Raw genomic sequence first — 57509 nt, forward strand, 5'->3', positions numbered from 1 at the left:
CGCCCGGTTCGTGTCAAACTGTCGCTTTTCGCTTCAGCCCGCACTCACCCGGCCGACCCTCCAGGAGTCCTGCCTGCCCCGTCTCCGGAGCAACCCTCCAAACTTACCGTGACATCCGCGCTATGTCGAATCAACCGGTTTTCCGGCGACCAGCACAGGGCCCGAACACTGAGGTTCGTCGAGAGGGGTTCGCCCCCTGGGGCCCGTCCGCACTCAGGCGTCCGGCTCGCTCCCGGGGCATTGAGAACTCTAGGCGGGCTCCGGAAGCCCGTCAAATCAGCCGGATCCGAAGAAACCGCAGGTCAGTCGAGATCCTCAGCAGAGGAGAGGACCTTCGCTACCCAAACGTTACAGATCTAAACGGGGAACACGCCCCGTTCAAACGACGGACGCCCCGGTGGTCACCGGGGCGTCCGTCTCGTGAAACCGCCGTGCAGCCGTCAGGCGGAGACCAGCTCGGCTCCGCCGACGGAACGCTTGCCCCGGCGAAGCACCAGGAAGCGTCCGTGCAACAGGTCCTCGGCCGACGGCACGTAGGCCTCATCGGTGATCTTCACGTTGTTGAGGTACGCGCCCCCCTCCTTGACCGCCCTGCGCGCGGCGGACTTCGACTCCACCAGCCCGCTCTGGGCGAGAAGGTCGACGAAGGAGGCTCCCAGCTCGGAGATCTCGGCACGCGGCACCTCGGCGAGCGCCTCTCCCAGCGTCCGCGCGGGCAGGTCCTCCAGCGACCCCTGGCCGAACAGGGCCGCGGAGGCCGCGATCACCGCGGCGCACTCGTCCTCTCCGTGCAGCAGTGTGGTGAACTCGGTCGCGAGGGCACGCTGGGCCTCACGCGCGGCGGGCCGCTCGGCGGCCGCCTTCTCCAGCTCCTCGATCTCCTCACGGGACTTGAAGCTGTAGATCTTGAGGAACTTCACCACGTCGCGGTCGTCGGCGTTCAGCCAGAACTGGTAGAACGCGTACGGCGAGGTCATCTCCGGGTTGAGCCACACCGCGCCGCCGGCGGTCTTGCCGAACTTGGTTCCGTCGGCCTTGGTGATCAGCGGCACGGTCAGCGCGTGCACGTGGTTGCCGGTCACCCTGCGGATCAGGTCGGTTCCCGCGGTGATGTTGCCCCACTGGTCGCTGCCGCCGATCTGCAGCGTGCAGCCGTAGCGCCTGTTCAGCTCCAGGTAGTCGTTGGCCTGCAGGATCTGGTAGCTGAACTCGGTGTAGCTGAGCCCGTCTCCTCCGAGGCGGGCGGAGACCGACTCCCGGGCGAGCATGCGGTTGACCGGGAAGTGCTTGCCGACGTCGCGCAGGAAGTCGATCGCGGACATTCCCTCGGTCCAGTCGAGGTTGCTGACCAGGGCTCCCCCGCCGCTCTCCGAGAAGTCGAGGAACTTCTCCAGCTGCACACGGATCCGCGCGACCCATTCGGCGACGACCTCCGAGGAGTTGAGCGAACGCTCGGTGCTCCTGCCGCTGGGGTCGCCGATGAGGCCCGTGGCGCCGCCGACCAGGCCGACGATCCGGTGTCCCGCCCGCTGCAGACGGGTGAGGGTCAGCAGCGGAACCAGGTTTCCGACGTGGAGGGAGGGCGCGGTCGGGTCGAAGCCGCAATAGACCGTGATCGGACCCTCTGCCATCGTCGCGCGCAGGGCGTCGATGTCGGTGGACTGCGCGATCAAGCCGCGCCAGGCGAGGTCATCCAGAATGTCGGTCACGATCTTTGCTTTCCAATGCTCGAACGGTCATGTACGGCTTCGCCTACAGCCTGCCCGATCACGGCACCACTTCGCCACTTGGAAACCTCACATTACGGGGACGACCAGCGTGAACCCGTACCACTGCGAGTGTCCGCGCTGATGGTGCCGCGAGGCCCGCCCACTGCGCGAAGCCTGGAAGCCTATCTGCGGCGAGGAACGTGCGGCCGGTAGGGCGAGACCGTGCGGTCCCCGTCGATCCAGAAGCGCCATGGCGTCTCCCGCCCCGACGAGACGCCGGTGCGCGGTCCCGAGCGGATGGAGGCGGGCTTGGCGGGGTCGCCCCCCAGCACGGTGAGCGGGCCCGCCGGGACAGCGGGACAGGCGTCGAGCCCGTCGTGCTCCCTGGTGAACCCGAGCGCCACGGCCAGACGCGCGGGACCGCGTGCGAGGTCGCGCCCGGTGACGGCACGGCTCGCGCCCGTCGTTCTGCGCGCCATCGCGGTCTCGGCTCCCGAGACCACCTCACCGGCCCGCAGCAGCACGCCCGAGCCGACTCCCTCGGGGAGGCAGACCAGGTTGGCGCAGAAGTGCATGCCGTAGGTGAAGTAGACGTACAGGTGTCCGGGAGGCCCGAACATCACGGCGTTGCGGGGCGTCCTGCCGCGGAAGGTGTGGGACGCGGGGTCCTGTCCCGGCAGGCCGTACGCCTCGACCTCGGTGAGACGGACCGCCACGGGACCGTGCGCGATGACGCGGCCCAGCAGGTCGGGGGCGACCTCGTGTCCCGGCCTGTCGAAGAAGTCGCGGGTCAGGGGCAGGGATCCGGCGGGCGTCCGCCCGCCGGATCCCTGGGCCTCCGTCAGTTTCCGCTCGCCCACGCGGCCTGGCCGTCGACGGTCTCCCGCAACGCGACGAGCTGGTCGCGCACCCGGTCGGGAGCCGTGCCGCCGTGCGCCTTGCGCGCCGCCAGCGCGCCCGGCACCGAGAGCACCTCACGGGAGTCGGGCGTGAAGTGCGGCGAGACCTTGACCAGCTCCTCGTCGGTGAGCTCGTCGAAGTCCTTGTCGTTGACCTGGCACCAGACGACCAGGTGACCGACCGCCTCGTGCGCCTCCCTGAAGGGCACGCCCCTGCGGACCAGCAGCTCGGCCAGGTCGGTGGCCAGGGCGAACCCGTCGGGAGCCGAGGACTCCAGCTTGGCGGTGTTGACCCTCATGGTGGCGACCAGGCCGGCGACGGCGGGCAGGACCAGCAGCAGGGTGTCGACGGAGTCGAACACCGGCTCCTTGTCCTCCTGCAGGTCACGGTTGTAGGTCAGCGGCAGGCCCTTGAGCGTCGTCAGCAGCGACATGAGGTTGCCGATCAGGCGACCGCTCTTGCCCCTGGCGAGCTCGGCGACGTCCGGGTTCTTCTTCTGCGGCATGATCGACGAGCCGGTGGAGTAGGCGTCGTCCATCTCGATCCAGCGGAACTCCTGCGAGGCCCACAGGACGATCTCCTCGCCGAGGCGCGACAGGTGCATGCCGATCATCGCCGCGTCGAACAGGAACTCGGCGGCGAAGTCGCGGTCGGCGACGGCGTCCATCGAGTTGGGCGCGGCGGAGTCGAAGCCGAGCTCCCTGGCGACGGCCTGCGGGTCCAGCGGCAACGAGGAGCCCGCCAGCGCGCCCGAGCCGAGCGGGGAGACGGCCGCGCGCCTGTCCCAGTCGCGCAGCCGCTCGATGTCGCGGGCGAAGGCGTGGACGTGGGCCAGCAGCTGGTGGCCGAAGGAGACCGGCTGTGCGTGCTGCAGGTGGGTCATGCCGGGAGCGGCCGTCTCGGCGTGCTGCTCGGCCTGGCTCATCAGCGCGGTCTCCAGCTCGACCAGCCGGGACACGATGTGCCTGACGTGGTCGCGGAGGTAGAGCCGGAGATCGGTGGCGACCTGGTCGTTGCGGCTGCGACCGGCGCGGAGCTTGCCTCCGAGGGTGCCGAGGCGTTCCAGCAGGCCGCGCTCCAGCGCGGTGTGGACGTCCTCGTCGGCCACGGTCGGCCGGAACTCGCCCGCCTTGCAGGCCCGCTCGAGGTCGTCCAGGGCACCGATCATGCGCCCCAGCTCGTCCTCGGTGAGCAGGCCCGCGCGGTGCAGCACCCGGGCGTGCGCGCGCGAGGCCAGCAGGTCGTACGGCACGAGCCGCCAGTCGAAGTGCACGCTCACCGAGAGCCGGGTCAGCGCGTCGGCCGGACCTCCTTCGAACCGGCCGCCCCACAGCCGCATCGGCTTACCACCATCAGTCACCGTTGTTCTCCTCCCCATTCAATCCGCGACCTTAGCCCAATCAGGCCAGTCGGGCGTCCCGCGCGGAAGCGATCTTGGAGGGAAGGCTCCACAGCTCGACGAAGCCCTTGGCCAGGGACTGGTCGAAGGTGTCGCCGGTGTCGTAGGTGGCGAGGTTGAAGTCGTACAGCGACGCCTCGGAGCGCCTGCCGGTGACCGTGGCCCTTCCGCCGTGCAGGGTCATCCGGATCTCACCGGTGACGTGCTCCTGAGCCTCGGCGATGAAGACGTCCAGGGCCTTCTTGAGCGGGGAGAACCACAGGCCGTCGTAGACGAGCTCGCCCCAGCGCTGGTCGACCGACCGCTTGAAGCGGGCCAGGTCGCGCTCGACGGTGACGTTCTCCAGCTCCATGTGCGCGGTGATCAGCGCGATGGCGCCGGGCGCCTCGTAGACCTCGCGGGACTTGATGCCGACGAGGCGGTCCTCGACCATGTCGAGCCTGCCGACGCCCTGGGCGCCCGCGCGCTGGTTGAGCTCGGCGATGATCTGGAACGGGGTCAGGTGCCGTCCGTCGAGCGCCACCGGGACGCCCTTGACGAAGCTGATGATGACCTCGTCGGCCTCGCGCGGCTCGGCCGGGTCGGCGGTGTAGGAGTAGACGTCCTCGATGGGGCCGTTCCAGATGTCCTCGAGGAAGCCGGTCTCGACGGCCCTGCCCCAGATGTTCTGGTCGATCGAGTAGGGGTTCTTCTTGGTGGTCTCGATGGGGAGGTTCTTCTCCTCGGCGTAGGCGATCGCCTTGTCCCTGGTCCACGCGTAGTCACGGGCGGGGGCGATGACCTTGAGCTCGGGGTAGAGGGCGGCCAGGCCGGCCTCGAACCGGACCTGGTCGTTACCCTTGCCGGTGCAGCCGTGGGAGACGTGGGTGCCGCCGAACTGCTTGGCGGCCGCGGCCAGGTGCTTGACGATCAGCGGCCGGGACAGCGCGGAGACCAGCGGGTAGCGGTCCATGTAGAGGGCGTTGGCCTGCAGGGCGGGCACGCAGAAGTCGGCGGCGAACTCCTCGCGGGCGTCGACGACGACGGACTCGACGGCGCCGCAGTCGATGGCCCGCTTGCGGATGACCTCCATGTCCTCGCCGCCCTGGCCGACGTCGACGGCGACGGCGACGACCTCGGCGCCGGTCTTCTCGGCGAGGAACGGGATGGCGACGGAGGTGTCGAGGCCGCCGGAGAAGGCGAGTACGACCCGGTCAGTCATGATCAGTATCTCCAAAGTCTTGTACAGGTGGTTCGGGTGGAGCTCTGGGGCAGCCCGCGCGAGCGGGCTACATACGTCGGTCGGCGTGCCTCAGCAGGGCTTCCGCGACCGCCTCGCCGCCCATCGGGTCACGGCTGATGACGAGGATCGTGTCGTCTCCGGCCACCGTGCCGAGGATGGACTTCCAGCCGGCGTGGTCGATGGCGGAGGCGAGGAACTGGGCGGCTCCCGGCGGTGTCCGCACTATCACCAGGTTGGCGGAGGCGTCGGCGGAGACCAGCAGTTCCTCGGCGATCCGGCTCAGCCGGGCGGCCGGGGACTCGCCGCCGCCGAGGCGGGCCAGCGGGATTCGTCCGCCGCCCTCGCCCGGCAGGACGTAGACCAGGGAGCCGTCCTCCGCGCGCAGCTTGAGCGCGCCGAGCTCGTCCAGGTCGCGGGAGAGGGTGGCCTGGGTGACCTCGACCCCGCTCTCGAGCAGAAGCTTGGCCAGGTCGGGCTGGGAGCGGACCGGCTGCCGCGCCAGGAGTTCGGCGATGCGCGCCTGGCGGGCGACCTTGGTCATGGGGGTGGTCATGGCTTCCCCTCTCCCGCCCCTCCCGGTCCGGCCTGCGCGCCGGTCGCCGAGACCAGCCAGTGCAGCAACGCCTTCTGGGCGTGCAGCCGGTTCTCCGCCTGGTCCCACACCCGGCTCCGGGGACCGTCCAGGACGTCGGCGGAGATCTCCAGCCCCCGGTAGGCGGGCAGGCAGTGCAGCACGATCGCGCCCGGGTCCGCCCGCTCCATCAGCTCGGCGTTGACCTGGAAGGGCATCAGGTCGGCGACCCGCTGTTCCTTGCCGTCCTGGCCCATCGAGACCCAGGTGTCGGTGGTGACCACGTCGGCCCCCTCGACGGCCTCGCCCGCCTCGGACAGCACGGCGACCGAGCCGCCGGTGCTCGCGGCGATCTCGCCGGCGCGCCGCAGGACCTCCGGGTCGGGCCGGTATCCGGCCGGGGCGCCGATCCGCACGTGCATGCCGGCGAGGGCTCCGCCCAGCAGGTAGGAGTGGGCCATGTTGTTGGCACCGTCTCCGAGGTAGGCCAGAGTGAGTCCGGAGGCCTTGCCGAAGTGCTCCCTGACGGTCTGCAGGTCGGCGAGGATCTGGCAGGGGTGGAACTCGTCGGTCAGCGCGTTGACCACCGGCACCGAGGAGATCGACGCCATGGCCTCGACCCTTTCCTGGCCCGCGGTGCGCCACACGATGGCGCCGACCTGGCGTTCCAGGACTCGGGCGGTGTCCTCGATGGGCTCGCCCCGCCCCATCTGTGAGGCCCCCGCGTCGATGATCAGCGGCAGGCCGCCCAGCTCGCCGATGCCGACCGCGAAGGAGATCCTGGTGCGGGTCGAGGGCTTGTCGAAGAGCACGGCGACCGTCTGCGGGCCCTCGAAGGGACGGTAGCCGTAGCGGTCCTTCTTCATGGCCTCGGCCAGGTCGAGCACCTCCGCCTGCTCGGCAGGCGACAGGTCGTCGTCGCGCAGGAAGTGCCTGACCCCCGCCGGGTCCGTGCGGCTCTCAGTCATCGGAGGCCGCCTCGTCCAGGAGGGCGGGGAGGGCGGAGACGAAGGAGGCGACCTGCTCGGAGGTGATCACGAGCGGGGGTGCGAGCCGTACGGCGTCGGGCTGCAGGGCGTTGACCAGGAACCCGGCCCGCTGCGCCGCCGCCTGGAGCCGCGCGGAGCGGTCGGCGGTCAGGACGACGGCCAGCCACAGACCGCGGCCTCTGACTCCGGCGAGCAGGGGGTGGTCGATCGCGGCGATGCCGTCGGAGAGCTGGGCGCCGACGGTCCTGACGTGCTCGAGCAGGCCCTCGCTCTCGATGGTGTCGAGCACGGCGAGCGCGGCGGCGGCCGAGACGGGGTTGCCGCCGAAGGTGGAGCCGTGGTCGCCCTTGGCCAAGATGGTGCCCGCCTGGCCGAGGCCGACGCAGGCGCCGATCGGCATCCCGCCGCCGAGCCCCTTGGCCAGGGTCAGCACGTCGGGCAGGGCGCCGTCGTGCTGGTGGGCGAACCAGTGGCCGGTGCGGCCGATCGCGGACTGGATCTCGTCGGCGACCAGCAGCGCGCCGGTCGCGTCGCAGATCTCCCTCGCGGCCCTGAGGTAGCCCTCCGGTGGGGGGACGACCCCGGCCTCGCCCTGGGTGGGTTCGAGGAAGACGGCGGCGCACTCGTCGGTGACGGCGTTCTTCAGCGCGTCGGCGTCGCCGTACGGGACGAAGCGGACATCGATCGGGAAGGGGCCGAACTGGTCGCGGATGGCCGGCTTGCCGGTCAGCGAGAGCGCGCCGAGGGTCCGGCCGTGGAAGCCGTTCTCCGTGGCCACGAAGTAGGTGCGGCCGTTGGCCTTGCCGTACTTGATGGCGATCTTGAGTGCCGCCTCGTTCGCCTCGGTGCCGGAGTTGGTGAGGAACACCCTGGCGGGGACGCCGAGCAGGCCGATGAGCCGTTCGGCGAGCAGCACCTCGGGCTCGTGCAGGAACAGGTTGCTGGTGTGCGCGAGCGTGGCGACCTGCCGGGAGACGGCCTCGACCAGGGCGGGGTGGGCGTGGCCGAGGGAGCTGACCGCGATGCCGCCGATCAGGTCGAGGTACTCGACGCCGTCGACGTCCCAGACCTTCGAGCCCTCGCCGCGCGCGAGCGCCACGGGAGGGACGCCGTAGGTGGGGATGAAGGCGGCCTCGAAGCGCTCGCTGAGAGCCTCCGAGGCGCGAGTCTCGTGTTTGCTCACGTGTCACTCCCGTTCAGCTTGATGGTGGCGCTCAGCCTCCGCTTGACCAGATCGGGCACGGCCGGCGCCTTGGCGGCGTCCGGCAGCACCATCGTGCCGACGCCCTCGTCGGTGAAGATCTCCAGCAGCACCGAGTGGGGCACCCTGCCGTCGAGCACGTGCGCCTGGGGCACGCCGCCCTTGACGGCCGTCAGGCACGCCTCCATCTTGGGCACCATGCCGCTGGACAGGCTCGGCAGGAGCCCGTCGAGCTCGGTGGCCGACAGCCGCCTGATGACCTCGTTCTCACCGGCGGCCGCGTCGGGGCGCCAGTCGCGGTAGAGGCCCTCGACGTCGGTGAGGACGATCAGCTTGGACGCCTTGAGCGCCACGGCGAGGGCCGCCGCGGCGGTGTCGGCGTTGACGTTGTAGACGGTGCCGTCGTCGCTGCGCGCGATCGAGGAGACGACCGGGATGCGCCCGTCGTCGAGCAGCGCCTGCACGGCTCCGGCCTCGACGTCGACGATGTCGCCGACCTGGCCGATGTCGACCAGGGCGCCGTCGACGACGGCGTGCTTGCGGATCGCGGTGAACAGGTGCGCGTCCTCGCCCGACATGCCGATCGCGAGCGGACCGTGCCTGTTGATCAGTCCGACGACGTCGCGGTTGACCTGGCCGACCAGCACCATCCTGACGACCTGCATCGCCTCGGGGGTGGTGACCCGCAGGCCCGCGGTGAAGGTGGACTCGATGCCGAGCCTGTCGAGCTGGGCGTTGATCTGCGGGCCGCCGCCGTGCACGATCACAGGCTTGAGCCCGGCGTAACGCAGGAAGACGACGTCGTCGGCGAACTTCTCCCGCAGGTGCTCCTCGGTCATCGCGTTTCCGCCGTACTTGATGACGACGGTCGCGCCCTGGAAGCGGGCGAGCCAGGGCAGCGCCTCGATCAGCGTGTGCGCCTTGGCCAGGGCGGTCTCTGTCCTGGAGGCGGCGCCGGTCTCGGTGCTCACGACGAGTAGGCCGAGTTCTCGTGGACGTAGGCCGCGGTGAGGTCGGTGGTGTGGATCGTCGCCGTGTGCGGGCCCGCCGACAGGTCGACGGTGATCGTCACGTCGCGGGGGCGCAGGTCGACCTTCGAGCGGTCGTCCCCGGCGGCGCCGCCTCTGCAGATCCAGACGCCGTTGATGGCCACGTTGAGCCGGTCCGCCTCGAAGACGGCGTCGGTGGTGCCGACCGCGGACAGCACCCGGCCCCAGTTGGGATCCTCACCGTAGATGGCGCACTTGAGCAGGTTGGAGCGGGAGACCGCGCGGCCGACGACGACCGCGTCCTCCTCCGAGGCCGCGCCGATGACCTCGATGGCGATCGCCTTGGTCGCGCCCTCGGCGTCCACCAGGAGCTGGCGGGCGAGGTCGGCGCAGACGGCGCGGACCACCTGTCCGAACTCGGCGAGGTCGGGGGTGACTCCGGACGCGCCGCTGGCCAGCAGCAGGACGGTGTCGTTGGTCGACATGCAACCGTCGGCGTCGAGCCGGTCGAAGGTGACCCTGGTCGCCTCGCGGAGCGCCGTGTCGAGGTGTTCCGCGGGCACGTCGGCGTCCGTGGTGATCACGCAGAGCATGGTGGCCAGGCCGGGGGCGAGCATGCCCGCGCCCTTCGCCATCCCGCCGACCATGTAACCGCCCTCGCCCCGCCTGAAGGAGATCTTGGAGACGGTGTCGGTGGTGCGGATGGCGTCGGCGGCGGCCAGGCCGCCGTCCCTGCTGATCTGGGAGGTCGCGACGTCGACCCCGTCGAGCAGGGCGTCCATCGGCAGCCGCTCGCCGATCAGGCCGGTCGAGCAGACCGCGATCTCGCCCGCCGACTCCTGGAGCGCCTCGGCGACCTTCTCCGCGGTCGCGTGGGTGTCCTGGAAGCCGAGCGGCCCGGTGCAGGCGTTGGCGCCGCCCGAGTTGAGGACGACGGCCCTCACCCGGCCTCCGGCCAGCACCTGCTGGGACCACAGGACGGGCGCGGCCTTGACGCGGTTGCTCGTGAAGACACCTGCCGCGGCGCGTGACGGGCCGTCGTTGACGACCAGTGCCAGGTCGCGGGCGTCACCGGACTTGATTCCTGCGGCGATGCCCGCTGCCCGGAAGCCGAGGGGGGCGGTCACACTCATGGGGCGACTCCGTTGAGAGGAAGGCCGAGCTCTTCTGACAGGCCGAGCGCGAGGTTGGCGCTCTGGATCGCGCCTCCCGCGGTGCCCTTGGTGAGGTTGTCGATGGCGACGACGACGACGACGCGTCCCGCGCGCTCGTCCAGGGTCACCTGGAGGGCGGCGGTGTTGGCGCCGAGGGTCATCGAGGTGGCGGGCCACTGCCCCTCGGGCAGCAGTCGCAGGAACGGCTCGTCCTTGGTCGCGGTCTCGTACGCCTCACGCAGGACCTGGGCGGTGACGCCGGGCTTCGCGGGCGCCGTGCAGGTGGCGAGGATGCCGCGGCTCATCGGGGCCAGCATGGGGGTGAAGGAGACCTTCACGGGGGCGCCCGCCAGCGGGGAGAGGTTCTGCTCCATCTCGGGGGTGTGCCGGTGGACTCCGCCGACGCCGTACGCGCTGACCGAGCCCATCACCTCACTGCCCAGGAGGTGCGGCTTGAGCGACTTGCCCGCTCCGCTCGTGCCGGTCGCCGCGACCACGACCAGGTCGGGCTCGGCCAGATCGGCGGCGAAGGCGGGGAACATCGCCAGAGTGACGGCTGTGGGGTAGCAGCCGGGGACGGCGATCCTGCGGGTCGCGCGGAGGGCGTCGCGCCGGCCGGGCAGTTCGGGCAGGCCGTACGGCCACGAGCCCGCGTGGACGCCGCCGTAGAAGTGGTCCCAGGCGGCGGGGTCGGTGAGCCGGAAGTCCGCGCCGCAGTCGACGACCAGCGTGTCGTCGCCGAGCTGCGCGGCGACGGCGGCGGACTGACCGTGCGGGAGGGCCAGGAAGACGAGGTCGTGTCCGCCCAGGGTCTCCGCGCTCGTCTCCAGGAGCGTCCGGTCGGCCAGCGGCGTCAGGTGGGGCTGGTGCGCGCCCAGGAGGGCGCCGGCGTTCGACCCCGCGGTCAGCGCGCCGATCTCGATCTCGGGGTGGGACAGCAGCAGGCGCAGAAGCTCGCCTCCGGCATAGCCGCTGGCACCCGCGATCGCCGCCTTCATCCGTCCCCCCAAAGTCTGCATATTCATGCATCTTTACTTATGAACTTACTAGAGAGATTATGCACGCCAAAGGATCGCCATGCAAGCCGCCGGTCCGGCGATTCCACCAGGTGAGACAGCGCCGCCGTCGTCGAACTTCACATATAGCCACATTTCTCCCCGCATGGTCATGCGGAGGATCACCGCGGCACGTGCCCGGCAAGGTGCCGCGGAAAACCGTTTGCTTCAGCACAAGTTGCCGCCGAGACTGTCGTTTCGTGCAAGAAACTCCTGATCGCCCCCTCAGAAGCCTGCTCCGCAGGATCGGAATGGACCTGGGCCCGCTCCGCGACTCACGTGACTTCCGGCTGCTGTTCGCCTCAGGGGTGGTCACGATGTTCGGCACCTTCCTCACACTCGTCGCGCTCCCCCTGCAGATGAAGGAGCTCACCGGCTCCTACCTGGCGGTCGGGCTGGTCAGCGTCGCCGAGTTCGTGCCGATGGTGGTGTGCGGGCTCTGGGGCGGGGCGATCGCGGACGCGCTGGACCGACGCAAGATCATTCTCTACACGGAGATCGGGCTCTGCGTCACGGTGCTGATCCTGACCGTCAACGCCCTGCTGCCCGACCCGCAGGTCTGGGTGCTCTACGTGGTCGGGGCCCTCACCGCGGGCCTGGGCAGCCTGCAGCGGCCCAGCATGGAGGCGCTGATGCCTCGCGTGGTCAGGCACGACCAGCTCGGCGCCGCGGCCGCACTGGCCGGCTTTCGCTGGAACCTCGGCGCCATCGTCGCCCCCGGGCTCAGCGGCGTGATCGCCGCCACCTTCGGCGTGGCCGCCGCCTACGGGATCAACGTGGTCACCTTCCTGGTCTCCCTGCTCCTGCTCCTGCTCGTCAGGGTGCCGCCCCAGTCACAGGACGCTCCCCCCGCCTCGATCGAGGCGCTGGCCGAGGGCGTCCGCTACGCCGTACGGCGCCCTGACCTGATGGGCACCTACCTGGTCGACATCGCCGCGATGGTCTTCGCCTTCTCCACCGCGCTCTACCCGTTCCTGGCGGACGAGCTCGGCGTCCCCGAGACGGTCGGCCTGTTCCTCTCCGCCTCCGCCGTCGGCTCGCTGATCGCCTCCGTCACCTCCGGGTGGACCGCGCACGTCCACCGGCAGGGGCTCGGCGTCATCGTCGCGGCGGTCGTCTGGGGCGTCGCCGTGGCGGTCGCGGCCGTCATGCCGACCGTGTGGGGCATATTCGCCTGCCTGGCGGTGGCCGGGGCGGCCGACATGATCAGCGGCGTGTTCCGGTCCACCATCTGGAACCAGACCATTCCCGACGAGCTCAGGGGCCGCCTGGCCGGAATCGAGCTGCTGTCCTACACCAGCGGCCCGATGCTCGGCAACGCGCGGGCGGGCCTGATGGCCGACGTCGGCGGCACCCGGTTCTCCCTGGGAGCGGGCGGCCTGCTGTGCGTCGGCGCGGTCGCGGCCATGGCGGCGCTGCTGCCCAGGTTCCGCCAGTACGACGCCCGCACCGACGAGCACGCGCTGCGGGAACGCGCCCGCCGCGAGGCCCTCTCCGAGACCTGACGTCGACAGGCTCTGACCCGCGCGAAACCCTCAGCCTGGCTCACACCAGCCGTCGCGCTCCTCCGCCAGGCTCTCCAGGCGCGCCACCGCCCCAGGGGGCAGGGCGTCGCCGGGGTCCTCGACGACCACGAGCCACTGGGCGTCCTCGGCGTCGTCCTCTCCCGCGAGGGTCTCCCGCACCACCAAGGGCGTGCCCGCCTGGGGAAACTCCTCGGCCACGGTGTCGGCCACCTCCTCGGCGTCCTCGCGTTCGGCGAACACCAGCAGGTGCCTCATCGTCCCTCCTTCAGCGAAAGGCCCCGGCGGCACCGGAAGTTCCGGTGCCGCCGGGGCCTGGCCGTGTCCGCCCCGGACCGGCCCTGTCGATCAGACGCCGCGGAGCTGGGCGCCGGTGCGCTCGCCCGCGAGGGCGACCGCGGCGTCACGGGCCGCGGTGGTCTCCTCCACGGTCAGCGTCCGGTTGGGCGCCCTGAAGCGCAGGGAGTAGGCCAGTGACTTCCTGCCCTCCCCGATCTGCGCTCCGGCGTAGACGTCGAACAGCCGGATCGACTCCAGCAGGTCGCCCGCCCCCTCGCGCAGCGCCGCCTCGACGGCGCCCACCGGAGTCTCGCCGTCGACGACGAGCGCGACGTCCTGGGTGGCGACCGGGTAGGCGGAGAGCATGGCGGGAGCCTGTGCCGTGCCCGGCGCCAGCCGCTCGAGGCGGGTCAGCTCAAGCTCCATCGCGCTGGTGCGCGGCGGCAGGCCGTAGGCCTCGACGACGCGCGGGTGCAGCTCTCCGGCGTGGCCGACCAGCACGTCTCCGGCGTACAGCGCGGCGCAGCGGCCCGGGTGCCAGGGCTCGTGCCGGTCGGCACGGACATCGAGGACGACGCCCGCCTCACGGGCCACCGTTCGGGCCGCCTCGACGGCGTCCGCCCAGCCGCCCGCGCGGCCCGCGCCCCACCAGCCCGACCGCTCGAACTCGCCCGCCAGCACCACGCCGACCCGCAGCGGCTGGGCGGGCAGAGCCGACTCGATCAAGGCGAGCTCGTCCTCCTGCGGCCTGCGCTCCACGCTCAGCACCGGCGCGGTCGCCGGCGCGTCCGCGGAGGGCCGGTAGACAAGGCCCGTCTCGAACAGCGCCGCGTCGCCGAAGCCCCTGCCCACGTTGCGGACGAGCGTCTTGAGCAGCCCGGGCAGCAGCGTGGTCCGCATCAGCGGCTCGTCCTCGCTGAGCGGGTTGGCCAGCCGTACGGCGAGGCGGCGGGCGTCATCCGCGGGCAGCTGCATGTTGTCGAAGTCGCGTTCCCCGACGAACGGGTAGGCGAGGATCTCGACGTAGCCCGAGCCTGCCAGCGCCCTGCCGACCCGGCGGCGCAGCCGCTGGGACTCGGTGAGGCCCGCGCCCGCGGGGGCGCCCGGCAGGATCGAGGGCAGCTTCTCGTAGCCTTCGAGCCGGATGACCTCCTCCGCGAGGTCGTTGGGGTCGGTCAGGTCGGGCCGCCACGACGGCGGGGTGACCGTCAGCATGTCGTCGCCGGTGACCGCGAGCTTGGCGGCGATCTCGTCGGCGGGGGCGACCGAGCCGCTCTCGACCGTGCAGCCGACCTGCTCGAGGCAGCGGACCACGGTGTCCCGGTCGTAGACGACCCCGGCGACCCTGCCGGGGTAGTCGCTGGAGATGGAGACGCGGGCGGGCTCGATCTCGATCGCGGCGTGGGTCACGCCCGGCTGGATCACCCCGCCGCCGAGCTCGGCCAGCAGCTGGGCCGCCCGCCACGAGGCGTACAGCGGAAGCTCCCGGTCCACGCCCCGCTCGAAGCGCTTGGACGCCTCGCTGACCAGGTTGTGGCGGCGGGACATCCGCGCGACGCCGCTGGCGGAGAAGTGCGCGGCCTCGATCACGATGTCGGTCGAGGCGTCGGAGATCTCGGTGTTCAGGCCGCCCATGGTCCCGGCCATCGAGATGGCCCCCGACGCGTCGGTGATGAGGATGTCCTCGGGATCGAGCTCGCGCACGACGTGGTCGAGGGTCTCCAGCCTCTCGCCGGGCTCGGCGCGGCGCACGACGATCTCACCCTGGAGTTTGGCGGCGTCGAAGGCGTGCAGGGGCTGGCCGAGCTCCAGCATCACGTAGTTGGTGACGTCGACCGCCAGCGAGACCGGCCGCATGCCCGCGCGCGACAGGCGCGTCCGCATCCACAGCGGGCTCTGCGCCGACTGGTCGAAGCCCTGGATCTCGCGGAGCACGAAACGGTCGCACGCGGTCGGGTCGGCGATCGAGGCCGGGTACGACGGAGCGGACTCCGCGGGCGGGGAGACGTCCGCCGGGTCGAGGAAGGCGACCTTGAAGGCGGTGGCGGCCTCCCTGGCCACGCCGCGCACCGACAGCGCGTAGCCGATGTCCGGGGTGATCTCCATCTCGATCACGTCGTCGCGCAGGCCGAGCAGCTCGACCACGTCCGCGCCGATGGGCGTGCCCTCGGGCAGCACCATGATGCCGTTGTGCTCGTCGCTCAGACCGAGCTCGCGCTCGGAGCAGATCATGCCCTCGGACATCCGCCCGTAGGTCTTGCGCGCGCCGACCTCGAACCCGCCGGGCAGCACGCCGCCGGGCAGCACGACCGGCACCCGGTCGCCGACGACGAAGTTGGTCGCGCCGCACACGATCTCACGCGGCGCGGCCTCCCCGACCTCGACCTGGCAGTGCCGGATGGGCTTCTTGAACCCCTGCAGCTCCTCGATGGCGAGCACCTCGCCGACCACCACGTTCTTGACGTCGTGGCCGTAGGAGGTGATGGCCTCCAGTTTGAGCCCGGCGGCGGTCAGCCTGTCGGCGATCTCCTGGGCGGTGGCGACGGGGAGATCGACGTACTCCCGCAGCCATGAAAGCGGGACCTTCATCAGACCTCCATCCCGAACGGGAGCGTGAAGCGCACGTCTCCCTCGACCATGTCACGCATGTCCTCTGCGTTGTGGCGGAACATCAGCGTGCGCTCGATGCCCATGCCGAAGGCGAAACCGCTGTAGCGGCCCGGGTCGACGCCGCAGGCGATGAGCACCCGCGGGTTGACCATGCCGCAGCCGCCCCACTCGATCCAGCCCTCCGACTTGCACGTGCGGCAGGGCGGGTTGCCCGGCACCGCGGAGGCGCCGCGGCACACGAAGCATTTGAGGTCCATCTCGGCCGAGGGCTCGGTGAACGGGAAGTAGTTCGGCCTGAACCTCGTGGTGATGCCCTCGCCGAACATCACCTCGGCGAACCGGTCCAGGGTGCCCTTGAGGTGGGCCATGGTCAGGCCCTCGTCGACCGCCAGCCCCTCGACCTGGTGGAAGACCGGGGTGTGGGTCGCGTCGAGCTCGTCGGTGCGGAACACCTTGCCGGGCGAGATCACGTAGACCGGCAGGGAACGGCTCAGCAGTGCCCGGATCTGCACCGGCGAGGTCTGCGTGCGCAGCACCTTGCCCGACTCGACCGACTCCACGAAGAAGGTGTCGTGCTCGGAGCGCGCCGGGTGGTCGGGCGAGATGTTCAGCGCGTCGAAGTTGAACCACTCCCCTTCCAACTCGGGCCCCTCCGCCACCTCGTAGCCCATTCCGACGAACGCGTCGGCGATGCGCTCCTGCAGGGTGGTCAGCGGATGCCTGGCGCCGCGCGCGACACGGTCCCAGGGCAGCGTGACGTCGACGGTCTCCTCGACGAGGACCCTCTCGTCACGCTCGGCCTCCAGTTGCGCCTGCCGCTCGGCGAGCGCCTCGGCGACGGCCTTGCGGGCGCCGCCGATGCGCTTGCCCGCCTCGGCGCGGGCCGCGGGCGGAAGCGCGCCGATCTCGCGGTTGGCCAGGGCGATCGGAGAACGGTCGCCGGCGTGCACGAGCCGTACCTGCTTGAGTTCGTCGAGGTCGCGCGCCGCCTTGATGGCGTCGAGCGCGTCAGCCTGCATGCGCGCCATCTCGTCGGCGTGCAGCGGGGTCACCTCGACCGGGTCGTAGTTAGACAAGAGAGAGCTCCGAATCCAGGGCTTGAGCGGCCATGAGTCTAGTCGGGGAGGCCCACCGGGCTGGCATCCGCGCTCAGGCGAAGTCAGGGGTCCCGGTGGGCACCATAAATCGGAACTCAGCCCCGCCTTCGGGCCCCCGCTGCACGGAGATGGTGCCGCCGTGGGCCTCGATCAGGCCCTTGACGATGAACAGGCCGAGCCCCGTGCCACCGCGGCGGCGGGCGTTGCCCCGCCAGAACTGCCGGAACACGCGCGTGGCCAGCTCGGGCGGGATGCCCTCTCCCTGGTCACGGACGGACACGGTCACTCCCCACTGGTTCGGCTCGATGACTATTGTCACCGTACCGCGTCCGTGACGCACGGCGTTTTCCAGCAGGTTGGCCAACACCTGGTCGATCTTGTCCTGGTCGAGCCAGGTCTCGGGCAGTTCGCCGCGCACCTGGAGCCTGAAGCGGTCCTCCGCCTCTCCCGCGGCGACCCGCCCAGCGATGATCTTCCTGGCTCTGGCCGGGATGTCGACCACCTGGCGGTGGATCTCCAGCCTTCCCGACTCGATGCGGGACACGTCGAGCAACTCGGTGATCAGCCGGGTCACCCGGTCGGCGTCGGCGTTGACCGTCTCCAGCATGACGAGCTTCTGGTCCTCGGTGAAGCGGGTCCACTTGGCGAGCAGGGTCGCGGTGAACCCCTTGACGCTGGTCAGCGGAGAGCGGAGCTCGTGGGCCACGGTGGAGACCAGGTCGGCGCGGCTGCGCTCGAGGCGGGCCCTCGCACCCGCGTCGCGCATCGTGATCACCACTCGGACGATCTCCCCGCCCCGCTCGGGCCTGCGCACCAGGCGGGCGGCGACGAGCATCTCCTGCCCTCCCGGGGTGCGCAGCGGCAGCTCGGGCTGGCGGGTGCGGGTGGACAGCCCTCCGTAGGTGTCGAGCCACTTCCACCAGTCGCGCCCGTCATGGTCCCTGAAGGAGAACACGTCTCTCAGATGCCGACCCGCCGCCTGGCTCTGGGTGATCCCGGTGAGACGGGTCGCGGCCCGGTTGACGGTCAGCACGTGGCCGTCCCGATCGGTCACGACGAGGCCGTCGGGAAGATCGTCGACGTCGATCACACAGGCGGAATCAGCGCTCCGCTCGTCGGTGTGTTCGCCGTGCACGACCCCGCCTCCTCGACGCTACAACGCCGACAATAGCGGGTTTCCCGGGTTCTCCGGCAGCCTCGGGCCGGGGGGCGTCACCCGTCCAGGGGACGGGTGCGCTGAGACCGGGCAGATGCGTACAGACACACCGCGGCGGCGGTCGCGAGGTTGAGGCTCTCCGCCCGTCCGTAGATCGGCACCCTGACCACCTCGTCGGCCTCCCGCAGGATCTCCTCGGGCAGGCCCCAGGCCTCGTTGCCGAAGATCCAGGCGGTCGGCCCCGACAGGTCCACGTCGTCCAGCGTCCGCGTTCCCGCGCCGTCCGCGGCGAGCACCCGCAGGCCCGAGTCCTTGAGCCTCCGTACGGCCTGCGTGACCGGCGTGCCGGTGACGACGGGCAGATGGAAGAGGCTTCCCGCGCTGGCCCGCACGCACTTGCCGTTGTAGGGGTCGACGGAGGCGTCGGTGAAGACCACCGCGTCGGCGCCGGCCGCGTCCGCGGTGCGCAGCACGGTTCCGGCGTTGCCGGGGTCGCGGACGTGGGCGAGCACCGCCACCAGCCTGGCGTCGGCGGTGACGGCGGTGTCGAGGGGGACGTGCACGAACCGGCACACCGCCAGCAACCCCTGGGGGGTGACGGTCTGGGCCAGCTCCGCCATGACCTCGCCGCTGGCCCGGTGCAGGGGCACCCCGGCCGCCGCCGCGGCGGCGACGATCTCGGCGTGCCGCAGCTCCGCCTCGGCGGTGGCGAACAGCTCGGTCACGACGCCGCCCAGCTCCAGCGCCTCGCGGACCGCCTGCGGCCCCTCGGCCAGGAAGGACCGGTCACGATCCCTGAAGGCCCGTTTGGTCAGCCGCCGCGCCGCCTTGACCCTCGGCGACTTGATGTTGGTCAGCTCAGATCCCGCCATGCCCGTCCCCAAAGAAATGCGAATGCGGCCCACAGCGTGATCGCTGTGGGCCGCATGTTCGTCAGTGCCGGATTCAGCCGGCGACCGGCGCGTTCACGTCGGCCGGCAGCGCCTTCTTGGCGGCCTCGACCAGCGTCGCGAACGTGGCGGCGTCGTTGACCGCGAGGTCGGCGAGGATCTTGCGGTCGACCTCGATGGAGGCCAGGCGCAGACCCTGGATGAGACGGTTGTAGGTGATGCCGTTCTGGCGGGCAGCGGCGTTGATGCGCTGAATCCACAGACGGCGGAAGGTGCCCTTGCGGTCCTTGCGGTCGCGGTAGGCGTAGGTCATCGAGTGGAGCATCTGCTCCTTGGCCTTGCGGTACAGCCTGGAGCGCTGCCCCCGGTAGCCCTTCGCCCGCTCGAGAACGACCTTGCGCTTCTTCTTGGCGTTGATCGCCCGCTTCACGCGTGCCATGTGTATCTATCTCCCCGGGGGCCGTTACTTAGCGAGCAGCTTCTTGATCTTCTTGGCGTCGGCGTCAGAGAGCACGACCTCGGGCTTGAGACGACGCGTCAGCTTGGACGACTTCCACTCGTTGTAGTGCGCGCGGTTGGCGCGGCGGCGCTTGATCTTGCCGGAGCCGGTGAGCCGGAACCGCTTCTTCGCACCGCTGTGCGTCTTCATCTTCGGCATCTCAGCCGTCTCTCCCTCGATCGTGCCGATGTCCCGGGCCGGTAACCCGAGTCAAGGGCATGCCTGACTGCGAGACCGGACCCGGTCTCGGCTTCATCTCGCGACTACCTGACGGTTCAGGCTATGCGAGTCACTCCTGCGGAGCGGCCACCTGGTCCTCGACCGGCTCGCTGCTTCCCGGGGTGTCCTCGTCACGCCGCGCCTTGGCCGCCGCCTTCTCGGCCTTGGCCTCAGCCTTCTTCTTGTGCGGCCCGATCACCATGATCATGTTACGACCGTCCTGCTTGGGCTGGGACTCGACGAAGCCCAGCTCCGTGACGTCCTCCGCCAGCCGCTGCAGGAGCCGGAACCCCAGCTCGGGCCGGGACTGCTCACGCCCGCGGAACATGATCGTGACCTTGACCTTGTCTCCCGCCTTGAGGAACCGCACCACGTGACCCTTCTTGGTCTCGTAGTCGTGCGGGTCGATCTTCGGCCGGAGCTTGATCTCCTTGATGATCGTGTACGCCTGGTTGCGCCGCGCCTCGCGTGCCTTCATCGCGGACTCGTACTTGAACTTGCCGTAGTCCATGAGCTTGCACACGGGCGGGCGAGCCGTAGCCGCGACCTCGACGAGGTCGAGGTCGGCTTCCTGAGCCAGCTTCAGAGCATCGCCGATCGAGACGATGCCAACCTGTTCGCCGTTCGGGCCGACGAGGCGGACCTCGGGGACGCGAATACGGTCGTTGATGCGGGGCTCGGCGCTGATGGGGCCTCCTAGGTTGCGATCCGCCGCCGTCCTTGCAGGCGGCTTTGCACATACTCGATCGTGCCGGGAGGTCGCGGAACGCAGGCCGTTTCCAGGTCGAGAAGCGCGAAATGCCCCGCACGTCGCGCATGCGGGGCCACATGAGTCCGTCGGTTTCGAAACCGCGAACTCCCCGGAGTCATCCGGCTGTGATCCTGGACCTGCCGACCTCGCGGTCGACCAGGTGGGAGGTGAACCTCCGCTTGCGCGTCCAGCAGGCATGCCGGACCGATCGAGTAATCACACTACCACAACCACGGACACCCACCGAATCATCCCGGAGACCATCCCCTCGGAGCCACTTTTCCGCAACCCGTTGCCCAATATGCCGATGGTCGATATATAAAGATCGTATGAGTGAACGATCGATGCAGGAACCCACGTTCCTGATCCTCACGGCCCTGGCCGCGGGTCCCCAGCACGGCTACGGGGTGATCACCGACGTCCAGGAGATCTCCGGCGGCCGGGTGCGGCTGCGGGCCGGCACGCTGTACGCCGCCTTCGACCGCCTGGAATCGGAGGGCCTCGTCGCCGCCGACCGCGAGGAGATCGTGGACGGCCGCGTACGGCGCTACTACCGGCTGACCGAGGAGGGGAGCACGCGTCTGGCCACCGAGGCGGAACGGCTGCGCAGGCACGCGGAGGCGGCGTCGGCCCGGCTGCGCGTCCGGCTCGCCGGCGGGGCGTTCCTGCTCCGCCTCACCGGGGGTGAGGCATGAGCGCACTGGAGGACCGCTACCGCAGGCTGCTCGTCTTCTACCCCAGGGAGCACCGGGCACGGCACGGGGAGGAGATGGTGGGGGTGATGCTCGCCCGGACGGAGGCGGGGCGACGTCACCCCGACCCGGGTGACGTGCTCGACGTCGTCAGGGGCGGACTCCAGATCCGCCTCCGGCACGCCTTCGGCCCGGGAAGCGCGACGTACTGGCGCGACGCGCTGAACATCGCCGCGATCGTCGCGCCGCTGTACTTCCTGGTCACCGAACTCGGCGTGTGGGGCATGGCGCTCTGGGTCTCTGGCGCGCTGCCTGTCTCCTACACGCTGCTGCCGCTCTCCCTCGCGCTCCCCCAGTTCCTGACGATCGGCCTGGCCCTGCGTGGCATGCGGTGGAGCGCCGCGGCCTGCGCGTGGATCTGGGTGGTCGTGAACACGGTGATGAGCGTGAGGTTCCGCATGGACCCGAGCGTCTCTCCCGGGCAGAGCGCGACCTCCCTGCCGCTGGACTTCCCCTTCGTCTCCCTCGCCACGGCCTTCGACGTGCTGCCCGCCGTGATCGTCGCGCTCCTGCTGACGCTCGCGCCCCGTCCGGCGGAGGGAGCGACGCTGATCGGCCGCGGAAAGCTCCTGCGCTGGGTCGTGACGGCGGTCCTGACGCTGAACGTGGTCGGCGCTCTGGAGTACTTCCTGACCCCCGAGGTCATGCCTGACGGGATGGCCGTGACGGCACTGCTCTGCATGGCCTGCGGAGCCGCCAGCCGCACCCCGACGGGCCGCCGCGTCCTGGCGCTCCTGCTTCCGCCGCTCGCGGTGATCTACCAGGGTGTGCCGCTGGGCGGCCCGTACGACTCCGACTGGTTCCCGCTGGGCGTGCGGGTGCTGGTCGCCGCCGTCATCTTCGTCGTGGCCAGGCAGGGCTTCCGGCCGTACGGCTCGGGGACGGTCAGCTACCCGGAGCCGCTCGCCTGACGATCTCGGCCTTGCCCGCCGCGCGCATCGCCTCGACCGGCACGTCGGTCCGGCCGGTCATCATCTCGACCTGCCGGACCGCCTGGTGCAGCAGCATCGGGAAGCCGCCGATCACGACGCCGCCCCCGTCCGAGACGGCCGACGCCAGACGGGTCGGCCACGGGGCGTAGACCACGTCGAAGAGAGCGGGGACCCCGGCCGCCAGGCCGGCGAAGCCGTCGGCGGCTCCCGCGGGCAGGGTCGAGACGAGCAGGTCCACGTCCAGGACCGTCTCCAGCTTGTCGAAGGTCCGCAGCGACAGGGTGGTGCCCAGCCGCTCGGCGACCTCGGCGGTCTCCCCTGCCCTGGCCTGGTCGCGGACCACCAGGTTGACCTCGGACAGGCCGAGCTCGCGCAGGGCCGCCAGCGTCGAGGCGGCCGTCGCTCCCCCGCCGAGGATCGTCGCGCTCGAGGGCGGCGCGATCCCGGCCTCGGCGATCGCCTGGACGATGCCGTGGACGTCGGTGTTGTCCCCGTGGCGGCCGCCCTCCGAGAAGATCACGGTGTTGGCCCCGCCGACCTGGACCGCCAGGTCGGAGACCGTGTCGAGCAGCGGCAGCACGGCGCGCTTGAGCGGCATGGTCAGCGACAGGCCCGCCCACTCCGGCCCGAGCCCGTCGACCAGGCCCGCCAGCCCCGCCTCGTCGCACTCGAACGCCTCGTACTGCCAGTCGTACAGGCCGAGCCCCTCGTACGCGGCACGGTGCAGGTGCGGCGAGAGGGAGTGGGCGATGGGAGATCCGAGAACCGCCGCCTTCATCATCCGCTCCCGCGGTTCTTCTCGAACTCCGCCTTCAGCCGGAGGAACTCCGCCTCGGTGGAGGCGAACTTGGTGATGCCCCGCTTCGGATCCGTGGTCACGAACCAGACCCAGGCGCCCTTCGCCGGGTTGAGCGCCGCCTGGATGGCGTGGTCGCCGGGGTTGGCGATGGGGCCGGGAGGCAGGCCCGTGTGCATGTAGGTGTTGTAGGGCGACTTGCTCTGCAGGTCCTCGTTGGTGGCGGAGATGCCGTACTTGTTCAGCCCGTACATCACCGTGCTGTCCATCTCGAGCTTGCGGTTGGTGTCGAGACGGTTGTAGATGACGCGGGCCACCTTCGGCATGTCCTGGAGGTTGCCGGACTCGGCCTGGACGATGCTGGCGATCGTCATGATCTCGTGGGGCGTGTGACCGAGGCCCTTGGCCGCCGACTTCAGCCCGTCCTTCTCCGCGGTCTGGTTGAAGCGGTCGACCATCGCGGTCAGGATGTCCGCCGCGGTCATCTTGGGGGTGATGTCGTAGGTGGCGGGGAAGGCGTAGCCCTCCAGGCGGCCCTTGGCGTAGCCGGGCAGGCCGAGCGCCTTGACGTTCTTGGAGGCCTGCTGGAAGTCCTTGAGCGGCTTGCCCGTCTCCTTCGCGAGCGTCGTCAGGGTGTCCGACAGGCGCAGGCCCTCCTTGAGGGTCACCCGCTCCAGCAGCCGCAGGGTCGGGTCGAGCAGCTTGACGGCCGCCGCCGCGGACATCTGCTTGCGCATGCGGTACTCGCCGGGCTGCAGCGAGGAGCTCTTGCCCGCGTCGGCGACGGCGCCGGTGAAGGTCCTGGCGCTCTTGACCACGCCCTGCTTCTCCAGGGTCTGCGCGACGTCGGAGGCGGTCTGCCCGTCCTTGATCTCCACGACGACCTCGCCGGCGCCCTCGCCGGTGTAGTCCTCGGGGGTCATCACACCGCGCAGCCAGGTGTAGCCGTAGAAGCCCGCCGCGCCTATGCCGCCCAGCAGGACGATGACCGCGAGCATCGGGGCGAGGAACCCTCCCCGGTTGCGGCGCCGTCTGCGGCGGCGGCCGCGTCGCCCCGAGGGCGCGCGGGAGCCGCGCCGTGACCCGTCGTCGTCCTCGGCGCCGACCAGAAAGTCCATATCGAGCCCGTTCATAGATGCGCTGGCCAATCTCCCGGTAGGGACGGCCTGGCGTCAAGCGGGTCTGCCAAACCGAGGGGGGACCCCGGAGCCGACACCGCGGTTCGCCTGGCGCCTTCGCGCGAGCCATCGATGTGGACCGCCGCATGCCGCGAAACGGGGGGTATTCCGCCGGACATCAACGCGTCCCGAGGTATCTGTTCAGCTGTTCCCGGTATCTCACAAACTCACTCTCTTTGTCAGTGAATTTCGTGATTCTATGCTCCGGATCCATGGCGACAAACCATAGCCAATCACCTTGACCTGGCCGCTGGACAGCTCTCAGTGCCTTCTCCTCGGGATTTTCCGCAGATCCGAGCGGCGGACCCAACCTCGGACAGACGACGTACGGAGGCCTCACCCCCGCGCCCCTCGACCGCGAGCGGCTCACCGCACGGTCCCACCGCTCGGCTCCCCGCCGGACGGCCCTCCCGGCGGCTCGACGGGCCTGCCCGGCGGCCTGCCGGTGGCGCGCTCACTGTCCAGGGCCGCCTGGAGCAGCACGACGGCCGCCGCCTGGTCGACCACGCCGCGCTGGTTCCTGGCCTTGACCCCGCTGGCCCGCAGGCCCTGCTGGGCGGTGACCGTGGTCAGCCGCTCGTCGAAAAGACACACCGGGACGGGAACGACCCGCGACGAGAGACGGACGGCGAACTCGCGTGCCGCCTCGGCCGCCTGTCCCTCACGCCCGGACAGCGAGGTGGGCAGGCCGACCACGATCTCGACGACCTCGTACTCGGCCGCGATCTCCGCGAGCCGGTCCAGGTCGCCCCTGCCGCGCCGTACGGTCTCCACCGGCGTGGCCAGCAATCCGGAGGGATCGCTGCGAGCCACGCCGATGCGGACCGAGCCGACGTCGACGCCAAGTCGAATGCCGCTTCTCATCATCATTGCCTCCGCCTTGCGAGCCGTGTCCGACTCGCAAGGCGTCGTCGACCGCTCAGACGAGCGTCTGGCCGATCGCCTGCTCGACGGCGCCCAGCGCGTCGCCGATCGCCTCGGGACGGACACCGCCGCCCTGGGCGACGTCGTCCTTGCCGCCTCCGCCGCCGCCGAGCGCCTTGGCCGCCACGCCGACGAGCCTGCCGGCCTTCAGCCCGCGCTCGCGTCCCGCCTCGTTGACCACGGCGACGACGACCGGCCGGTCGGCGGGAACACCCGCGACGACGACGACCGCGGCGCGGTCGCTCGGGAACCTGCCACGCACGTCAAGGGCGAGCTTACGCAGATCGTCGGGAGAGGTTCCATCAGGCGCGCGGTGCGTCACGACCGAGACTCCGTCCAGGTCACGGGCCCCGGCGGCCATCTCACCCGCCAGGGCGAGAACCTGGGCCGAACGCAGCCGCTCCAGCTCCTTCTCCGCGGTGCGCAGCCGGGTGACGATGCCCTCGATCCGCTCGGGCAGCTCCTCCCTGCGGGCCTTGAGCTGCTCGGAGAGCTGGGCGACGAGCACGCTCTCACGGGCCAGGAAGCGGAAGGCGTCCAGCCCGACCAGGGCCTCGACCCGGCGCACGCCCGCGCCGATCGAGGCCTCGCCCAGCACCTTGACCAGGCCGAGCTGGCCGGAGTTCGCGACGTGGGTGCCGCCGCAGAGCTCACGGGAGTAGTCGCCGACCTCGACGATGCGGACGGTCTCGCCGTACTTCTCGCCGAACAGCGCCAGCGCGCCCATCGCCCTGGCCTCGGCCTGGGAGGTGTGGAAGGCGTTGACCTTGAGGTCGTTGATCAGGACGGCGTTGACCTCGTCCTCGACGTCGCGCAGCACGCTGGGGGGGACGGCGCCCGCCGCGGTGAAGTCGAAGCGGAAGCGGCCCGGCGAGTTCTCCGAGCCCGCCTGCGCGGCCGTCTCGCCCAGCGCGTTGCGGAAGCCCCGGTGCACGAGGTGGGTCGCGGTGTGGCTGCGGGAGATGGCGCGGCGACGCTCGACGTCGATCTCGGCCTGGGCCTGGTCGCCGACCCGGATCTCGCCGCCGCGGACCTTGCCGCGATGCACGACGACGCCCGCGACCGGGGACTGCACGTCGACGATCTCGACCTCGGCCTCTCCGGTGCGGATGACGCCCTGGTCGGCGAGCTGGCCGCCGCCCTCGGCGTAGAACGGCGTACGGCTCAGCACGACCTCGACGGAGGAGCCCGCGCCGGCGGCGGGGACCGGAAGCCCGTCGACGAGAAGGCCGATGACCTCGGACTCGGCGGTCACGTGGTCGTAGCCGAGGAACTCGACCCTGCCGGTCTTCTCCAGGATCTGGCCGAAGACCGAGATGTCGGCGTTGCCGGTCTTCTTGGCGGCGGCGTCGGCCTTGGCCATCTCGCGCTGCTTCTTCATCAAGCGGCGGAAGCCCTCTTCGTCGACCTTGAGGCCCTGCTCGGAGGCCATCTCCAGGGTCAGGTCGATCGGGAAGCCGTAGGTGTCGTGGAGCTGGAAGGCCTGGTCGCCGGCGAGCGTGCCCTGCCCCTTGCGCTTGACCTCCTCGACGGCCGCGTCGAAGATCGCGGTGCCGGTGCGCAGAGTGCCGAGGAAGGAGGCCTCCTCGGCGTCGATGACGCCGTGGATCTGCGGGGCGTCGGCCTTGAGCTCGGGGTACAGCTCACCCATCACGTCGATGGTCACCGCGGTCAGCTCGTGCATGTAGCGCTGCTCGCCGGAGCCCAGCAGCCGCAGGTTGCGGATGGCACGGCGCAGGATGCGCCGCAGCACGTAGCCCCGGCCCTCGTTGGAGGGCAGCACGCCGTCGGCGACGAGCATCACGCCGGTGCGGACGTGGTCGGCCACGACGCGCAGCGAGACGTCGGCGCGCTCGTCACGGCCGTAGCGCGTCCTGGTGAGCTCGGCGGCCCGGTCGAGGATCTTGTAGGTGGTGTCGATCTCGTAGATGTTGTCGACGCCCTGCAGGATCGCCGCCATGCGCTCCAGGCCCATGCCGGTGTCGACGTTCTTGGCGGGCAGCTCGCCGAGGATCGGGTAGTCCTCCTTGCCGCCGCCCGCACCGCGCTCGAACTGCATGAAGACGTTGTTCCACACCTCGAGGTAGCGGTTCTCGTCCGCGATCGGCCCGCCGTCGCGGCCGTACTCGGGCCCGCGGTCGTAGTAGATCTCGGTGCAGGGGCCGCACGGTCCCGGCACGCCCATCGACCAGTAGTTGTCGGCCATGCCGCGGCGCTGGATGCGCTCGACGGGGACGCCGACCTTCTTGTGCCAGATGTCGAAGGACTCGTCGTCGTCGTGGTAGACGGTGACCCAGAGCCGCTCCTCCGGGAAGCCGAACCCGCCCTCGGACTCCGGCTTGGTCAGCAGCTCCCACGCGAGCGGGATCGCCTGCTCCTTGAAGTAGTCGCCGAAGGAGAAGTTGCCGAGCATCTGGAAGAACGTGGCGTGCCTGGTGGTCTTGCCGACCTCGTCGATGTCAGGGGTGCGCACGCACTTCTGGACGCTGGCGGCCCGGTTGTACGGCGGTTTCTGCTGACCCAGGAAGTAGGGCTTGAACGGCACCATGCCCGCGGGGACCAGGAGCAGCGTCGGGTCCTCGGCGATGAGGCTGGCCGAGGGCACGACGGTGTGCCCACGCTCCTCGAAGAAGCGCAGGAAGCGGCGGGCGATCTCTGCCGACTCCATGTCAGCGGCCATCCTTTACGTGGTAGTTATGGGTGTTTTCAACAGTGTCGAGTCCGAACCTCGAGCGCAACTCGGTTTCCCGCTGGGCCGCGCCGTCCAGGGCGTCGCCCGCGAAGTCGCGCACCTGCTCCAGGACCCCGGCCGCACCGCGCGCCGCGCGGCGGGCCATGTGGTTCGGATGCAGTGACTGCAGCTTACGCATCGTCCAGACCGCGCCGAACGCGCCCAGGGAGATGTAGAAGAGCCTGCGGATCATCGCCGCCGCCCCTCGAGCACCCGGGGAGCCCGCCTGCCCTGCCTGCGGGAGGAAAGAGCCTGCCTGACACCGTGGCTGAGCGCGGCGAGCTTGATCAGCGGCCCGGTGACCAGGGTCTGGGTGACGTCGCTGACCTTGGCGGCATGCCCGCTGACCTGCTTGACGTCCCGGGCGATGGCTTCGACCGCGACCAGCTGGCGGTTGGTCTCGCCAACGGTGGCGGTGACGTCCTCCAGCAGCGGCACGACGCGTTCGCCCAGCTCGGAGACCATCTTGGTGGTCTCGGTGAGCAGCCTGGCCAGCTTGACCAGGGCGACGGCCAGGAAGCAGACAAGGATCGCCCAGGCCATCGCGACGATCAGCCCGGCGACCTCTCCTGCGGTAAGCATGCGCCGATCTCCTCAGTTGACCCGGCTGGAACAGGCAAGACCCTACCGCTTCTCGCGCCGCTTCCCCGGCATACCGTGTCACGGCAGGCCATCCGTCCTGCTCCGGCCCGCGCGGGGCCGCCGGCCACCCGAACCCGGGCCGTCGGCCGCGCGGTCCCAGGCTATTGGCCGCGCAGGAAGGCGCGGATCCTGGACCAGCGGTCGGCGAAAGCGGCCTCCGCGCCGTGCCGGGTCGGCTGGTAGTAGCGGCGGTCCCTGAGCTCCGCCGGGGCGTAGTCCTGGCGCACCAGGCCGTGCTCGAAGTCGTGGGGGTACTTGTAGCCCTTGCCGTGGCCGAGCTTGCGGGCTCCCGGATAGTGCGCGTCGCGCAGGTGGTCGGGGACATGGCCGATGTTGCCGCGCCGTACGTCCTCGGCGGCCGCGCCGATGGCGGTGATCACCGCGTTGGACTTGGGGGCGAGCGCGCAGTGGATGACGGCCTGGGCGAGGTTCAGCCGCCCCTCGGGCAGGCCGATGAACTCGACCGCCTGCGCCGCGGCCACCGCGACCTGCAGGCACGTGGGGTCGGCCATGCCGACGTCCTCCGAGGCGAAGATGACGATCCTGCGGGCGATGAACCGGGGGTCCTCCCCCGCCTCGATCATGCGTGCCAGGTAGTGCAGCGCGGCGTCGGCGTCGGAGCCCCGCATGCTCTTGATGAAGCCGCTGATCACGTCGTAGTGCTGGTCGCCCTGGCGGTCGTAGCGGACGGCCGCCTTGTCGACCGCGCGCTCGACCGCCTCGACGGTGATCTCCCCGTCGGAGATCAGCGCGGCGGCCTCCAGGTAGGTGAGGGACCTGCGGGCGTCTCCCCCGGCCAGCCGTACGAGGTGCTCGGCGGCCTCGGGCGCGAGCCGCGCCTTCCCGTCCAGGCCCCGGGGGTCGGCCACGGCGCGCTCCAGCACGCCGCGGATGTCGTCCTCGGACAGCGACTCCAGCGTCAGCAGCAGCGAGCGGGACAGCAGCGGCGAGATGACGGAGAAGAACGGGTTCTCCGTCGTGGCCCCGATGAAGGTGACCCAGCGGTTCTCGACCGCGGGCAGCAGGGCGTCCTGCTGGGCCTTGTTGAAGCGGTGCACCTCGTCCACGAACAGCACCGTCTGACGCCCTGACATGCCCAGCTCACGGCGGGCCTGCTCGATGGCCGCGCGGACCTCCTTGACGCCCGCGGACACCGCGGAGACCTCGACGAAGCGGCGCTTGGTGACGCCCGCGACCACGTAGGCCAGGGTGGTCTTGCCGGTGCCGGGCGGCCCCCACAGGAACAGTGACATCGGGGCCTCCGCCTCGACGAGCCTGCGCAGCGGCGTGCCGGGCCCCAGGAGGTGACGCTGGCCGATCACCTCGTCCAGACCACGCGGGCGCATCCGCACCGCCAGGGGCTCATGACCGCGATGGGCCTCTTCAGCGGCCGAGTCGAACAGGCTGTCCACGATCAGACAGTACCCTCGGCGTCCGCGGCCCGGATCCACGGTGTCCGGCCGTGAGGCGTCCGCCTGGGGCTCAGCTCCCCCAGACGGCCACGGCACCGCTGTGGCCCGCACGCAGCACGTAGTAGCCGGCGACGACGGCCAGGATCACGGTGAGCGCCGACAGGGCCGTCCCGACCGGCTTGGGGAAACGGTCGGCGCGCGAGACGTAGACGAGCCCCAGCGAGACCAGGCCCAGGGCGAGGGCGCCGAGCAGCAGCGGGGTCGCGAAGCTCTCGTGCTCGGCGATGCGCTGACCGAGCTGCCCGTCGACCGAGGAGAAGCGTCCGTGCAGGAGCGCCTCGCCGCTCTGCCTGGCCGCGAACACCGCCACGGGAACGATCACCGCGAGCGGCGCCACCGCCCAGGCGAGCATGGGACGCGTCCGCGCGGCCAGGGCGTACACGGCGGCCAGTACCGCCAGCAGCGGCGTCAGGACCACGGCGGCATGGATGATCAGGGGGTGGGAGGGCAGGCCCAGGATCTCATCGAACATACGGCGGCTCCGGTCGTGCGCGGCTCATCGGATTCTCAACGTCGAACAGGAATTCTCACCGCGAACGCCACCTGGAGCGTGCCAGGTCACCCGCGTGTTTCCCTCCTGTCCCATCCGGCGGATTCTGTCACTTACATCCAGCACACGCCGAGGCCGGTACGCTTTCGCCCAGTTGATAGTCATGAAACGGTAATCCTGGAGGACGTAGCGGTGAGCGGTGAGGACCGCCAGAGCCAGCTGGCTCGGGAGCACAAAGAGCGACAGGCCCAGCGTGCCGAGCAGGCAACCAAGCCGAAGCGGAACGTCTTCATCGGAGCTGCCATCGCGGTGGTCGTCGTCGGCGGAGGCCTGTTCGCCGCCACCACGCTTCTCGGCGGAAACGCCAACACCAAGAACGTCTCCGCCACCAGCTCACCGGCTCCGGACCCCTCGGGGACCACCGGTCTGCAGCAGCCGTCACCGACGCCGTCGCAGCCCTCCGCGGCCGAACTGGCCAAGCTGACCTGCTCCTACCGCAAGGACACCAGCGGCAGCCCGGCGAAGTTCGTGGGCATGCCGCCCGCCAAGCCCAACCTGAAGCTCAAGACGATGACGATCACCACCAACCACGGTGACATCGTGATCGACCTCGCAACGGCCCAGGCCCCCTGCGCGGTGAACTCCTTCGCCTTCCTCGCCAGGAAGAACTTCTTCGACAACACCAAGTGCCACCGCCTCGCCACCCCGGAGAACTCCGGGCTCGGGCTGCTGCAGTGCGGCGACCCGCAGGCCAAGGCCGACGGCAAGAACCCCACCGACGGCCAGGGCAGCTCGGGATACGTCTTCAACGACGAGAACCTCGGCGGCATGGCGTACAGCAAGGGAACGGTCGCGCTGGCCCAGGCGGCGGAGGCCTCCAACCAGAACGGCAGCCAGTTCTGGATCTCGCTGTCGGACGAGACCAACCAGCTGCAGCCGGACTACACGCCGTTCGGCGTCGTCTCCAAGGGCATGGACATCCTCGAGAAGGTCTACCAGGGCGGATGGATCACCAATCCCGACGACATCACCGGTGACGGCGGCTCGAACGCCCCCAAGATCCCGGTGATCATCAAGGACGTGCGGCTCTCCTAGAGGCTCCCGGAGAGATTCCCCGCGAACGCCGGGGCGGTCGGCCGACCGCCCCGGCGTTCCCTTTTCCGCCGGACTCCCCGCGACTCCCGGCCCGAGCCCGTACGGCGGCGCGGACGCCCGCGGTCCCGCGCACGGCGAAGCACTCGACGATCTCCGGAGCCAGACTGGGGAGAAGGACTCATGATCCATCTCACCGAGGGGCGCCCATGCCGGAGAAGCTGTCTTTCGAGTTCCTGCTGGACCCGGAGTTCAGCAGGAACCCCTACGCCGCCTACGCCGAGCTCAGGAGGAGCGGCCCGGTCCACGCGGTCGACTTCCCGCCCGGCATGGCCGCCTTCCTTGTGATCGACCACGAGCACGGCCGTCCCGCGCTCAACGACCCCCGGCTCGCCAAGAGCATCGCCATGGCCCCCGAGCGGTTCCGCGAGCGCGTCATGTCCAGCAATCCGGCGCTCGCCCACAACCTGCTCAACAGCGATCCCCCGGACCACACCCGGCTGCGCCGCCTGGTCTCCAAGGCCTTCACCCCCCGGCGGGTCGAGGGCCTGCGTCCCCGGATACAGGAGATCACCGACGAACTCGTCGACGCGATGGCCGCCAGGGGCGAGGCCGACCTGATCGACGACTTCGCCTTCCCCCTGCCGATCACCGTGATCTGCGAACTGCTCGGCGTGCCCTCACAGGACCGCGACACCTTCCGCGACTGGTCCGGCACGCTGGTCAGCCCGGCGCTCGACGAGGGGCAGGTCAGGCGCCGCCAGGAGGTGAACCTCGCCATCCGGGCCTACTTCTCCGAGATCATCGCCGAACGCCGCGCCGCGCCGCGGGACGACCTGATCAGCGCGCTGGTCGCCGCCCGTGACGACGACGAGCTGCTCGACGACCAGGAACTGCTCGCCACCCTCACGCTGCTGCTGATCGCCGGGCACGAGACCACGGTGAACCTGATCGGCAACGGCATGCTCGCGCTGCTGAACAACCCCGGCCAGCTGCGGCTGCTGCTCGACAGTCCGGAGCTGCTGCCGTCGGCGGTCGAGGAGCTCCTGCGCTACGACGGCCCCGTCGAGCGGGCCACGTTCCGCTTCGCCGCCGAGGACCTCGAGATCGCGGGCGTCCCCGTCCCCAGGGGCGCGCTGGTCCACATCTCCCTCGGCGCGGCAGGCCGCGACCCCGAGGCCTTCGACGCCCCCGACACCCTGGACATCGCACGGACGGACAACCGTCATGTGGCGTTCGGCCACGGCATCCACTTCTGCCTGGGGGCGCCGCTGGCCAGGCTCGAGGCCCAGATCGCCTTCGGAACGCTGCTGGGCCGTCTGCCGGGCGTCCGGCTCGCCTGCCCGCCCGGCGAGGTCGTCTGGCACCGGCACGGCTCGCTGGTCCGCGGGCTGCGCTCGCTGCCGGTCCGCTTCTAGGGCTCTTCGGGCCCGTGCGTGGCGCGGCCCCCGGGACGGTGTCCCGGGGGCCGCGTGGGTGTCGCTCAGGCCTCCGCCTGCACGCCCGTCCCCCGCCAGGCGGGGCGCCGGGCGCTCAGGCCGGTCCTCGGTCCCGGGTCAGGCCTCGGCCTTGGGCTTGGCGTCGACGCCCGCCTCCTTGCGCTGCTCACCCGTGATCGGGGTGGGCGCGCCGGTCAGCGGGTCGAAGCCCGAGGCCGTCTTCGGGAAGGCGATGACGTCCCGGATGGAGTCGCCGCCCGCCAGGAGCATGCAGACCCGGTCCCAGCCGTAGGCGATGCCGCCGTGCGGCGGCGGGCCGTACTTGAACGCCTCGAGCAGGAAGCCGAACTTGTTCTCCGCCTCCTCCTTGGAGATGCCGAGCACGTCGAAGACGCGCTGCTGCATCTCGGCCCGGTGGATACGGATCGAGCCCCCGCCGATCTCCATGCCGTTGCAGACCATGTCGTAGGCGTAGGCGAGGGCCTCGCCCGGGTGGTCCTGGAAGGTGTCGGCCCACTCGGGCTTGGGCCCGGTGAACGGGTGGTGGACCGCGGTCCAGCCGCCCTCGCCGTCCTCCTCGAACATGGGCGCGTCGACGACCCACAGGAAGTTCCACGCCGTCTCGTCGATCAGGCCGCAGCGGCGGCCGATCTCCAGGCGCGCCGCGCCGAGCAGGTCGCGGGAGGCGGAGGACGTGCCGGCGGCGAAGAAGATCGCGTCACCGGGCGCGGCGCCCGCCTTCGCCGCCAGACCGGCGGTCTCGCTCTCCGACAGGTTCTTGGCGACCGGGCCGCCGAGCGTGCCGTCCTCGCCGACGAGGACGTAGGCCAGGCCCTTGGCCCCGCGGGACTTGGCCCACTCCTGCCAGCCGTCGAGCTCCTTGCGGGTCTGCGAGGCGCCGCCCGGCATGACCACGGCGCCGACGTACGGGGCCTGGAAGACGCGGAAGGTGGTCTCGGCGAAGAACTCGGTCATCTCGACCAGCTCCTGGCCGAAGCGCAGGTCGGGCTTGTCGGAGCCGTAGCGGGACATGGCCTCGGCGTAGGTCATCCGGGGCAGCGGCGTCGGCAGCTCGTAGCCGATCGTCTCCTTCCAGATGCGGCCGATCAGCGCCTCGCCCAGCGCGATGACGTCGTCCTGGTCGACGAAGGACATCTCAACGTCGATCTGGGTGAACTCGGGCTGCCGGTCGGCGCGCAGGTCCTCGTCGCGGAAGCAGCGGGCGAGCTGGTAGTAGCGCTCCATGCCGGCGACCATGAGGAGCTGCTTGAACAGCTGCGGCGACTGCGGCAGGGCGTACCAGCTGCCGGGCTGGAGCCTGACCGGCACCAGGAAGTCGCGGGCGCCCTCCGGAGTGGAACGGGTGAGCGTGGGGGTCTCGATGTAGTTGAACCCGTGCTCGTTCATCACCTCGTGGGCCAGGTAGGTGGCCCTGGAGCGGATCCGCATGGCCTGGGCGACCTGCTGGCGGCGGATGTCGAGGTAGCGGTACTTCAGGCGGGCCTCCTCCGAGACCCCGGTGCTGCCCTCGATCGGGAACGGCAGCGGCGCGGACTCGCTGAGCACCTCGACCTCGGAGGCGACGACCTCGATCGCGCCGGTCGGCAGCTCCGGGTTCTCGTTGCCCTCGGGGCGGACCCGCACCTCTCCGACGACCTTGACGCAGTACTCCGCGCGCAGACCGTGCGCGTCGTCCTCCTCGCGGAAGACCACCTGGGAGGAGCCCGAGGCGTCACGCAGGTCGATGAAGACCACGCCGCCGTGGTCACGACGGCGCGCCACCCAGCCCGCCAGCGTCACCCGCTGGCCCGCGTGCTCCTTGCGCAGTGATCCCGCTTCGTGCGTGCGGATCATTTGTTCAGTCTCTCCTTCAAGGTCGTGACGATCTCGGCGAGCGGTACGGCGCTCTGGTCGCCGCTGACCAGGTCCTTGACCTGGGCGGCCCCGGCGGCGATGTCCCGCTCGCCGAGGATCACGGCGTAGCTCGCCCCCGACCGGTCGGCGCCCTTCATGGCGGACTTGACGCCCCTGCCGCCGAACGACATGTCGGCGTCGAGCCCCGCCCGGCGCAGCTCGGTCACGAGCAGGAACATCCGGCGGCGTGCCTCCTCACCCAGCGGCACACCGTACACCTGGACACGCGACTCGGCCGCCTCGTCGTCGAGCAACCCCTCGGCCTCCATCGCCAGGAGCGTCCTGTCGACGCCGAGCGCCCAGCCGACGCTGGGCAGCGCGGGGCCGCCGAGCATCTCGCTCAGCCCGTCGTAACGACCGCCGCCGCCGACCGCGGACTGCGAGCCGAGGCCGTCGTGGACGAACTCGAACGTGGTGCGCGTGTAGTAGTCCAGGCCGCGGACCAGCCTCGGGTCGTCGGTGTAGGCGACGCCGGAGGCGGTCAGCAGCGAGCGGACCTCCTCGTGGTAGGCCTTGCACTCCTCGCACAGGTGGTCGACCACCAGCGGGGCCTCCGCGAGCTGGGCCTGCACCTCGGGGCGCTTGTCGTCGAGCACGCGCAACGGGTTGATCTCGATCCTGTCCCGGGTGGCCTCGTCGAGGTCGAGCCCGCGCAGGAAGTCCTGCAGCGCGGCGCGGTAGACGGGACGGCACCGCCTGTCGCCCAGCGTGTTGAGCAGCAGCCTGACGCCGGTCAGCCCCAGCCCGGCGTAGCCGTCGGCGGCCAGGAGGATCAGCTCGGCGTCCAGGGCCGGGTCCTCGGAGCCGAGGGCCTCCGCGCCGACCTGCCAGAAGTGGCGGTAGCGGCCCTTCTGGGCCCGCTCGTAGCGGAACTGGCTTCCGGAGTACCACAGCTTCACCGGAAGCTGGCCGTTGTGCAGGCCGTGCTGGAGGACGGCCCGCACGACCGACGCGGTCCCCTCAGGGCGCAGCGTGATCGAGCGGCCGCCCTTGTCCTCGAAGGTGTACATCTCCTTGGAGACGATGTCGGTCGACTCCCCGACGCCGCGCACGAACAGCGCGGTGTCCTCGAAGACCGGTGTCTCGATGTAGCCGTAGCCCGCGCGCCTGGCGGGGGCGGTCAGCGCCTCGCGCACGGCGAGCGCCCGCTCGGAGCGCGGCGGGAGCCAGTCAAAGGTGCCCTTCGGCGCCTGCAGAGTCATCTTCTAAAGTCCCCTGGTGGGACCGGCGTACGGCGCCGCCTCCGCCAAATACGGATTGGTTGCGCGCTCGCGGCCGATCGTGGTCTGTGGTCCGTGCCCCGGCAGGACCACCGTGTCCTCCGGCAGCGGCAGGCACTTGGTGGCCAGGCTGCGCAGGATGGTCGGGTAGTCGCCGCCGGGAAGGTCTGTGCGGCCGATGGAGCCGGCGAACAGCAGGTCGCCCGAGAACATCACGTCGGGGATCTCCTCCGTGCGGGGCAGCCTGAACGTCACCGACCCCCTGGTATGGCCGGGGGTGTGGTCGACCGTGAGCTCCATGCCCGCCAGGCGCAGCACCTCGCCGTCGGCGAGCTCGCGCACGTCGTCGGGCTCGGTGAAGGTCAGCCCGCCGAACAACTGCTGCCGGGTCGCCAGTGACAGTCCCTTCGCCGGGTCGGAGAGCAGCTCGCGGTCCTCCGGGTGGATCCAGGCGGGGACGTCGCGCGCTCCGCAGACGGGCGCGACCGACCACATGTGGTCGATGTGCCCGTGGGTGACCAGCACGGCGACCGGCTTGAGGCGATGCTCGCGCAGCACGTCGTCCAGGTCGTCGACGGCGTTCTGGCCGGGATCGACGATGACGCACTCCTCGCCCGCGGCGGGAGCGACGACGTAGCAGTTGGTCTGAAACGACCCTGCGGGAAAGCCGGCGATGAGCATCTGCCTCAGCTGATCTCGTCAAGAAAACGGATGGGAATGTAACCGAAGGGTACCGGTGCGGGTCGGCGGGCTGCGAACCATTACCCATTGGCCGATACGATTCGCCCACCTCAATAAGTAATACTCCGGCACTCGGGAGGGCGAAGCGGTGAGCGGCAAGGACCGCCAGAAGCAGCTGGCGCGCGAGCACTACGAGCGGCAGACCCAGCGGCGTATCGAGCGTGAGGCCAAGGCGAAGCGCAATGCGATCATCGGCACCAGTGTGGCCGTCGTGGTGGTCGTGGGCGGTGTGATCGCCGCGACGACCCTGCTCGGAGGCAACGACCCGTCGTCGGCCACGGTCACGCCGACCGCCCAGGACGCGCAGGCCACCCCGTCTCAGACGAGCACCGAGGCCCAGCCGGCGGCCTTCGACCCGGCCGCCGGCACCTGCGGCTACGTCGCGGACGCCTCGGGTGGCCCGGCCAAGAACGTCGGCCTGCCTCCGGCCAAGGTCGACACCACGCCCAAGACGATGACGCTGAAGACCAACCAGGGCGACATCGTCATCGCCGTCTCGGCGGAGAAGACGCCCTGCACGGTCAACTCCTTCGCCTTCCTGGCCAAGAAGAAGTACTTCAACGGCTCCAAGTGTCACCGGCTCGGCTCCGACCAGTTCCCGATGCTGCAGTGCGGCGACCCGCTGGCCAAGGCCGACGGCAAGAGCCAGACCGACGGCCAGGGCGGCCCGGGGTACCGTTTCGTCAACGAGAACCTCAAGGACGCGAAGTACACCCGGGGCGTCGTGGCCATGGCCAACAGCGGCCCCGACACCAACGGCAGCCAGTTCTTCCTCGTGTACGGCGACGCCCAGCTCCCCCCGGACTACACCCCGTTCGGTACGGTCACCAAGGGGCTGGAGATCCTGGACAAGGTGAACAAGGGCGGCGTCATCACCCCGGGGCAGGACGGCACCGGAGCCCCGAAGGAAACCCTGGAAATCAAAGACGTGACAATATCCGGCAAGAGCTGACGTAATACAACCAAGAGGCGGTTAGCCTCGAAAGGCTGATGAAAGTGCGGGAGGACACGGTGAGCACCGACCCGTGGGGCCGGGTAGACGACGACGGCACCGTCTACGTACGTACGGCTGAGGGAGAACGGGCCGTCGGGTCCTGGCAGGCCGGCGAACCGGAAGAGGCGCTTGCCTACTTCCATCGCAAGTTCGACGAGCTGGCCGGACAGGTCACGTTGCTGGAGCAGCGGGTCCGCGGCACCGATCTGCCGCCCGCCCAGGCAGAGGCGACCATCGTCAAGCTGCGCGAGGCGATCACCGACGCGCACGCGGTGGGCGACCTCGACGCGCTGCTGGGCCGGCTGAACGCCCTCGCGGAGCTGGTCGCCCAGCGCCGCGAGGAGGTCAAGGCCGCCCGCGACGTGGCCCGCGCCGAGGCCAAGGGCGTCAAGGAGCGGATCGTCGCGGAGGCCGAGCGCATCGCGGACGACACCACCCACTGGAAGACGGGCGGGGAGCGACTGCGCCAGCTCGTCGAGGAGTGGAAGGCCGCCGAGCGCATCGACCGGGTCACGGAGGCGGCGCTGTGGAAGCGCCTGTCCGCGGCCCGTACGGCTTTCGCCAAGCGCCGCAAGGCCTACTTCGCCGGGCTGGACGAGCAGCGAGAGGGGGTGCGCTCCTCCAAGGAGCGCATCGTCGTCGAGGCCGAGGCGCTGGCCTCCTCGACCGACTGGGGCGCGACGGCGTCGGCCTACCGCGAGCTGATGCAGCAGTGGAAGTCGGCGGGCCGGGCGTCCCGTGAGGTCGAGGACGAGCTCTGGAGCCGCTTCAAGGGCGCCCAGGACCAGTTCTTCCAGGCCCGTTCGGCGGTCTTCGCCGAGCGCGACGCCTCACTCGCGGCCAACGCCGAGGTCAAGGAGCAGCTCCTGGCCGAAGCCGAGAAGATCGTCCCGGTCTCCGACGCCCGCTCCGCCAGGACCGCGCTGCGCGGCATCCTGGAGCGGTGGGAGGCCGCCGGTCCGGTCCCGCGCGAGCAGCGTGACCGGCTCGAGGGCGGGCTTCGCAAGATCGACGACGCGGTCCGCAAGGCCGAGGAGGCGGAGTGGAAGCGCTCCAACCCCGAGGCACGCGCCCGCGCCCAGAACACGGTCGACCAGCTCCGCAAGTCGATCGAGCAGCTGGAGACCCGCCTCGCCAAGGCCCGGTCCGCGGGTAAGGACAAGGACGCCAAGGACGCGGAGGAGGCTCTGACCGCCCGCCGTTCCTGGCTCGAGGAGGCCGAGCGCACGCTCGCCGAGTTCTCCTGACCCACCGGTCGTGAAAAAAAGGGGGGCGCGCCCGTACGGGCGCGCCCCCTTTCACGCTCTCCGCCGCGGGCCCGCTCCCCGGTCGGGAACGGGCCCTGCGGGGTCAGGAGCCCGCGCCGCTGACCCGGTAGACGTCGTAGACGCCCTGGACGTTGCGGACGGCCTTCAGGACGTGGCCCAGATGCTTGGGGTCGCCCATCTCGAAGGTGAACTTGCTGATCGCCACCCGGTCCCTGGACGTCGTCACCGACGCGGACAGGATGTTGACGTGCTGGTCGGACAGGGTCCTGGTCACGTCGGACAGCAGACGTGGCCGGTCGAGCGCCTCGACCTGGAGCGCGACCAGGAACACCGAGTCCTCCGCCGCCGACCAGGCGACCTCGACCAGGCGGTCGGGCTCGGACCTCAGCTGCTCGATGTTGGGACAGTTGGTGCGGTGCACCGAGACCCCGTGACCACGGGTGACGAAGCCGATGATCTCGTCACCGGGCACGGGGGTGCAGCAGCGCGACAGCCGCACCCAGACGTCCGAGTCGCCGGCCACCACCACGCCCGCGCCGCCGCTGCCCCGGGGGCGCCCCCGCAGCTTCGTCGGCACGGAGGCCTCGGCGATGTCCTCCTCCGCGCCCTCCACTCCCCCGATGGAGTGCACCAGCTTCTGCACGACCGCCTGGGCGGCTATGTGGCCCTCTCCGACGGCCGCGTAGAGCGCCGAGACATCGGGGTAGCGCAGGTCCCTGGCGAGCGCCAGAAGGGACTCTCCGGACATCAGGCGCTGCAGGGGGAGGCCCTGCTTGCGCATCGCCCTGCCGATGGCCTCCTTGCCCGCCTCGATCGCGGTCTCGCGGCGCTCCTTGGAGAACCACTGCCGGATCTTGTTGCGGGCCCGGCCCGACTTGACGAACTTCAGCCAGTCGCGCGAAGGGCCCGCGTCCGGCGACTTGGAGGTGAAGATCTCCACGGTGTCGCCGTTGCCGAGGCGCGACTCCAGCGGCACCAGGCGGCCGTTGACCCTGGCGCCGATGCAGCGGTGGCCGACCTCGGTGTGCACGGCGTAGGCGAAGTCGACGGACGTCGCCCCCTCGGGGAGGGCGATCACCTGCCCCCTGGGCGTGAAGACGTACACCTCGGAGACCGACAGGTCGAACCTCAGCGACTCCAGGAACTCTCCCGGGTCCGCGGTCTCCTTCTGCCAGTCGAGGAGCTGGCGGAGCCAGGCCATGTCGCTGGCCGGCTTCAGCTTCGCCCCGGGAGGCCCCGAGGTGGTCATGTCCTCCTTGTACTTCCAGTGCGCCGCCACGCCGTACTCGGCCCTGTGGTGCATGCCGTGGGTGCGGATCTGCAGCTCGACGGGCTTGCCCTCGGGCCCGATGACCGTGGTGTGCAGCGACTGGTACATGTTGAACTTGGGCATCGCGATGTAGTCCTTGAACCGGCCCGGCACCGGGTTCCATCGCGCGTGAATCGTTCCCAGGGCGGCGTAGCAGTCACGGACCGTGTCGACCAGCACCCGGATGCCGACCAGGTCGTAGATGTCGTCGAAGGCGACGTCCCTGGCGATCATCTTCTGGTAGACCGAGTAGTAGTGCTTGGGGCGTCCCTTGACCACCGCGCGGATCTTGGCCTCGCGCAGGTCCCCTGAGACCTTCTCGATGACCTCCTGCAGGAACAGGTCCCTGCGCGGGGCCCGCTCGGACACCATGCGGGCGATCTCGTCGTATCGCTTGGGGTAGAGCATGGCGAACGCGAGGTCCTCGAGCTCCCACTTGATGGTGTTCATGCCGAGGCGGTGGGCGAGCGGCGCGAAGATCTCCAGCGTCTCACGGGACTTCTGCTGCCGCTTGTGCTCGGGCAGGTAGCGCATGGTGCGCATGTTGTGCAGGCGGTCGGCGAGCTTGATCACCAGCACCCTGATGTCGCGGGACATCGCCACGACCATCTTGCGCACGGTCTCGGCCTGCGCGGCGTCGCCGAACTTGACCTTGTCGAGCTTGGTGACGCCGTCGACCAGCAGCGCGATGTTGTCGCCGAAGTCCGAGCGCAGCTCGTCGAGGCCGTAGGCGGTGTCCTCGACGGTGTCGTGCAGCAGCGCGGCGCACAGCGTCTCGTCGTCGGTGCCCAGCTCCGCGAGGATCGTCGCGACGGCCAGCGGATGGGTGATGTACGGGTCTCCGCTTTTGCGCTTCTGATCACGGTGATGGTATGCGGCCACGTCGTAGGCACGCTCGATGAGCCGCAGGTCTGCTTTCGGATGGGTCGCGCGGACCGTCCGGAACAGCGGCTCCAGCACCGGGTTCATGGCGCCACCCCATTGCCCCCCAAAGCGTGCGAGCCTGCGCCTTACCGCAGGCCTCTCTTCGGTGGCTCCGGACATGGCGGAACCGGCATCGCCTGCCGGGACGGCCGTCGCGGGACCGCCACCGTCGGCGGTCACGTCGGGGACGACCACATCACGGGGCACACAGACTCCTCACGTTCGAGTCCAGATCCCCTTAGTGTATCCAGACCGGTTCAGATGCCTTCCCCGGCGGGGTGGGATCAGACAATCACGAGGGAGTGCACCTCGACGCCGTCCAGCCGCTCCCGACCGTTGAGGAAGGCCAGTTCCATGAGCACGGCGATGGCGACGACGTCGGCGCCCGCCCTGCGGACCAGCTCCACCGCCGCACGCGCCGTACCTCCGGTGGCGAGCACGTCGTCGACGATCAGGACGCGTTCCCCGGGGGCGAAGGCGTCTCGATGGACCTCGATGATGGCGGAGCCGTACTCCAGATCGTAGGACGCCTCAAGCGTTTCTGCGGGCAGTTTGCCTTTCTTGCGTACCGGAACGAAGCCTGCGCCCGCCCTGTAGGCCGCGGGGGCGGCCAGGATGAACCCTCTGGCCTCGATCCCGACGATCTTGTCGACCTGGTGGAGCCCGGCGAGCTCGTCGATCACGGCGGACAGGGCCTCGGGGTCGGCCAGAAGCGGGGTGATGTCCTTGAAGAGCACTCCGGGCTGGGGGTAGTCGGGCACGTCGCGGATCCGGTCCAGGATCAGCCTGCTCAGGTCACTCATCGTCACTTCCCTCAAGGAAAAGCCTCCGTCCCCGGTGAGGGGACGGAGGCTTGGTTCTGCGGCTTACTTCTTCTTGCGCTTCTCCACGTCAGGCGCGGAGCCGTTCGAGGCGCCCGCCGGAACCGGTTGCCTGGCGGCCTTGGTCCCGACGACCTTGCCGCCGCTCTGGGCGGCGAGTCTGCGGGCGATCGCCTGGTAGCGCGGTTCGCGCTCCTTCAGCGTGACCAGCATCGGCGTGGCCACGCACAGCGAGGAGTAGGTACCGACGATCATGCCGACGAACAGCGCCAGCGACAGGTCCTTCAGCGTGCCCGCGCCGAACAGCGTGGTGCCGATGAACAGGATCGCGGCCACCGGCAGGATCGCCACCAGGGTGGTGTTCAGCGACCGGATCAGCGTGTGGTTCAGGGCGTTGTTCGCGGCCTGGGTGTAGGTCATCTTGGAGGTCGTGCCGAGCTTGGCGGTGACCTCCTTGATCATGTCGAACACCACGACCGCGTCGTACAGCGAGTATCCGAGGATCGTCAGGAAGCCCAGCAGGGTCGCCGGGGTGACCTCGAACTGGGACCACGCGTAGACGCCCGCGGTGATCACCAGGTCGTGGAAGAGCGCCACCACGGCCGCCAGCGCCATCTTCCACTCGAAGGCGACCGTGAGGTACAGGATGATGGCCAGCATGAACACGATCAGGCCGGTGACCGCCTTGTCGGCCACCTGACCGCCCCAGGAGGCGCCGATCACCTGGAGGTTGACCTGGTTCTGCGGCAGGCTGTACTTCTGGGCGACGGCCTTCTGGACGTTCGTCACCGCCTCCGGCGAGAGGCTCTCGGTGGTAACCCGCCAGCCGTTGTTCGTCGTCTGCACGATGACCTGGTGGGCGCCCGCGTCGTTGAAGGTGCCGCGGACGTTCTCGATCTGCGCCGCCGGCGCCTTGAAGGAGAACACCGAGCCGCCCTTGAACTCCACGCCCAGGTTGAGGCCGCCGTTGAGGACCAGACCGGCGATGGACACCAGAAGCAGCACGGCGGACAGGCTGTACCAGAGCTTCCTGCGCCCGACGAAGTCGACGTCGACCTCGCCGCGGTACAAACGGCGTGCGATGCCGGACATCAGGCCTCCTGCGGGACGGTCTTGGAGCCGGCTGGGACCGTGCTGCTCATCCGCTCGGCGTCGAGGCCGGAGAGCTTGTGGCCCTTGGCGAAGAACTTCCGCTTGGCCAGCAGCGCGACGAACGGCTTGGTGAACAGGAACACCACGGCGATGTCGATGAGCGTGGTCAGGCCCATCGCGAAGGCGAACCCGGCCACACCGCCGACGGCCAGGAAGAACAGCACGATCGCGGCGATGAACATGACCGCGTCGGCGATCAGGATCGTCCGGCGGGCACGGGTCCAGGCGACCTCGACGGCCGTCCGCAGCGAGCGGCGGCCCTCCTTCATCTCGTCACGTATGCGTTCGAAGTAGACGATGAAGGAGTCGGCGGTGATGCCGATCGAGACGATGAGGCCGATGATGTGCGGCAGCGACAGGCGGAAGCCCGCGAGCGCGCCGAGGAGCACCACCGCCTGGTAGGTCAGGATCGACGCGACCAGGAGGCTCAGCACCGAGACGGCGCCCAGGCCCCGGTAGTACAGCATCGAGTAGATGACCACCAGGGCCAGGCCGATGCCACCGGCGATCATGCCGCCGCGCAGCTGGTCGGCGCCCAGGGTCGAGGAGACCTCGTCGATCGAGCTCTTCTCGAACTTCAGCGGGAGCGCGCCGAACTTGAGCTGGCTGGCCAGCTCGTTGGCCGTCACCTGGTTGAAGTTGCCGGAGATCTGCGCCCTGCCGCCGGTGATGGGCTCCTGGATGACCGGCGCTGAGATCACCACGCCGTCGAGGACCATGGCGACCTGGTTGCGCGGCGGCTGCGAGTTGAAGGCGGTGGTGGTGACCTTGGACCACTGGTCGGGGCCCTGACCCTTGAAGGAGAGCTGGACGAGCCACTCACCGGTGGTCTGGTCGACGCCGGCGGTGGCCGAGGCGATCGAGCTGCCGATCACGGCCGCCTTGTCGAGGACGTACTTGGCGCTGCCGTCCTGACTGCAGCCCGCGAACTGCTTGTTGGGGTCGTCCTGCGCGCCCTGGCCCTTGTCCTTGGAGCAGTCGAGCGCCTCGAACTGCTTGAGCACCGCCGGGTCGATGCCGGTCGGGTCGACGTTCGCCATCGGGTCGTCGGCCGGGGCCGTCGGCGGGACCGTGGGGACGGCGCTCTGGCTCGGCTGCGCCGAAGGAGACGCGCTCTTGCCCGGCTTCGCCCCGCTGTCGGACTTGGCGGGCTTGTCGGAGGCCGCGGTCGTGGGGGTGGCGGCCGGGCTGGGGTTGGTGAGCGCCGCCGACAGGGCCCGGCCCGCGGGTGAGGCGCTCGGGCTCGCCGCCGCGGTCGCGGTCGGCGCGGGGGTCTTGGCGCCCTCGGCCGCGGGCGAGGCGGAGGGGGACGGCGTCCTGGCCCCCTTCTTGCCCGGGGAGGAGGGAGAGGCAGAGGGAGAGGTTGACGGTGACGGCGCCTGGGTGGGCATCTGCCCTGGAGGCTCAGGCGCCCCGGCCGCGACCGCCATCACCTGGCGGAAGCGCAGCTCCGCGGTGGTGCCGACCAGCTTGACGACTTCCTCCTGGCCAACTCCGGGGACGGAGATGACGATGTTGTCACCGGACTTGGCGACCTCGGCGTCGGAGATGCCGCTGCCGTTCACCCGGTTCCGGATGATGCCGACGGCGAGATCCAGGCTCTCCTCTGTGGGAGCGGTGCCGTTCGGGGGGACGGCCTGCAGCGTCACTGTCGTGCCGCCGGCGAGGTCGAGGCCATACTCGGGGGTGAACGCCCTGTTGAGGGCCATCACCCCGCCCATGGCGAGAATGATCGCCAGAAGCAGGAGGAGCACGCGCCCCGGTCTGCTCTGGCCGCTGGTCGGTCGGGCCACTGGTCGTCAGTTCTTTCGGCTATAGGGATTGTTGGCGAACCTACTCATCACTTCTTGGTCGTCGAGTCCTGGTCGTCACCATGCGGCTCCACGGCCTCCACCGCATTGTCTCCGACCGTGTCGACCTTCTTGACGTCATCGTCGTCAGCGTCGTCAACCGGAGTCAGCACACGGCCGATGGCGGCCTTGACCCATCGGGTCTCGACGCCGGGGGCGATCTCGAGGATCACGTCGTCGGCGTCGATCGCGACCACCGTCGCGAAAAGCCCTGTGGTGGTCATGATGCGGGTCCCCGGGGTGAGGGAGTTCTGCATCTGGGCCTGCTCCTGCTGCCGCTTTCGCTGCGGCCTGATGAGCAGGAAGTAGAACACCACGACCATCAGAGCGATCATGATAAGGCTGGAATAATTGCCGCCCATGGGGCCGCTCCTTTGCTTAAGGATGACCGGCCGGGGCCGGACGTCATATGAGGCCACGCCGCTCAGCACGTCAGCCTACACAGCCAGCCAAGCCACGGAGTTTAGGCGAGCTGTTAGGAGCGCGGCAACGAGGTCACGATCTGGCGCGCGGGGAAGTTCCCATTTCGATACCGTTGTCACCGATTCGTGATCAACCTCGCACGGTTTCTCACCGTAACTCAACGTCAGGACGGCGCCGAGTCATCCCCAAGATCGGCCACCATCGAGGCCCCGAACGCGTCGGGGGGCGGTGTCAGGCCCAGGTGGATCCAGGCCGCGGCGGTGGCGACGCGCCCCCTGGGGGTCCGGGCCAGCAACCCCTGACGCACCAGGAACGGCTCCGCGACCACCTCGACCGTCTCCGGCTCCTCTCCGACCGCGACGGCCAGCGTGGACAGCCCGACCGGGCCGCCGCCGAACTTTCGCAGCAAGGCGTCCAGAACGGCCCTGTCGAGACGGTCGAGCCCTTCGGCGTCGACCTCGTAGAGGTTCAGCGCCGCGGAGGCGACATCCCTGGTGATCACCCCGTCGGCGCGCACCTCGGCGAAGTCTCGCACCCGGCGCAGCAGGCGGTTGGCGATGCGGGGAGTTCCCCTGGAACGCCCGGCGATCTCGTGCGCGGCGTCGCCGGGAAGCCGCAGGCCGAGCAGCCGGGCGGAGCGGCGCAGCACCTGCTCGAGCTCGGCGACGTCGTAGAAGTCCATGTGCGCGACGAACCCGAACCTGTCGCGCAGCGGCGCGGGCAGCAGCCCGGCTCTGGTGGTGGCGCCGACCAGGGTGAAGGGCGCGACCTCCAGCGGGATCGCGGTCGCCCCCGGCCCCTTGCCGACCACGATGTCGACGCGGAAGTCCTCCATCGCGAGGTAGAGCATCTCCTCGGCGGGGCGGGCCATCCGGTGGATCTCGTCGATGAACAGGACCTCTCCCTCGGAGAGGGTCGACAGGATCGCCGCCAGGTCGCCGGCCCGTTCCAGGGCGGGGCCCGAGGTGATCCGGAGCGGCACGGAGAGCTCCGTGGCGATGATCATCGAGAGGGTCGTCTTGCCCAGGCCGGGCGCCCCGCTCATCAGCACGTGGTCCGGTGGCCGGTTGCGCCGCAACGCGCTGTGCAGCACCAGTGACAACTGCTCGCGCACCCGCGCCTGGCCGATGAACTCATCCAGGCGCTTGGGGCGCAGGGCGGCCTCGATCAGCCGCTCGTCGCCCTCCGCCTCAGGCGACACCAGATCCCGCTCGGAACTCACGCCGGTCCACCTTCGCTCATTCGGGCGCCCGTCCCGCCGTTCTCGCCGCCCCGCTCCCTGATCCGTGCGTCCGTCACGGAGTCACCGGGCCGGAGGGCGGCGGGAAACCTCGGGCGCGTGCTCCGTCTCCTCATCGCGCGCTCCCCCGTCACCTGACGCTCAGCGCGCGCAGCGCGGCCTTGAGCAGCACCGCCACCTGCGGAGCGCGGCCCTGGGCGATCTCGGCGTCCGCCTGCGGGGCGACCGAGGCCACCGCCTCGTCGGCGTCCCTGACCGAGTAACCCAGGCCCACCAGGCCGGAGTGCACCTGGTCGCGCCACGGGGAGACGACCGCACCACCGTCGAGCGCGGCGTTGACGGCCTCCTCAGGCGTGCCGAGCCTGTCCTTGAGGTCGACGATGATCCGCTGCGCCCCCTTGGGCCCCACCCCGGGGACCCTGGTCAAGGCCTTGACGTCGGCACTGGCCACGGCCATCCGCAGGCCGTTCGGCGTGTGGACGGCGAGCATGGCGAGGGCGACCTTCGGACCGACCCCGTTCGCCGTCTGCAGCATCTCGAAGACCGCGCGCTCGTCGTCGCTAGCGAAGCCGAACAGCGTCAGCGAGTCTTCGCGGACCACGAGAGAAGTGGCCAGCCTGGCCTCCTCCCCCACCCGCAGCGCCGCCAGCGTGCCCGGCGTGCAGTGGACCAGCACACCGATCCCGCCGACCTCGACCACCGCTCCGTCGGGCGCGATCGCGGCCACCCGTCCCCGCACCGAGGCGATCACTTCGTGGTTCCTCTCGAGTATCCGGCCGCCCTGCCCCGGCCGCGGAAGTAGGCGGCGGCGCTGGTCGCGGGGCCGGAGTTGGCTCTGGCGACCGCCTCGGCCAGCCGGTTGTGCGCGCCGCCCCGCCACACGTGGCAGATCGCGAGCGCGAGCGCGTCGGCGGCGTCGGCGGGCTTGGGCATCTCCTCAAGGCGCAGCAGCCTGGTCACCATGGTCCCCACCTGCCGTTTGTCGGCGGTGCCGCTGCCGGTGATGGCGGCCTTGACCTCGGACGGCGTGTGCAGCGCCACCGGCAGCCCTCTGCGCGAGGCGCACAGGATCGCGACGGCGGAGGCCTGCGCGGTGCCCATGACGGTCCTGAGGTTGTTCTGGGCGAAGACGCGCTCGACGGCGACGGCGTCCGGTCTGACCTCGTCGAGCCAGCTCTCGATGCCCGCCTCGATCGCCACCAGCCTGGCGCCGATCTCCTCGTCGGCCGCGGTGCGCACGACGCCGACCTTGACCAGGTTCAGCGGCGCTCCGGGGCGTCCCTCGACCGCGCCGAGCCCGCACCTGGTCAGTCCCGGGTCGACCCCCATCACCCGCAGCTCGGGCAACCGCACCGACACGCCTCCGCTCGCCGAACATCTGTTCGGTGCCAGACTCTACCGCTTGCGCGCACGCGACGCACGGTTACCCGGCGCCGCCCGTCAGAAGTAGTCGAGCATGTGGGGCCTGGCGTGGAAGGCCGCGTCGAGGGCGTCGTCCCCGTCCGCGGGCCCGGTGAGCGCCCCCGTGCGGCGGAGGGTGGCTGTCGGGACCCCGGCGAACAGCGCGGAGAAGCCGCCGACGGTGAAGGCGGGCATGGCGGTGGGCAGGGCCCCCGCGGGCTGGGCCGTGGCGGACCCGCCGAAAACGGACAGGTGCCAGGGCCCCGAGTTCGCGGGCCGCTGGGGGTCGTCCACCTGGACCACGGCCTCGAGGGCGACACTCCCGGGAAAACCCCGCAGGGAGATCGCGGAGGCGAGGTCGACGACGCGGAACATCCAGCGGGTCTGGCCGACCTCGTCGCTGGAGCGGTCGCCGATCAGCCAGAAGACCGGGTCGTCGGGGGCGACCACGGCGTGCACCGACTTCGCGATCGAGGCGGACGTCCCCACCAGGGACCACAGGGCCCTGGCGGTCGCCTCGGAGCCCGCGACGAGGTTGGACACCTCGATGTCGCGCCCCCGCCAGCGGTAGACGACGAAGCCGTCCTCGGCGAGGTAGAGGAAGTCGTCCCTGGCCGCCAGACGCGACTCCCAGGTGGCGACGTCCCAGCAGACGGGGCCGCAGGCGCGGGTGGCGAAGTGGACCTTGCGCAGGACGGAGACCACCTCGTGGGCGTCGCCGGGGCCCATCCTGCGGACCTCGACGGGCTCGCTCTGCCTGATGGTCCGCAGGGCCTCGGCCGGCAGCACCGCCCTGTGCATGGCGCCCGCGTGCTCCCAGCCCAGCGAGCGGTAGATGCGGGTGGTCGCCGGGTAGAGCGCCGAGACCGGATGCCCGAGACGGGCGCAGCGGTCGAGGGTCTCCAGCATGATCCTCCTGCCGACGCCCCTGCCCCTGTCCTCGGGGGCGACGGTGACGGAGGCGACGCCGCCCATGGAGATCTGCCTGCCGTGCCACCACTGGGTGAAGTCGTTGATCCGGCTCGTCGCGACCAGACGGGCGCCGTCGAAGGCGCCGAGGTATCTCCCCTCGGCGAGCATCGGGGTGACCAGCTTGAGCCAGGCCTCCTGATCGGCGTCGGACATGGGTCCGAAGGCGCGCGTGGTGTTGTCCACCACCGCGTCGAGGTCGTCGACGGTCAAATCGCGTAGCTCCACAGTCACACAACCTAGGCAGTCGGCACGGCGAAGGCGAATCGGTTCCTACAGGTGCTGGGCGGCCGGCTCGTCGCCCGCGTCCGCCGCCCTGTCGCGCAGCCGGTCCAGCCACGCCATCACCGGCGTCGCCGTGACGCCGTGCAGGATCAGCGAGGCCAGGACGGTGAAGGCGACCACCGCCCACAGTTCGGCCTCGGGCACGCCGAAGTCGGCCTTGCCCAGCGCGTAGGCGAGGTAGAACAGCGAGCCGATGCCGCGGATGCCGAAGAACGCCGTCGCTCCGCGCTCCCTCGGCCCCGCGTGGCCGCCCAGCCCCGCCGCCCAGCCGACCAGCGGGCGGATCACCAGCAGCAGCAGGAGGGCGACCGCCGCGCCGCGCCAGGTGAGCGCGGACAGGCCGCCGGTCGCCACGAACCCGCCGAGCAGCAGGATCAGCCAGGCGGTGAACAGGCGTTCGATCTGCTCGATGAAGCCGTGCAGCACGCCGTTGTAGCCGTGCGCGCGCTCGGCCGCCCTGATGGTGCAGGCGGTCACGAAGACCGCGATGAAGCCGTACCCGTGCACCAGTTCGGTGAGGCCGTACGCCAGGAACGTCGTGGCCAGCGCCACGAAGCCGTCCCGGTGTTCGGCCAGGCGCAGGTCGGACCTGTGGGCGCGGAAGAACAGCCTGCCGAGCACCTTGCCCGCCAGCAGGCCGCACAGCACGCCCGCCCCGCAGCGGTACAGCAGGTCCGTCACCACCCACTCGCCCGCCCAGCCGACGCCGGGGACGAGCGCCATGGCGATCGCGGCGTACACCAGGGGGAAGGCGAGGCCGTCGTTGAGCCCCGCCTCCGAGGTGAGGCCGAAACGGACCTCGTCGTCGTCCCGCTCGGAGTCGACGGGCTCGCCGACCTGCACGTCGGAGGCGAGCACCGGGTCGGTCGGGGCGAGCACCGCGCCCAGGAGCACGGCGGCGGCGACGGGCCAGCCCAGCAGCGTGTGGGCGGCCAGGGCCACGGCCACGACGGTCAGCGGGAGGGTGAGACCCAGCAGCCGCCACGTCGAGGCCCACCGACGCCGTCCGAAGGGACGGTTGATCGCCAGGCCCGCGCCCATCAGCGAGATGAGCACGCAGACCTCGGTGGCGTGCTCGACCAGGGAGCGCCGGGCCACGGGGTCGGGCACGGGCAGGTCGAGCGGCAGGAGATAGAGCGCGAACCCGCCGACGAGACAGGCCAGCGGCAGCGAGAAGGGCCGCCTTCTGACGAGCCGGGGCAGGACCGCGGCCAGCAGGGCGCCCGCGCCCGCCACCGCGAAGATCAGATCAGGATTGCCCATCGTCCGCGTGATCTGCCCAGGAGCCGAAGGACAAACATCACAGAAGCCCCGAAGTCACCTCAAGCACGCTCAACGACGGCACGGGAGAGACCCCGGACGGCCGAGCGCCCGCCTCCGGCGGGAGACGGGCGCTCGCGGGGCTTTCAGGCCTGTGGCCCTTCCGGGACGGATCAGGCCTCGAGCTTCTCCAGGACGTCGTCGGAGACGTCGAAGTTGGCCCAGACGTTCTGGACGTCGTCGCTGTCCTCGAGGGCGTCGATCAGCCTGAAGACCTTGCGCGCGCCGTCCTCGTCGAGCGGGACGTTCATCGTCGGCAGGAAGCTGGACTCCGCGGAGTCGTAGTCGATCCCGGCCTCCTGCAGGGCCTTGCGGACCGGGACGAGGTCGGTGGCCTCCGAGACGACCTCGAACTGGTCGCCGAGGTCGTTGACCTCCTCCGCCCCGGCGTCGAGGACGGCGGTCAGCACGTCGTCCTCGGACAGCTCACCCCTGGGCACGAGCACGACGCCCTTGCGGTTGAACATGTAGGACACCGAGCCGGGGTCGGCCAGGGAGCCGCCGTTGCGGGTCAGGGCGACCCGAACCTCGGAGGCGGCGCGGTTGCGGTTGTCGGTGAGGCACTCGATCAGCACCGCGACCCCGCCGGGGGCGTAACCCTCGTACATGATGGTCTGCCAGTCGGCGCCACCCGCCTCCAGGCCGCCGCCGCGCTTACGGGCACGCTCGATGTTGTCGATCGGAACCGAGCTCTTGCGCGCCTTGGTGATGGCGTCGTAGAGCGTCGGGTTGCCGTCCGGGTCGGGGCCGCCGGTCCGGGCCGCGACCTCGATGTTCTTGATGAGCTTGGCGAACAGCTTGCCCCGCTTGGAGTCAAGCGCGGCCTTCTTGTGCTTCGTCGTCGCCCATTTGGAGTGGCCGGACATCGGCTAGAGCTCCCTCACCATGTCAACAAAATATGAATGCACACCGACATCCTCGGTAAGTTCCGGGTGGAAGGACGTGGCGAGCAGCGGTCCTTGGCGGACCGCGACGATCCTATCCCCAGCTTCGGCCCGAGCCAGCACTTCGACATCGGAACCGACAGATTCCACCCACGGGGCGCGGATGAAGACCGCTCGCAGGGCTCCGCGGCCCGCGAAGTCGACGTCGGCCTCGAAGGAGTCGACCTGGCGCCCGAAGGCGTTGCGCCGGACCACCATGTCGATGCCCCCGATGGTCTGCTGGCCCTCGACGCCGTCCTCGATCCGGTCCGCCAGCATGATCATGCCTGCGCAGGAACCGTAGGCGGGCATGCCGCTCTTGATCCTCAACCTGAGCGGCTCGAGAAGCTCGAAGGTGTCGGCGAGCTTCCACATCGTGGTGGACTCCCCGCCGGGGACGACCAGTCCGTCGACCGCCTCCAGTTCGGCGGGGCGCCGCACGGCGACCGCCTTCGCGCCCGCCGCCTCCAGGGCGCGCGCGTGCTCGCGCACGTCTCCCTGCAGGGCGAACACACCGATGGTGGGGGCGATGCTCACAGTGGTCCTCTCAAGTGGCTCAGAATTCCCCTTCAGCGTATGACCACTCCGCGCGTCGCCCCAAACCCGATCATCTTTGTCGGCCCCCTCCGCCCGCTCAGGCCGCGACGGAGGCGCCCTGGAAGGTGTGGTCGACGTCGACCCGCTCCAGGCTCCTCATGTGGCCGCGCCTGCCGTACAGGACGGCCATGCCCGCCAGGCAGCAGGCCGCGCCCAGGTAGTAGGGCACCGCGGAGCCGAACTCCTCCCCCAGCTTGGTGACCACGTACGGCGCGAGCGCCCCGCCCATCCAGCGGACGAAGTTGTAGCCGGCCGACGCGACGGGCCTCGGCGCGTCGGAGACCTCCATGGCGGCCTCGGTGAACACGGTGTTGTTCAGGCCGATCGGGACGCCCGACAGGATGACGAAGACGACGATCCCCACGTGACCGGAGAGCGCGACGCCCAGCTGGAGGAGGGCCAGCGCGCCCAGGGAGAGGTGGAGCACGTTGACCGAGCCGACCTTGCGCTGCAGGGCGGGCGCGCCGAAGACCGAGGCGAGCGCGACGCACGCGCCCCAGCCGAAGAAGACCGCGCCGATGCCGTACGGCGACATGCCGAGGATGAACGGGGTGAAGGCCAGGATGGTGAAGAAGGCGAAGTTGTAGAAGAACGCCGTGAACGCCGTGGTCGACAGGCCGCCGTGGGCCAGGGCGCGGATCGGGTCGCCGAGGCGGGTGCGCACGGCGGGCGCGGGGGCGGCCTTCAGCAGGGTCGCGATGAGGACGAACCCGACGGCCATGAGGGTGGCGGTGCCGAAGAAGGGAGCGCGCCAGTTCCAGTCGCCGAGGGCGGCGCCGACCAGCGGGCCCATGGAGATGCCCAGGCCCAGGGCCGCCTCGTACAGGATGATGGCCGCCTCCGCGCCGCCGCTGGCCGCGCCGACGATCACGGCGAGGGCGGTGGCGACGAACAGGGCGTTGCCCAGACCCCATCCCGCGCGGAAGCCGACGAGCTCGCCGACGCTGCCCGAGGTTCCGGCCAGGGCGGCGAAGACGACCACCAGTGCCAGGCCGAGCAGCAGGGTCCGCTTGCCGCCGATCCTGCTGGAGACCCAGCCCGTGACGAGCATGGCCACGGCGGTGACCAGGAAGTAACTGGTGAAAAGCAGGGAGACCTGGCTGGGCCCCGCGTTCAGCCCCTTGGCGATGGAGGGCAGGATCGGGTCGACCAGGCCGATCCCCATGAAGGCGACGACCGCGGCGAACGCGGTGGCCCAGACGGACATCGGCTGGCGCAGGATCCCGCCGCCGCTCTGCGAGGACATGGGAGTGACTCCTTGGGGAGGTGTGGGAGGGGACGGAGCGGGCCCGGACCGGCCAGGACCCGGCGGGCCCGGGTCAGGCGCGGCCGAGCTTGGCCAGCGCGGGCAGGGCGACGGAGATGGCCTCGCGCTCGTCTTCGGTGAGCGCGTCGAGCTGCTCACCGAGGTAGGCGACCCGGGATCGCCGCACGGCCACCAGGCGGGCGCGCCCCTCCTGGGTGAGCTCGACGGTGCGGACCCGGGCGTCGGCGGGGTCCACGCCGCGCGCGACCAGGCCGGGCTCCTCGAGGCGGTTGATCTGCACGGTCATGGTGGGCAGCTGGACGCCGTGCTCCTCGGCCAGCTCGGTCATCCGGCGGGGTCCGCCCTCGAGCGAGCCGAGCACGGCGTACTGCTGGCTGGTGACCGGCTGCCCGGCGACCGCGCGGCGCAGCAGCAGCACCAGGTGGCGCAGTTCCTTGGAGAGGCTCTCTGCCAGTTCGTCCGTCGTCATAGTTAGACAGTCTAACTTAGTCTGGCTAACCATTATTCCGAAGGGGGCGGCGCCCGTCAGGACGCCGCCCCCCTTCGAACCCGCCGACGGCCTCAGGGACGCCTGGTCTCCAGGTCGACGACCTCCTGGATCAGCTCGGCGTCCGGCGCCTGCGGCGTCCGGCGCGCCGCGGGGTCGAGCGGCCGCAGGTAGGTCTGCTGGACGCCCGGCACCCCGTCCTCGATCACGAAGGTGGCCTTGACGTGCGCCTGAGCGCCTGGCTGCCGCACCTGCGGGAGCACCTTGAAGTCGGCGGTGAGCAGGTCGCGCTCGATCCGCGTGAGCACGTAACCGCGCTGGTTGTTGTAGAACTTCAGATGCGGGTTGATCTTGAGGAACGGCTGGGTCCGTGGGTCGGAGTCCCCGCCGTCGCCGCCCGTGGTGACGGAGGTCGCGACCAGTTCTGAGCCGACCGTGCGCGTGGTCGGGTCGTCGTAGTCGAGCTTGAGGTCACTGGCCCAGTGGGCGTGCACGTCGCCGGTGAGCACGACCGGGTTGCGCACCCCCGCGTCCACCCACCCCTGGGTGATCCGCTGCCGCGAGGCGACGTAGCCGTCCCAGGCGTCCTGGCTGGTGACCTTGGCCGGGCCGGCGTTGTTGTCGCGCTGGGCGAAGAAGACCTGCTGGCCGAGGACGTCCCACTGCGCCCGCGAGTGGTGGAAGCCGTCGATCAGCCAGCGCTCCTGGGCCTCGCCGGTGATCGAGCGCGCCGGGTCGGTCGCCGCGGGGCAGTCGCGGTAGCCGTCGCCGCAGCCCTGGTCGCTGCGGTACTGCCGGGTGTCGAGCATGTGGAAGACGGCCAGCCTGCCCCACCTGATCCGCCGGTAGAGCTGCATGTCGACGCCCCTGGGAACGGACCCGCGCCGCAGCGGCATGTTCTCGTAGTAGGCCCGGAAGGCCGCCTCGCGCCTGGCCAGGAAGTTCGGCTGGGGGATCTCCGGGTTCTCCGGCACCTCGTCGGCCCAGTTGTTGTCCAGCTCGTGGTCGTCCCAGACGACCAGCCAGGGCGCGGCCGCGTGCGCCGCCTGCAGGTCGGGGTCGGACTTGTACTGCGCGTGCCGCTGGCGGTAGCCGGCCAGCGTCTCGGTCTCGGGGCCCTCGTGGTCGCGGACGTTGCCGCCCGGGATCGTGTAGGTGTCGCGTTTGTACTCGTACTGGTAGTCGCCCAGGTGCAGGACCAGGTCGGGGTGCTCCTCCGCCAGACGCCGGTAGGCGGTGAAGTGGCCGTGCTCGTACTGGGCGCAGGAGACGAACGCCATCGCCAGGCCAGAGCCGTAGGACAGCGGGTGCGGGGCGGTCCTGGCCCTGCCCGTCGGCGAGACGTACGGCCCCACCTTGAAGCGGTACCAGTACTCCCTGTCCGAGGCGAGCCCGTCCACCTCGACGTGGACCGCGTGACCCCACTCCCTGGCCGCGACGGCGACCCCCCGTCTCAGGACGCGACGTCCCGCCTCGTCGCCGTAGACCTGCCAGTGCACCGCGAAGGGGGTGGCGGGCATGCCGCCGAATCCGTCCTCCGCCAGAGGCCGGGGCGCCAGGCGGGTCCAGATCACGAAGCCGTCGGAGTCAGGATCGCCGGAGGCGACGCCGAGCGTGAAGGGGTCGGCGCGCAGGCCGCGGGAGGCCAGGGACGCCGCGCTCTCCGGGGCGGGTTCCGGGTCGGCGTTCGCCACGGCGGGGATGCCCGCCACCGTGCCCACCACTGTGCCCGCCGCGATGCCGGTGACGAGGAAGGAGCGTCGACTGAGCCGGGACATGGGGGGCCTCCGAGGATGGTCGGACATGAACGCCCGTCAGCCTTGCGGAAGACCATGACACCGGAGTGAACATCTCCGGTCATGAAAAAGGAGGCATCCTTCACGGATGCCGCCTTTTCCGGAAACTCCCTACCAGCCGCGCTCCGCCAGGCGGTGCGGGACCGGGATGTCGTCGACGTTGATGCCGACCATGGCCTCACCCAGGCCACGGGAGACCTTGGCGATGACGTCCGGGTCGTCGTAGAAGGTGGTGGCCTTGACGATCGCCGCGGCGCGCTGGGCCGGGTTGCCGGACTTGAAGATGCCCGAGCCGACGAACACGCCCTCCGCGCCGAGCTGCATCATCATCGCGGCGTCGGCGGGGGTGGCGATGCCGCCCGCGGTGAAGAGCACGACGGGGAGCTTGCCGGTCTTGGCGACCTCGGCGACCAGCTCGTACGGCGCCTGCAGCTCCTTGGCCGCGACGTACAGCTCGTCCTCGGGAAGGGACGACAGGCGCTTGAGCTCGCCCCGGATCTTGCGCATGTGCGTGGTGGCGTTGGAGACGTCGCCGGTCCCGGCCTCGCCCTTGGAACGGATCATCGCCGCGCCCTCGGTGATGCGGCGCAGGGCCTCGCCCAGGTTGGTCGCACCGCAGACGAAGGGCACCGTGAACTGCCACTTGTCGATGTGGTTGGCGAAGTCGGCCGGGGTCAGCACCTCGGACTCGTCGACGTAGTCGACGCCGAGCGACTGGAGCACCTGCGCCTCGACGAAGTGGCCGATGCGGGCCTTGGCCATGACGGGGATGGAGACGGCGGAGATGATCCCGTCGATCATGTCGGGGTCGCTCATCCGGGAGACGCCACCCTGGGCACGGATGTCGGCGGGCACCCGCTCGAGGGCCATGACGGCGACGGCGCCTGCGTCTTCGGCGATCTTGGCCTGCTCCGCGTTGACGACGTCCATGATGACGCCGCCCTTGAGCATCTCTGCCATGCCGCGCTTCACCCGGGCGGTTCCGGTGACGGCGGTCTCGGTGACTTCGGGCGTGCTGCTGGACACGGTCTCTACCTCACGAGGGCTGGGTTGCGGATCACGGGCCGCCCCAGGGCGGTTTCCGGCACTGTCTATCGTAGGCGCTGGGTGGCATGTCCCCTTACACACCATGTTGTCGCTCTTGAGCGATCTTCTTGGACATGATGGTAAGGCTCATGGGACTGCTTAGGGGATGACGGGCTTGGGCGCGGCCAGGACGACCCACACCTGACCGGGGGCGAAGTTCATCGGCTCCCCCGCCTCCGTGGTGAAGACCGTGCCGTCCTCCTCCGACTTTCGCGACCAGGCCGCCTTGAACGCCTGACCGTCGCGGAGCACGACCGCCTTCCCCTTTCCGACGCTGTGCACCATGGGCGTGTAGCTCTGGTTCAGGTCGTGGTACTCGGAGCGGTCGGTCTTGACGTACTGCACGACGATCGTGGGCGCGCCGAGCTGGCCGCCCTCCGCCGCCATGTCCTTCGTCCCGTCCTGCCAGATCAGCCACTTCTCCTCCTCCTTGGACCAGGCGAAGGTGAAGCGTGCCGCCGGATACTTGACGCTGAACGCCTTCCTGGGCACGCCTCCCTCCGGAGCCTCGCCGAAGGTGAAGCCGATGTCCCCGGCCTTGCTCGCGCCCGGAGCCTTGGCCAGCAACTGCCTGGTGTTGGCGAACAGGTTGTAGGGAGCGTAGCGGCCCGGCTGGCGGAAGTAGGCGCCGGGGGCCCTGCTGTCGGAGACGTCGACGAGCGACGCCTCCTGCACCCTGGGGATCATCTTGGTCTGCACGCCCGAGTAGGCCAGCGCGGGCTTGCCGAACTGCGGAAGGATGTGCAGGTCGGAGATCCTCGCGCTGCGGACCGGGCCGATCTTGGCGGGGAGCTTCGAGGAGAAGATGGCCATCAGTCGCGTCAGCCCCGCCTCGACCTGCTCGACGTAGACGATGTCCGC

General features: G+C 70.4%; 53 protein-coding genes (1 of these 53 running past the window's edge). 7 read left to right on the forward strand and 46 right to left on the reverse strand.

The window, feature by feature from the left end; translation table 11 throughout:
* Positions 1-440 precede the first annotated feature (440 nt).
* From tyrS to argC, 10 genes are all read right to left on the reverse strand, one after another.
* Entirely contained in the window at positions 441-1709 is a 1269-nt protein-coding gene (gene tyrS / locus PKF00_RS39470) for a tyrosine--tRNA ligase (protein ID WP_271222873.1), read from the reverse strand.
* A gap of 182 nt (positions 1710-1891) precedes the next feature.
* Positions 1892-2569 carry a DNA-3-methyladenine glycosylase gene (locus PKF00_RS39475; RefSeq protein WP_309298470.1) on the reverse strand — a complete coding sequence of 226 codons (678 nt, stop codon included), beginning with the start codon at positions 2567-2569 and terminating at the stop codon, positions 1892-1894.
* The gene (gene argH / locus PKF00_RS39480; protein WP_271222874.1) at positions 2551-3969 is read right to left on the reverse strand and encodes an argininosuccinate lyase; all 1419 of its coding nucleotides are present in this window, start codon (positions 3967-3969) and stop codon (positions 2551-2553) included. Before argH ends, PKF00_RS39475 begins: the two co-directional genes overlap by 19 nt.
* A gap of 40 nt (positions 3970-4009) precedes the next feature.
* Complete coding sequence (locus PKF00_RS39485; protein ID WP_271222875.1) at positions 4010-5209, reverse strand: argininosuccinate synthase; 1200 nt, start codon at positions 5207-5209, stop codon at positions 4010-4012.
* Between the two features lie 67 nt (positions 5210-5276).
* Positions 5277-5783 carry an arginine repressor gene (locus PKF00_RS39490; RefSeq protein ID WP_271222876.1) on the reverse strand — a complete coding sequence of 169 codons (507 nt, stop codon included), beginning with the start codon at positions 5781-5783 and terminating at the stop codon, positions 5277-5279.
* Positions 5780-6769, reverse strand: coding sequence for an ornithine carbamoyltransferase (gene argF, locus PKF00_RS39495; protein ID WP_271222877.1), 990 nt, complete (start codon positions 6767-6769; stop codon positions 5780-5782). Before argF ends, PKF00_RS39490 begins: the two co-directional genes overlap by 4 nt.
* The gene (locus PKF00_RS39500; protein WP_271222878.1) at positions 6762-7973 is read right to left on the reverse strand and encodes an acetylornithine transaminase; all 1212 of its coding nucleotides are present in this window, start codon (positions 7971-7973) and stop codon (positions 6762-6764) included. The genes argF and PKF00_RS39500 overlap by 8 nt, the downstream gene beginning before the upstream one ends.
* Complete coding sequence (argB, locus tag PKF00_RS39505) at positions 7970-8962, reverse strand: acetylglutamate kinase (protein WP_271222879.1); 993 nt, start codon at positions 8960-8962, stop codon at positions 7970-7972. The genes PKF00_RS39500 and argB overlap by 4 nt, the downstream gene beginning before the upstream one ends.
* Positions 8959-10113 (reverse strand): bifunctional glutamate N-acetyltransferase/amino-acid acetyltransferase ArgJ, encoded by a 1155-nt coding sequence (gene argJ / locus PKF00_RS39510; RefSeq protein WP_271222880.1) that lies wholly within the window; start codon positions 10111-10113, stop codon positions 8959-8961. The genes argB and argJ overlap by 4 nt, the downstream gene beginning before the upstream one ends.
* On the reverse strand, positions 10110-11132 hold the full coding sequence (gene argC, locus PKF00_RS39515) for an N-acetyl-gamma-glutamyl-phosphate reductase (RefSeq protein WP_271222942.1): 1023 nt from the start codon (positions 11130-11132) through the stop codon (positions 10110-10112). Before argC ends, argJ begins: the two co-directional genes overlap by 4 nt.
* A 257-nt stretch (positions 11133-11389) precedes the next feature.
* On the opposite strand from argC, the gene PKF00_RS39520 reads away from it, so the two are divergent.
* On the forward strand, positions 11390-12694 hold the full coding sequence (locus tag PKF00_RS39520) for an MFS transporter (protein ID WP_271222881.1): 1305 nt from the start codon (positions 11390-11392) through the stop codon (positions 12692-12694).
* A gap of 30 nt (positions 12695-12724) precedes the next feature.
* On the opposite strand, the gene PKF00_RS39525 is transcribed toward PKF00_RS39520, so the two are convergent.
* The 8 genes from PKF00_RS39525 to infC all read right to left on the reverse strand — a co-directional run bounded on the left by PKF00_RS39525 (position 12725) and on the right by infC (position 20411).
* Positions 12725-12970, reverse strand: coding sequence for a hypothetical protein (locus tag PKF00_RS39525; RefSeq protein ID WP_271222882.1), 246 nt, complete (start codon positions 12968-12970; stop codon positions 12725-12727).
* Between the two features lie 90 nt (positions 12971-13060).
* Positions 13061-15580 carry a phenylalanine--tRNA ligase subunit beta gene (pheT, locus tag PKF00_RS39530; protein ID WP_271222883.1) on the reverse strand — a complete coding sequence of 840 codons (2520 nt, stop codon included), beginning with the start codon at positions 15578-15580 and terminating at the stop codon, positions 13061-13063.
* Positions 15580-16629: a phenylalanine--tRNA ligase subunit alpha gene (gene pheS / locus PKF00_RS39535; RefSeq protein ID WP_271222943.1), complete on the reverse strand. Its 1050-nt coding sequence runs from the start codon at positions 16627-16629 to the stop codon at positions 15580-15582. Before pheS ends, pheT begins: the two co-directional genes overlap by 1 nt.
* A 121-nt stretch (positions 16630-16750) precedes the next feature.
* Positions 16751-17833, reverse strand: coding sequence for a sensor histidine kinase (locus PKF00_RS39540; RefSeq protein WP_271222884.1), 1083 nt, complete (start codon positions 17831-17833; stop codon positions 16751-16753).
* A gap of 77 nt (positions 17834-17910) precedes the next feature.
* The gene (locus PKF00_RS39545) at positions 17911-18726 is read right to left on the reverse strand and encodes a TrmH family RNA methyltransferase (RefSeq protein WP_271222885.1); all 816 of its coding nucleotides are present in this window, start codon (positions 18724-18726) and stop codon (positions 17911-17913) included.
* 73 nt (positions 18727-18799) lie between these two features.
* Positions 18800-19183 carry a 50S ribosomal protein L20 gene (rplT, locus tag PKF00_RS39550; protein WP_012892552.1) on the reverse strand — a complete coding sequence of 128 codons (384 nt, stop codon included), beginning with the start codon at positions 19181-19183 and terminating at the stop codon, positions 18800-18802.
* A gap of 24 nt (positions 19184-19207) precedes the next feature.
* Positions 19208-19402, reverse strand: coding sequence for a 50S ribosomal protein L35 (rpmI, locus tag PKF00_RS39555; RefSeq protein ID WP_184716514.1), 195 nt, complete (start codon positions 19400-19402; stop codon positions 19208-19210).
* A gap of 130 nt (positions 19403-19532) precedes the next feature.
* Positions 19533-20411: a translation initiation factor IF-3 gene (infC, locus tag PKF00_RS39560; protein ID WP_271222886.1), complete on the reverse strand. Its 879-nt coding sequence runs from the start codon at positions 20409-20411 to the stop codon at positions 19533-19535.
* A 131-nt stretch (positions 20412-20542) separates the two neighbouring features.
* On the opposite strand from infC, the gene PKF00_RS39565 reads away from it, so the two are divergent.
* Together PKF00_RS39565 and PKF00_RS39570 are read left to right on the forward strand one after the other, a co-directional pair.
* Positions 20543-20908 (forward strand): PadR family transcriptional regulator, encoded by a 366-nt coding sequence (locus PKF00_RS39565; RefSeq protein WP_271222887.1) that lies wholly within the window; start codon positions 20543-20545, stop codon positions 20906-20908.
* Positions 20905-21876, forward strand: coding sequence for a hypothetical protein (locus PKF00_RS39570; protein ID WP_271222888.1), 972 nt, complete (start codon positions 20905-20907; stop codon positions 21874-21876). Before PKF00_RS39565 ends, PKF00_RS39570 begins: the two co-directional genes overlap by 4 nt.
* Here the strand turns inward: PKF00_RS39570 and PKF00_RS39575 are convergent.
* The 8 genes from PKF00_RS39575 to PKF00_RS39610 all read right to left on the reverse strand — a co-directional run bounded on the left by PKF00_RS39575 (position 21851) and on the right by PKF00_RS39610 (position 30112).
* The gene (locus PKF00_RS39575) at positions 21851-22675 is read right to left on the reverse strand and encodes a shikimate dehydrogenase (protein WP_271222889.1); all 825 of its coding nucleotides are present in this window, start codon (positions 22673-22675) and stop codon (positions 21851-21853) included. The genes PKF00_RS39570 and PKF00_RS39575 overlap by 26 nt on opposite strands.
* Positions 22675-23811 (reverse strand): endolytic transglycosylase MltG, encoded by a 1137-nt coding sequence (gene mltG / locus PKF00_RS39580; RefSeq protein ID WP_271222890.1) that lies wholly within the window; start codon positions 23809-23811, stop codon positions 22675-22677. The genes PKF00_RS39575 and mltG overlap by 1 nt, the downstream gene beginning before the upstream one ends.
* A 426-nt stretch (positions 23812-24237) precedes the next feature.
* Positions 24238-24735, reverse strand: coding sequence for a Holliday junction resolvase RuvX (gene ruvX, locus PKF00_RS39585; protein WP_271222944.1), 498 nt, complete (start codon positions 24733-24735; stop codon positions 24238-24240).
* A 55-nt stretch (positions 24736-24790) separates the two neighbouring features.
* Entirely contained in the window at positions 24791-27463 is a 2673-nt protein-coding gene (alaS, locus tag PKF00_RS39590; RefSeq protein ID WP_271222891.1) for an alanine--tRNA ligase, read from the reverse strand.
* Position 27464: 1 nt separating this feature from the next.
* Positions 27465-27719, reverse strand: a complete 255-nt coding sequence (locus PKF00_RS39595) for a hypothetical protein (protein WP_271222892.1) — start codon at positions 27717-27719, stop codon at positions 27465-27467.
* Positions 27716-28108 (reverse strand): DUF948 domain-containing protein, encoded by a 393-nt coding sequence (locus PKF00_RS39600; RefSeq protein WP_271222893.1) that lies wholly within the window; start codon positions 28106-28108, stop codon positions 27716-27718. Before PKF00_RS39600 ends, PKF00_RS39595 begins: the two co-directional genes overlap by 4 nt.
* 161 nt (positions 28109-28269) lie before the next feature.
* Entirely contained in the window at positions 28270-29580 is a 1311-nt protein-coding gene (locus PKF00_RS39605) for a replication-associated recombination protein A (RefSeq protein ID WP_271222894.1), read from the reverse strand.
* Between the two features lie 70 nt (positions 29581-29650).
* Positions 29651-30112, reverse strand: coding sequence for a hypothetical protein (locus PKF00_RS39610; RefSeq protein ID WP_271222895.1), 462 nt, complete (start codon positions 30110-30112; stop codon positions 29651-29653).
* Between the two features lie 210 nt (positions 30113-30322).
* Here PKF00_RS39610 and PKF00_RS39615 point away from each other — a divergent pair, with 210 nt between their 5' ends.
* Together PKF00_RS39615 and PKF00_RS39620 are read left to right on the forward strand one after the other, a co-directional pair.
* Positions 30323-31225 carry a peptidylprolyl isomerase gene (locus tag PKF00_RS39615; protein ID WP_271222896.1) on the forward strand — a complete coding sequence of 301 codons (903 nt, stop codon included), beginning with the start codon at positions 30323-30325 and terminating at the stop codon, positions 31223-31225.
* A 206-nt stretch (positions 31226-31431) separates the two neighbouring features.
* Complete coding sequence (locus PKF00_RS39620) at positions 31432-32640, forward strand: cytochrome P450 family protein (protein ID WP_271222897.1); 1209 nt, start codon at positions 31432-31434, stop codon at positions 32638-32640.
* A gap of 138 nt (positions 32641-32778) precedes the next feature.
* Here PKF00_RS39620 and aspS read toward each other — a convergent pair whose 3' ends face one another.
* The 3 genes from aspS to PKF00_RS39635 are packed head-to-tail and all read right to left on the reverse strand — an operon-like array spanning position 32779 to position 36476.
* Positions 32779-34515 (reverse strand): aspartate--tRNA ligase, encoded by a 1737-nt coding sequence (aspS, locus tag PKF00_RS39625; protein WP_271222898.1) that lies wholly within the window; start codon positions 34513-34515, stop codon positions 32779-32781.
* Positions 34512-35777, reverse strand: a complete 1266-nt coding sequence (hisS, locus tag PKF00_RS39630) for a histidine--tRNA ligase (RefSeq protein ID WP_271222899.1) — start codon at positions 35775-35777, stop codon at positions 34512-34514. The genes aspS and hisS overlap by 4 nt, the downstream gene beginning before the upstream one ends.
* A gap of 3 nt (positions 35778-35780) precedes the next feature.
* The gene (locus tag PKF00_RS39635) at positions 35781-36476 is read right to left on the reverse strand and encodes an MBL fold metallo-hydrolase (protein ID WP_271222900.1); all 696 of its coding nucleotides are present in this window, start codon (positions 36474-36476) and stop codon (positions 35781-35783) included.
* Between the two features lie 148 nt (positions 36477-36624).
* Here PKF00_RS39635 and PKF00_RS39640 point away from each other — a divergent pair, with 148 nt between their 5' ends.
* Both PKF00_RS39640 and PKF00_RS39645 read left to right on the forward strand, forming a co-directional pair.
* Positions 36625-37488 (forward strand): peptidylprolyl isomerase, encoded by an 864-nt coding sequence (locus tag PKF00_RS39640; RefSeq protein WP_271222901.1) that lies wholly within the window; start codon positions 36625-36627, stop codon positions 37486-37488.
* A gap of 38 nt (positions 37489-37526) precedes the next feature.
* On the forward strand, positions 37527-38777 hold the full coding sequence (locus PKF00_RS39645; RefSeq protein WP_271222902.1) for a DUF349 domain-containing protein: 1251 nt from the start codon (positions 37527-37529) through the stop codon (positions 38775-38777).
* A gap of 103 nt (positions 38778-38880) precedes the next feature.
* On the opposite strand, the gene PKF00_RS39650 is transcribed toward PKF00_RS39645, so the two are convergent.
* From PKF00_RS39650 to PKF00_RS39730, 17 genes are all read right to left on the reverse strand, one after another.
* Positions 38881-41076: a RelA/SpoT family protein gene (locus tag PKF00_RS39650; protein WP_271222903.1), complete on the reverse strand. Its 2196-nt coding sequence runs from the start codon at positions 41074-41076 to the stop codon at positions 38881-38883.
* 239 nt (positions 41077-41315) lie between these two features.
* Entirely contained in the window at positions 41316-41834 is a 519-nt protein-coding gene (locus PKF00_RS39655) for an adenine phosphoribosyltransferase (protein WP_271222904.1), read from the reverse strand.
* A gap of 63 nt (positions 41835-41897) precedes the next feature.
* Positions 41898-42944 (reverse strand): protein translocase subunit SecF, encoded by a 1047-nt coding sequence (secF, locus tag PKF00_RS39660; protein WP_271222905.1) that lies wholly within the window; start codon positions 42942-42944, stop codon positions 41898-41900.
* On the reverse strand, positions 42944-44758 hold the full coding sequence (gene secD / locus PKF00_RS39665) for a protein translocase subunit SecD (RefSeq protein WP_271222906.1): 1815 nt from the start codon (positions 44756-44758) through the stop codon (positions 42944-42946). The genes secF and secD overlap by 1 nt, the downstream gene beginning before the upstream one ends.
* Before the next feature lie 86 nt (positions 44759-44844).
* Positions 44845-45189 carry a preprotein translocase subunit YajC gene (gene yajC, locus PKF00_RS39670; RefSeq protein WP_271222907.1) on the reverse strand — a complete coding sequence of 115 codons (345 nt, stop codon included), beginning with the start codon at positions 45187-45189 and terminating at the stop codon, positions 44845-44847.
* Between the two features lie 251 nt (positions 45190-45440).
* Entirely contained in the window at positions 45441-46499 is a 1059-nt protein-coding gene (gene ruvB, locus PKF00_RS39675; protein ID WP_271222908.1) for a Holliday junction branch migration DNA helicase RuvB, read from the reverse strand.
* 148 nt (positions 46500-46647) lie between these two features.
* Complete coding sequence (ruvA, locus tag PKF00_RS39680; protein ID WP_271222909.1) at positions 46648-47268, reverse strand: Holliday junction branch migration protein RuvA; 621 nt, start codon at positions 47266-47268, stop codon at positions 46648-46650.
* On the reverse strand, positions 47265-47855 hold the full coding sequence (gene ruvC / locus PKF00_RS39685; RefSeq protein WP_271222945.1) for a crossover junction endodeoxyribonuclease RuvC: 591 nt from the start codon (positions 47853-47855) through the stop codon (positions 47265-47267). Before ruvC ends, ruvA begins: the two co-directional genes overlap by 4 nt.
* A gap of 102 nt (positions 47856-47957) precedes the next feature.
* Positions 47958-49115 (reverse strand): GNAT family N-acetyltransferase, encoded by a 1158-nt coding sequence (locus PKF00_RS39690; RefSeq protein ID WP_271222910.1) that lies wholly within the window; start codon positions 49113-49115, stop codon positions 47958-47960.
* A 45-nt stretch (positions 49116-49160) separates the two neighbouring features.
* Positions 49161-50435 carry a cation:proton antiporter gene (locus PKF00_RS39695; RefSeq protein ID WP_271222911.1) on the reverse strand — a complete coding sequence of 425 codons (1275 nt, stop codon included), beginning with the start codon at positions 50433-50435 and terminating at the stop codon, positions 49161-49163.
* Positions 50436-50605: 170 nt separating this feature from the next.
* Positions 50606-51358 carry a YebC/PmpR family DNA-binding transcriptional regulator gene (locus PKF00_RS39700; RefSeq protein ID WP_271222912.1) on the reverse strand — a complete coding sequence of 251 codons (753 nt, stop codon included), beginning with the start codon at positions 51356-51358 and terminating at the stop codon, positions 50606-50608.
* A 3-nt stretch (positions 51359-51361) separates the two neighbouring features.
* Positions 51362-51952, reverse strand: a complete 591-nt coding sequence (gene pdxT / locus PKF00_RS39705; protein WP_271222913.1) for a pyridoxal 5'-phosphate synthase glutaminase subunit PdxT — start codon at positions 51950-51952, stop codon at positions 51362-51364.
* Between the two features lie 97 nt (positions 51953-52049).
* A complete protein-coding gene (locus PKF00_RS39710; protein WP_271222914.1) occupies positions 52050-53258 on the reverse strand; it encodes an MFS transporter in 1209 nt (402 codons plus the stop codon).
* A gap of 73 nt (positions 53259-53331) precedes the next feature.
* Positions 53332-53748, reverse strand: coding sequence for a MarR family winged helix-turn-helix transcriptional regulator (locus tag PKF00_RS39715; RefSeq protein ID WP_271222915.1), 417 nt, complete (start codon positions 53746-53748; stop codon positions 53332-53334).
* Positions 53749-53840: 92 nt separating this feature from the next.
* Positions 53841-55544 (reverse strand): alkaline phosphatase D family protein, encoded by a 1704-nt coding sequence (locus PKF00_RS39720; RefSeq protein ID WP_271222916.1) that lies wholly within the window; start codon positions 55542-55544, stop codon positions 53841-53843.
* A gap of 129 nt (positions 55545-55673) precedes the next feature.
* Positions 55674-56588 carry a pyridoxal 5'-phosphate synthase lyase subunit PdxS gene (pdxS, locus tag PKF00_RS39725; RefSeq protein ID WP_271222917.1) on the reverse strand — a complete coding sequence of 305 codons (915 nt, stop codon included), beginning with the start codon at positions 56586-56588 and terminating at the stop codon, positions 55674-55676.
* Positions 56589-56747: 159 nt separating this feature from the next.
* Positions 56748-57509, reverse strand: the 3' portion of a protein-coding gene (locus tag PKF00_RS39730; protein ID WP_271222918.1) for a DUF3048 domain-containing protein. Its footprint extends 252 nt past the window's final position; only the last 762 of its 1014 coding nucleotides appear in the window; its start codon lies off the right edge, out of view — the gene reads right to left on this strand; it ends in the stop codon at positions 56748-56750.

This window comes from Streptosporangium carneum, assembly GCF_027922005.1.
Taxonomy (GTDB): domain Bacteria; phylum Actinomycetota; class Actinomycetes; order Streptosporangiales; family Streptosporangiaceae; genus Streptosporangium; species Streptosporangium carneum.

Coding starts and splice junctions, on each gene's coding strand:
- PKF00_RS39710 (WP_271222914.1), bottom strand. CDS start 53,258: ATGTCCTCGCAGAGCGGCGGCGGGATCCTGCGCCAGCCGATGTCCGTC.
- PKF00_RS39545 (WP_271222885.1), bottom strand. CDS start 18,726: ATGGCGGGATCTGAGCTGACCAACATCAAGTCGCCGAGGGTCAAGGCG.
- PKF00_RS39720 (WP_271222916.1), bottom strand. CDS start 55,544: ATGTCCCGGCTCAGTCGACGCTCCTTCCTCGTCACCGGCATCGCGGCG.
- PKF00_RS39695 (WP_271222911.1), bottom strand. CDS start 50,435: ATGGGCAATCCTGATCTGATCTTCGCGGTGGCGGGCGCGGGCGCCCTG.
- PKF00_RS39570 (WP_271222888.1), top strand. CDS start 20,905: ATGAGCGCACTGGAGGACCGCTACCGCAGGCTGCTCGTCTTCTACCCC.
- PKF00_RS39525 (WP_271222882.1), bottom strand. CDS start 12,970: ATGAGGCACCTGCTGGTGTTCGCCGAACGCGAGGACGCCGAGGAGGTG.
- PKF00_RS39565 (WP_271222887.1), top strand. CDS start 20,543: ATGAGTGAACGATCGATGCAGGAACCCACGTTCCTGATCCTCACGGCC.
- PKF00_RS39575 (WP_271222889.1), bottom strand. CDS start 22,675: ATGAAGGCGGCGGTTCTCGGATCTCCCATCGCCCACTCCCTCTCGCCG.
- PKF00_RS39595 (WP_271222892.1), bottom strand. CDS start 27,719: ATGATCCGCAGGCTCTTCTACATCTCCCTGGGCGCGTTCGGCGCGGTC.
- pheS (WP_271222943.1), bottom strand. CDS start 16,629: ATGGCGCGCATGCAGGCTGACGCGCTCGACGCCATCAAGGCGGCGCGC.
- PKF00_RS39490 (WP_271222876.1), bottom strand. CDS start 5,783: ATGACCACCCCCATGACCAAGGTCGCCCGCCAGGCGCGCATCGCCGAA.
- pheT (WP_271222883.1), bottom strand. CDS start 15,580: ATGAAGGTCCCGCTTTCATGGCTGCGGGAGTACGTCGATCTCCCCGTC.
- PKF00_RS39635 (WP_271222900.1), bottom strand. CDS start 36,476: ATGCTCATCGCCGGCTTTCCCGCAGGGTCGTTTCAGACCAACTGCTAC.
- PKF00_RS39485 (WP_271222875.1), bottom strand. CDS start 5,209: ATGACTGACCGGGTCGTACTCGCCTTCTCCGGCGGCCTCGACACCTCC.
- yajC (WP_271222907.1), bottom strand. CDS start 45,189: ATGATCGCTCTGATGGTCGTGGTGTTCTACTTCCTGCTCATCAGGCCG.
- infC (WP_271222886.1), bottom strand. CDS start 20,411: ATGCCTGCTGGACGCGCAAGCGGAGGTTCACCTCCCACCTGGTCGACC.
- PKF00_RS39715 (WP_271222915.1), bottom strand. CDS start 53,748: ATGACGACGGACGAACTGGCAGAGAGCCTCTCCAAGGAACTGCGCCAC.
- PKF00_RS39600 (WP_271222893.1), bottom strand. CDS start 28,108: ATGCTTACCGCAGGAGAGGTCGCCGGGCTGATCGTCGCGATGGCCTGG.
- aspS (WP_271222898.1), bottom strand. CDS start 34,515: ATGATCCGCACGCACGAAGCGGGATCACTGCGCAAGGAGCACGCGGGC.
- PKF00_RS39645 (WP_271222902.1), top strand. CDS start 37,527: ATGAAAGTGCGGGAGGACACGGTGAGCACCGACCCGTGGGGCCGGGTA.
- rpmI (WP_184716514.1), bottom strand. CDS start 19,402: ATGCCGAAGATGAAGACGCACAGCGGTGCGAAGAAGCGGTTCCGGCTC.
- argF (WP_271222877.1), bottom strand. CDS start 6,769: ATGACTGAGAGCCGCACGGACCCGGCGGGGGTCAGGCACTTCCTGCGC.
- PKF00_RS39620 (WP_271222897.1), top strand. CDS start 31,432: ATGCCGGAGAAGCTGTCTTTCGAGTTCCTGCTGGACCCGGAGTTCAGC.
- argC (WP_271222942.1), bottom strand. CDS start 11,132: ATGAAGGCGGCGATCGCGGGTGCCAGCGGCTATGCCGGAGGCGAGCTT.
- PKF00_RS39655 (WP_271222904.1), bottom strand. CDS start 41,834: ATGAGTGACCTGAGCAGGCTGATCCTGGACCGGATCCGCGACGTGCCC.
- hisS (WP_271222899.1), bottom strand. CDS start 35,777: ATGACTCTGCAGGCGCCGAAGGGCACCTTTGACTGGCTCCCGCCGCGC.
- rplT (WP_012892552.1), bottom strand. CDS start 19,183: ATGGCACGCGTGAAGCGGGCGATCAACGCCAAGAAGAAGCGCAAGGTC.
- mltG (WP_271222890.1), bottom strand. CDS start 23,811: ATGGACTTTCTGGTCGGCGCCGAGGACGACGACGGGTCACGGCGCGGC.
- alaS (WP_271222891.1), bottom strand. CDS start 27,463: ATGGAGTCGGCAGAGATCGCCCGCCGCTTCCTGCGCTTCTTCGAGGAG.
- PKF00_RS39610 (WP_271222895.1), bottom strand. CDS start 30,112: ATGTTCGATGAGATCCTGGGCCTGCCCTCCCACCCCCTGATCATCCAT.
- PKF00_RS39700 (WP_271222912.1), bottom strand. CDS start 51,358: ATGTCCGGCCACTCCAAATGGGCGACGACGAAGCACAAGAAGGCCGCG.
- PKF00_RS39650 (WP_271222903.1), bottom strand. CDS start 41,076: ATGAACCCGGTGCTGGAGCCGCTGTTCCGGACGGTCCGCGCGACCCAT.
- ruvX (WP_271222944.1), bottom strand. CDS start 24,735: ATGAGAAGCGGCATTCGACTTGGCGTCGACGTCGGCTCGGTCCGCATC.
- secF (WP_271222905.1), bottom strand. CDS start 42,944: ATGTCCGGCATCGCACGCCGTTTGTACCGCGGCGAGGTCGACGTCGAC.
- argJ (WP_271222880.1), bottom strand. CDS start 10,113: ATGAGTGTGACCGCCCCCCTCGGCTTCCGGGCAGCGGGCATCGCCGCA.